Genomic DNA, 56,485 nt, shown 5'->3' on the forward strand with positions numbered 1-56,485 from the left:
ACAGTATTGCATAGGACAAGCGTTCTGTCAAGGGTTTGTACTGTGAACACCTAGAGGAGGGAGCCTAGCTAATCAAATAACGTTTGCATGAAAATGGGTCTTTGGTCATACTCTGGATAGAAATAAACGTTGACCAGACCTCTGTTTCGATGCCACGAGGGCGTAAAACTGCCGCAAGGCGGTTACCACGACAGGCGATCCATTCTGGGTCGCCTGATTTTTTGCAAAAAAATCCCCGCTACAATTTGCAGCGGGGTAGATTTTACGTTTTCTACGTTGACGGAGCGTCACTTGCACGCTCTTTTTGTTGAGAGTTTTGGTTGTCCTCAAATAATTCTTCGATCATTGGGAACCGATCCCGTTGGTCGTAGTAGTCCTTGAGATTGTACATGACCTTTTGATCGATCGCACTGAGCGGCAGGCTGTGGGGGCAGTCTTTGCTTAAAAAAGTGATTCCAATCCGAGTGGTCAATGACATAGCAAAGTTTTCAGGTGCAACGATGTGCAGAGGCACATTCGCCTGATGGCACCAGGCACATTTGGAAATAATAAATGGATGGTGCCGCTGTATGCGCAAAGTCATACTTTCATGTAGAACGTTGCCATACCCCAGCCGTACGAGGCAATCATGAATTGCCACCCAAGTTTTTTCGAAAGCGTCTTGCAACGCGTGGAAGTGCTTACGCACAGCATCGTCTGAGAGCTTACCTTCCTCATAAAAAGCTGCTACTCGAACCGTGTCCTTCTGCGCCAGTGCTTGCGGATTGTCAAGCACCGACAGAATTTCCTCGAGTTCAATACTCTGCACATCTTCCATGTATTTCCTTTCGTTTGTAATGTTCTGTTTATTCAAGGCACAGTACCATACATCGCGGCTTTGTCAAGCTTCTGGCAGGTGTATACTAATGCATATGGATCCGCTTACCGAGAAAACGCAGAATACTGGCTTCAATCGGTCGGACTACCTCCTTGCCGCGCTGGGCTACGTCTGGTTCGTCTGCGTACTCATCTGGCTCTGGAAAAAGGACGATGCATTTATCAGCCAGCACGCGAAAAATGGTACGGCGCTTTTCGTGCTTTCCATTCTCTGGTTCATTCCCGGAGTTGGGTTCATTGTTTTGCTCTTTGAGCTGTACGGATTCTTTGTGGCCTTTGTGGGGAAGCCGTGGAAAATGCCGCTCATTGGCGATTGGTTGGAGAAGTTCAAGCTGTAATTTCCATAGATTCATTCGTTCGTACGAAACTTGACACTATGCCGTTCATTGTCTAAGCTGTTTTGTCATGCGTTCTATTGTATGACGTAGTGCATGATCATTGAAATTTAAATAATTTAAGAGCCGAACATAGTTTAACAACCGAAGGAGGACAAACATGTCATTACGGCAACCGAGTGTTGGTACCTATCCAAAGGCATTAAGTTTTTGGAACGAAGGCACTGACCAAGTGACCATCATTAACCCTGAAGACTTCCCACGGGAAGCAATTTTGAAGGGGTTAGACCTGAGGAACCATCCCTTAGCCAAGGGCTTTGGAAACTGCGATGAGACCGAAGCCTATGAACGTATTGAGGTAATGCGTTTCTTAGGTGAGCACCCTGGGGTGCGCAAAGCAATCATTCAGCTCGCCAACACGTACAGCGTGCCGACGAGCCAAGAAAGATTCCAGACGTACTACGATCCCGCTCAGCCGGCAACCCCATTCTGGGCAGCCGTGCATACCCTGTGTGATGAGCTTGGTCCTACGGCTGCGCTACCCAAGCGCTTGCGGATTTTTGCCGGGACAATCCAGAGTTTTTTGGGTCTGGAAGCGGATGAACGTTTGATGGCCACCGCCGTCGCGGAAATTCTTGATTCTACGGCGGTTCTTGAAGGACTATTGGAGTTCGAAGTTTCGATTGACTCTGAGGAACGCTTCAGATCCTTTATGAAAGTGGGAAAGCCAAATTCCTTTGATGCTGTGGCAGCCGCATCGACCATCAGCTGCAAGCACTACGCAACGAAAGTGTTCCATGGTCATCGGACATTCAGCTTTGCGCTTTCGGAAGCCCGCATGAAGAAGTATCCGAAGTGGTTTGAGCAAAAGTGGAATCCCTGGCGATGGATTGCGCGGGGCATTCGGCAAGCCTGGATTGACTGGTCGAACAAACGCCAGGAAGTCAAGGCGAGTCGCCCCATGGTGATTACGCAGAGCAAAGAGGTTCTGGAAGATCTGGTGGAGGCTCTGCCCCGTATTCTCGCGAATAATGAGAAGCTTTATCGTAGTCTGCATTCGGGCACCATTCTCACGGTGTACTTTACCTACGGAAAGTACCAGGATGATTCCGATGGTCTGCAAATCCGTATTACAGACGCGCGAATGAAGAAGGAGCAAACAAACCCGAAAGAGTTTTTTTTCGAATTTGTAACCTTTGCTGGCTATTCTCGTGAGCGACTGAAGCTCATCGACCAAGCACGTCGGGAAACTAGGGAAGCGATTCAACGCGTGCAAACGTCAGCCGCGGATGCATCACTGCGGAGTGAGCTTATTCAAGCAGATCCAATCTTCTTCACGACCAGCCTGCGTGTTCCATCGCCGAAAACCGATCTGGAGCATAGATGGAAGTCGGTGGGGAATTTGTACCAAACCAGAGATTTAGCCCCGACGTACAACGCGATGGTTGAGCTGCAGGTTTTCTGCCATTCCCACGCAAACATTCTCGGTCACATGTGCGACATTCTTTCCCGGTACACCAAACGAGCGAAAGAATTACATGCCACGGTCTCGTTCCCCGAGATCGTTATCAATGGCCATGAGAATGTTGTGGAGTTTGAGGAACTCTATCCGTTGCACCTTGGTGGCGCCCTCAAAGGCAACGTGGTACCAATTAACGGCTTACCACCGGTAAATGGCACAATGATTGGTCTTACGGGCACGCATGGTGGTGGTAAGACCGTCACCGAGCATACCCTGGTGGCGAATATCTACCTGGCCATGAGTGGCTTACCCATCCTGGGTCAGCGATTCCGATTGAATTGTAAGACTCACCTGGGGATGGTTTTCATTGAAGGAGTTAGTGGTCAGTCGGTCTGTCAGCTGCTCATCGATAAAACTGCCAGCGTGTTTAAAGCCATCGACAAGATCCCGGGTCGCAACGTGATCCTGGTCCTCGACGAACTTGGCTCGGCGACTCAGGAAAAAGATGGATCCCGGGTGGCCCTCCTCGTCCTGAAGGCGTTGTACGAACGCCAGGTTAGCCTCCTCTTTAGTACACAGATTATGGATGTGGCAGTTGCCGCCGAGAAAGAATTTGGCGCCAAGTGCTTCAAGGTGGATCGCAACCACCGTCTTGTTCCCGGTATTGGGAGTGGTGAGATTGACCAGTTGGTTCGTGACTCTGGCTTGGCCAAGTATCTGGTAAATAATTAGTTGCACTTTTCAGCACCGCTTCTCCATAGAGGCGGTGTTTTTTTCATTAGGCAGATGGTAATTTTTTTGCTACACTACGATTACTATTTCGCTCTCGTTTCCGTAAAAATACACCTTTTATGCCCAGCCGACGCCTGCCTACCCTCGCCCAGAAACGGAAGAGTTTTGTTTTGTGGTTTGATGAGATTACCATTGCCGACGTCCCGTTCGTTGGCGGCAAGAACGCCTCCTTGGGCGAAATGTACCGGGATCTGACGGCTAAGGGTGTGAAAATTCCTAATGGCTTTGCCATCACCGCGTATGCGTACCAGTACCTGTTGGAAAAGGCGGGGATTAAGGATGACATTCGGCGCATTCTGAAAGATTTAAATGTGAATGATCTGAAGAACTTGTACGAGCGTGGGCGCAAAGTGCGGGAAACCATTTTGAAAGCTGAGCTGCCACCAGAATTGGCGAAGGAAATTGTGGCTGCCTACAAGAAGTTGTCCCTGCAGTACAAAGTGAAGGCGGTTGATACCGCGGTGCGTTCCAGCGCCACGGCGGAAGATCTGGCCGATGCGTCCTTTGCGGGTCAGCAAGAAACCTACCTGAATGTGCACGGTGACCATGCAATTTTGGAAGCGTGCAAGTCATGCTTTGCCTCGCTGTTCACCAACCGAGCCATAAGCTACCGCACGGAAAAGAAGTTTGACCACTTTAAAGTTTCTCTGTCCATTGGCGTGCAGAAAATGGTGCGGTCAGATTTGGCCGCCAGCGGCGTTATGTTCTCCATTGATACCGAGTCTGGTTTCCGCGATGCCGTGATGATCAATGCCAGCTACGGCTTGGGTGAGAACATTGTGCAGGGCGCCGTGACCCCGGATGAGTTCTACGTGCACAAACCCACCTTGATGCAAGGCTACAAGCCAATTGTGGGCAAGCACGTGGGGAGCAAGGAAATTAAAATGATTTACGCCAGCGGTGGCACCAAGCCAGTGAAGAACGTCCCCGTGTCATTACCCGATCGGCAGCGCTTTGCGATTACTGAACCAGAGATTCTTAAACTCGCACGTTGGGCCGTGATTATTGAGCAACACTACTCCAAGAAGGCCGGGCACTTTAAACCCATGGACATGGAGTGGGCCAAAGACGGGGAGACGGGCCAACTCTTCATTGTCCAAGCGCGTCCAGAGACGGTGACCAGCCAACGCAATCCAAACGTATTAGAAACCTACGTGCTGAACAAACGTGGGAAGGTGCTGACCGAAGGGGGCAGCATTGGCGCGAAGATTGCCAGTGGGTTGGTGCACGTTATTGAGAATGTAAAAGACATTAGCCAGTTCAAAGCTGGGGAAGTGCTGGTGACGGAAATGACTGACCCTGACTGGGAGCCCATCATGAAAAAGGCGGCAGCAATTGTGACCAACTCCGGCGGCCGCACGTGCCACGCAGCCATCATTTCTCGCGAGTTGGGTGTGCCCTGTGTCGTTGGTACGGGTACTGGCACGTCCGACTTAGCCAAGGCCAAAGATGTTACAGTGTCCTGCGCAGAAGGGGAGAAAGGGTTTGTCTACGCTGGTAAACTTCCCTTCACCATCAAGCGGACAGATTTGAAGTCTCTGAAGCGGCCACGGACCAAGGTGATGATGAACGTGGGTAACCCCGAGTCTGCCTTCGCCGACAGTTTCATTCCAAATGATGGCGTGGGTCTTGCCCGTGAAGAGTTTGTGATTAATGACTACATCAAAGTGCACCCCATGGCTCTGCTGAACTTCAGCAAGGTGAAGGACGCGCACGTGCGCCAGCAGATTGAAACCATCACGGCCGGGTACAGCAGCAAACCCCAGTTCTTCATTGATAAGCTGGCTGAGGGTGTGGCGCGGATTGCCGCCGCCTTCTACCCCAAGGACGTGATTGTCCGCTTGTCCGACTTCAAAACCAACGAGTACGCTAACCTCATTGGCGGCAAGCCTTTTGAGCCAATTGAAGATAACCCCATGATTGGCTGGCGCGGCGCGTCACGCTACTACGACCCCAAGTACGAACCCGCGTTCAAGTTGGAGTGTTTGGCCTTGCGAAAGGTGCGCGACGTGATGGGTTTGAAAAACCTGAAAGTCATGGTGCCGTTCTGCCGCACCGTGGAAGAAGGAAAGAAAGTGATTGCCACCATGAAGAAGTACGGCTTGGTGCAGCACAAGGGTGGCTTGGAAGTGTACGTCATGTGCGAAATTCCTTCCAACGTCATTCTCGCGGACGATTTCTCGAAAATCTTCGATGGCTTCTCCATTGGTTCAAACGATCTTACACAGTTAACGCTTGGCGTAGATCGCGATTCCGCTTTGGTCGCGCATGACTACGATGAGCGGAGTATGGCGGTAAAAACTCTCGTCTCTCAGGTGATTCGATCTGCCAAGAAGAATAAGCGGAAGATGGGCTTCTGCGGACAGGCACCATCAGACTTTCCAGATTTCGCCCAATTTCTGGCGAAGGAGGGGATTGATAGCATTTCCCTCAATCCAGATACTGTGGTGAAGACAACCATCGCCATTGGCCAGGCAGAAAAGAAGGCGCGGAGGAAGTAGGATTCTATATTAAATAAGCAAAGCGTGGCTCTCCGTGGCCACGCTTTTCTGTTTGACATCATCAAGGTAGCCCTGTACTCTTGGTCAAAATAGCCAAATTGAAAACCGTTTTGAAAGGAGCAATAATGGGTATGTTTTCCAGTGTTCAAGTTATGATACTCGAAAGGCAGTTTCAGGTGCAGCGAGCACTGGCTGAGCAGGCAATCAAGCAGGTATCGGAAGAGCAGGTCATTGCATTGCTCAATCCAACACAGTTGGAGTCTAACTCCATCCGCATTCTCCAGAAGCACATTGCCTGGACGCTGTACTTCCGTGCCGCGACAATTTCTGGCAAGGAAATTCAGCCATTTTGCACCCGGGATGAAAGCCTTGTGCTGCTCCCACACGATGATGCCGCCCGTATTTGGCAAGAGTGGGGCGATGCCTGGTCGCTCATCAACAGGACGTTGCAGGGCTTGAGCATTTCCCGGCTTGCGGAAGAGGTTGATGTGCGTGGTAAAAATGTTGGCGTGCACGAGGTTGCGCTCATGCTCCTTACGCACGTTTCCCAGCATGTTGGTCAAATCATTATGCTGGCCAAGCACTGGGCGGGAGAAAGTTGGGTACCGTTGACGGTTGCAAAAACCAAAACTGCATGAGCGTGGAAGTTCTCATGTTTAAAACCGCAGGAAACAATCCCTGCGGTTTTTTCTATCCGTCGAGTATGTCTCAGTGTGATTTAACTCTACATGGAGTTCACAATAATAATTGTAGTAATGAAAAACGCCTCTCAGGGAGAGGCGTTTTTACAAAGTACTTAAACTGGCTCACCAGCAACAATCCATTCCGGATCTTTCAGTCGTCCGAATTTGATCTCCAACTTTGGTGGCAATTTCCACTCATTGCAAAGTTTTTCTATGACGTGATCCCAAATGGCCGGCACCTTCATTTCCGGGTTGAGCGCTTGCCACTCTCCAAAACGGCAGGCGAAGAGGCCATCCGAACGCGTTTCGACTCGGAACGCGTGGTACCTTGGCGTCTTATGTAGTTGACTATCAGTCGTGCCAACCCACCCATGACGGTCAAGGGCTTTCTGGTAGCAGGAGGGACACGTTTGGTGAAGTTCGGAGTAGGTGTCGAATCTGTAGCATGAATTTTCGTACCCGCAGCTTTCCTCTCGCACACCTTCCAGGAGGATCAGCTGACCTTCTCCTTTAAAAATTTCGTGGCATTCTGTGCACCAGAAGAGCTGTTTACGTTTGAACTCTTTGTCAAAGTGGGATCGCCGTGCCTGGTTGTACTCGTTGATGGTCTGCGTCAGAGCATCTTCTGCTTGTTCAAGAAGCTGGGATTGCGTTCTGGCTTGTTCCCGCAAAACCTGTAGATTCTCAAGGTTTTCCATGATTTTTTCCTTTCTCCAATGTTTCCTTTTTCGCGACTAATCTAACACAGCCCTGCGTGCCTTGCAAGCAAAAAGAAAACGCCTCTCCGGTAGGGGAGGCGTCATTAGGAAGAGCTTGTGTGATTTTTTACTGCTGCGGTTCTTTCGGTTTGCCGAATATGGCCACATCTTTCAGTCTCCAAAGGAGGGGGCTGGTCCTTGAGCAGTAGCTTGTACCAAGAATCTTGTCGTCAGGGTTCAGGCGCCCATCATCGGGTAGTGATAATTGCGCCCCATCCTTTGTGCCCCACCCAGCTGCAGTTTCTTCATACGCGTAGACAAGGTACGTTTCACCTTCTATGAAATCATAACCGTCGCATGAGCATCGGTTTTCAACCGTATGCAACGTCATGCTGACACGCGCATTGCCCTTCCAGTAGGCACCTACTTGGAAGTGTACAATGGTGCGTGGTTCATCACAGCCAATCCCAGTTGAGTCATCGACGTAGATAACCTTCGTGACTTTGCCGGCAAAGATTACGTCAGCGTCCTTGTACGATTCCTGAGCAGACGGAGGTATGCATGAGCACGCCTGCGCAGTGAGCGGGAAGGCAAGAAGCACCAGCATCAAACCTATAAGTACCTTTTTCATCTTCACTCCTCTTGTTTTTGGTGGTTCACCTTTTTTGGATTTGCATAGCTTAACAAGATGCCCGAGTATACGTCAAGCATAGGTTTTGAGAAAAGCGCCTTTCCGGTTGGAAAGGCGCTTTTGAAAAGTACGCTGGGTTAACATGCCGGACGTCCGGAGCAGCTTTCAGTGAAAGAACTGCTACTCGTTTACGTCTGGATGGTAGTCGGGATCGGGTTTTGCTCGTTTGCGTCCGAACTCCTTTTTCAGTGCCGTCTGCTTCTCCGCTAAGTAGTGTTCCCAGTTGAAGCTATTGGGAATTTTTTTCACGGAGACGTAGTGGACTTTTTTGCCTCCGCTAATGCCTGGCTCTACCTTCGTCACCGTTGCGCGACCCCCTTGGATATCATCACGTCCATGCGAGAGGTAGAGTTGCGTTGGTACGTAAATGGTGTCACCAGGCTTTGGAACTGGCAGGGTGGCAACTGCGGCCTTTCTCTCATTGACACGACGCGGTTTCCTCACACTTTGAAGTTTCTGCTGACTCGTATGCATTGGTATTTCTCCTTATCCTGTTTTTCGTCTAGTTCGTTTTGGTTACCCGCGTTCAATGGTCCGTGGAGGTTTGTCTGAAGTGTTGAAGCAGACTGCACCAATTTCCCGAATTTCGTTCGTCATGCGGCGGGAGATGGTTTTCATTACCTCCCAGGGAATTTCTGCGGCCTGGGCAGTGAACCCATTCACGCTCCAGAATGCCCAGCACTCCGCGACAAGTCCGAAATCTGCGCCGTCACCTTTCGTGCACTTGGTGACTGAGTGGGTAAGAAAAACACCGGCCTGCCAGATGCTTTCATACAGCCCAGCTTTTCGGATTTCTTCCATGAAGATATCATCAAGGACTCGGGCGATACCCAGTTTGTCTTTTGTGATATCACCTTCTATGCGAAGAATGAGGCCAGGACCCGGGAATGGATGCCGGAGCAGGAGTGCTTCAGGCACGCCCACTGCACGGCCGATGTTCCGGCCCGTGTCCTTCACCTGGTCAGCGAGTGGGGTGACTTCGGGTACGGAGAATTGCAAGCCCACATTGTGGTGCTGCTTGATACGCGCCTTGGTGGCGCCGCTGTCGTAGCCTTCACCGCTCTCGGAAATGTCGGTGTAGAGCGTGCCCTGCGCAATAACGTTGGCACGCCAGCGCTCTGCCTCTGCTTCGAGCACTGCTTTGTACACATTCCGCATCGCCTCCCGCTTCTTTTCCATTGTGGTGACACCTTTGAGTGCCTCCAGAAATTGCTCGGTTGCATCTACAACCGTCAGTTGGAGCCAAGGTTGCTGGCCGAAAAACTCGCGGACGTGGGCTTCGTCATCTGGACGGTCGATACCCTTGATGTAGACACCAACAATCTGGATTGGGAGGGTCGCTCGTATCCGGGCAGCTTTCAGCAAGTATGCCACTGTGGAAGAGTCGGTTCCACCCGAGAGTGCAAGGAGAATTATTTTCCCAGCCAGCGTTTGGGCGAGGTGTGCAATTTTTTCCTGACTGACATCGCCGGCCGGGAACGTGTCCTTCGCCCCACAGATGGTGAAGCAGAAGTTTTCAAAAAGTTCCAGCCCATGTTCCGTGTCGCTGACCTCCGGGTGAAACTGGACGCCCCAGAGGTGCTGGTGGTGGCCGGCGGCCACGGGTGCGTGCTCGGTGGATCCCAGAATTTCCAAGTCCGGGTGAGGGAGAATTCGATCGCCGTGGCTCTCCAGCACCTGGAAACCAGTGCTGTACGTTATGCCCCCAATGAGTGGCGAGCTATGGTCGGCAATGGTCAGTAGGTGGACGCCGAATTCCCGTTTGTCTGCTGGTTGTACTTGCACGCCGAGGTGCTGCGCCCAGAGTTGGAAGCCCAAGCAAATACCGAAGACCGGAATCCCGAGGTCGAAGATTGCCGCATCGAACGGCGGGGGATCGGTGTGCACTGAAGCAGGGCCGCCGGAGAGAATGATGCCGATAGGCTTGAGTAAGCGGACGTCATTGGCCGTGACGCGGGCTGGATCAGCCACGAGGCAGAAAACGCCAAGCTCATCGAGTTTTTGCTTGATGAGGTGGTCGAACTGACTGCCGAGTGCAAAAAGGAGGAAGACTTCCTGAGTGCGCCGAATGCCCATTTCTTTGGCAATTTCCCCTAAGGTTTCCGGAGTGACCTGGGTGAGTGTGCTAATCATTGTGTACCTTTCTGTATCTATAGTTCATTCATTTCGTTGTCAAAGGTCGATACCTCACTGTACGAAGTGAGCTACGGGATGTCAACTTCGTTGGGTGGGAGGTCGGGGTATGGATGCTAGTTTGGTGAAGATGTTGAAGGGTAGGGTTTTGTGTAATAGCCATTTTTCCATACCCTTTTCCCTAACTAGCTTCTCCTCCCAAGTACCTTCACCCCCCGCTTCCTTGACGAATTCCCTCCACGGGCGTAGGTTGGGATATCCGCACGTGTGTTTCTTTTTGCCAAGGAAGGAGGGAAGCCGACATAAAGATGACACGTTGTGGCGATGGGAGTAACTGATAAAAAACAAACATCCAGGAGGGAATGCTTTGCAAAAAAAAGTAGGCGACCAGAGTAGTTACGATCGCATTGCCGGGTTACGGAAGATTGACCGCGGCTTCTCATTTCAACCAAATGGCAAGCCAGATGAGCACAGGCTTGTTGCTCAAGCAGACACTTTTGTGTCCGATCCCAAAAAGCTCCAGGAAGCGGCGGAAAAATTTTCCGTCAAATGCGCTGTGAAACCCAGAGGGTTTGTAGTGCTGCATGGCAAAGACAATGCGATCATCGCTGCTGTGGAGTTTGCACAGCAAGTTTGAAACTAAAAAAGTACCTTTCCCCCACCAAGCAATTGGTGGGGTGATTTTTTTACTACCGTTAATGAAAAACGCCACCTCATAAACGTGAAGTGGCGCGTGAGCTGGGATTATCGGAAGATGTACTTTTGAAAGAAATCACCAATCCAGTGTTGGTTTGATGCAAAGTAGTAGGTGACCCACATACTCGCATTGCCGATAACGAGGACGAAGACAAATGCTACTGTAAAGATCTGTCCTATCTCTTGCTGGCTCCAGTCTCGGAATCTGAGGAGTGCCAGGATAAGGCACAATACACTGATTCCAATGAGCACTGGCAATGCCAGGAAGTACCCTAGGACAAAGCCAACCAGAATTGGGCCACCCCAAAAGAGTAAAGTCATTCCACTTCCCTTCTATTGAAGAACGTTTTTTTGAGATGCTTTTAATGCGATACCATAGCACGCTCCCTCTGTGTGTCAAGTATCATTCTGGAATCACGTGATTTGATCATTCCATTACAAGCAGAAACAGGCATGGCATATTTTTTTCGACCTTGGAAAAGTCGCCCCGTCATCCGACGGGGCAAGCATATCCCGCGAAGCGCGACCTCATCAAGCGGGGATAGCTTTACTGTCCCGCTTCCAACTGGATAAAGAGTCTGGCCAGGCGGAGCTCTTCGTAGGTAAAATGTTCGCCCAAGATTTCCCGAACCGGGGAGAGTAACCAGCTCTTGGATTTTTTGAATGCTTGGGCAATTTCCTGGAGATCATTGGCATGTGGCCGGAGGTACTCCACGTCGATATTTTTTCGAGTTTGAAGTAACTTCTCAATATGACCCACAATCGTGGTCGGGGACATACCCCGTCGACGAGCGATTTCCGTAAGCGGTAATTTTTGGCGAAGCAATTCTTGCGTCGCGGTATAGGTTGTACCAAGCAGCGCAACCTTTGGTGTTCGAGCCAGAGCTGGTTCACTCCTGGCTTTTTCCGTTATATGCTTTTGCTTGGCGTATGCCTGAATGGCACGCACGAACGTCTCACCCAATTCTTGTAGCTTCCGCTGACCCACGCCGTACACGCGGGCAAAGCTCCCTAGACTTTGGGGGAAGTACGTCGCCATATCTTGGAGACTCTTGTCCCCAAAAATCACAAATGGTGGAACGCCATGTACATCGGCTAAACGTTTGCGCAGCGCCCGCAGTTCCTCGAAGAGTTCAGCATCATAGGCAGCTGGCGCATCAGCAACACCCTGGGTTTGTAGCGCAGGGACACATAGGTCGCAAGCGCCACAATTTTTGGTTGGCCAGCTTTCCCCAAAGTACTCCAGCAGGTATTTTCGGCGGCAGGTGTGCCCGTCGCAGTAGGCAACAACTTGTTGCAGTTTGTGCTCCACTTGTTGGCGTTCGGCAGGATCCGCAATTTGCTGGCTGAAGAAGCGGTGCTTCCGTGTGTCCCCGTAGGAGTAGTAGAGAATGCACTGGCTGGGTAAACCGTCCCGCCCGGCGCGGCCAGTTTCCTGGTAGTACCCTTCAATGGACTTCGGCAGGTCGTAGTGGACAATCAACCGGACATCCGGTTTATCAATACCCATGCCAAAGGCAATGGTGGCAACGATGATCCGGACTTCATCGCGGATAAATTGTTCTTGGGTAGCCTGGCGAAGTGTCGGCTCTAACCCAGCGTGGTAGGGCAAAGCCGAAAAACCCTGCTCGCGCAGATTCGCCGCCAGATTTTCGGTGTCCTTGCGGGAGAAGCAGTAAATAATCGCGCTGCCTGTGCTGTGGTGCAGCACGTCCACCAGTGCAGCAAAGGTTTGGTGCTTGGGGCGCACTAGGTAGGTGAGGTTGGGTCGGTTGAAGCTGGAGACAAAAAATTTTGGCGACCGCAGCGCCAGCTGTTTGATAATATCCTCGCGCACTCGTTCCGTGGCAGTAGCGGTTAAGGCAATGACGGGAACGTCTGGAAAATCTTGGCGCAGTTGGACTAAGTTTCGATAGTCAGGCCGGAAGTCATGCCCCCATTCAGAAATGCAGTGTGCTTCGTCCACAGCTATGTACGAAACAGCAACATCCTGTAACCATTCCCGGAAGTAGGGGAGCGCCAGACGTTCGGGTGCCAGGTACAGAATTTTTAACCCCCCGGTCTCCACCTGGGTTTGCACCTGCCGAATCGTTTCAGCATCCAAAGTACTGTTAATAAACGCGGCGGCAATCCCATTCGCGCGCAGGGCGTCCACCTGGTCTTTCATCAACGAGATGAGCGGGGAAATAACCACAGTTACCCCATCCACCATGAGCGCGGGTAGCTGAAAACACAGCGACTTACCGCCACCAGTGGGCATGAGTACCAACGTATCCTGCTTTTGCAAAACCTGGGTGATGATTTCCTCCTGCAAGGGTCGGAACGCCTGGAACCCAAAATGTTTTTTCAATAATGCGTGCATAGTACAGACTTATGAATGAATCGCGAAATGAGTGTCTACTCGGTACAGAGAAGGGTAACGGATGGGTGGAAAGTTGGCAAGGCAGACGATTTTTCTTCGGGGCCCCCACAGATGTGGCGCGCAGTCCCGCTGCGGGACGAGCACGCGTCTGTGGGGTCAAGCGAGGCTTCGTGGGAACGGTGGAGCGGGATGCGCAAAAAGCGCGTCACGCGGAACTGTGACCACGAAACGAGCTGCCCTGAACCACTCCTCGCCCGACTCATCGGTTGCAGGGCATGAACCAGGACTGGCTTGCCAGCCGTAGCTCTTCCAACATACTCTATGTCCTCCTTCGCTAGGAGCTTCGGAGGACAGCCTTCGTCCTCAACAAAGCTTGAGAGCGAAGGCTGGCGGAAGGGGCGAGATTCGAACTCGCGATACCTTTCGGTATACTCGCTTTCCAAGCGAGCGCACTCGGCCACTATGCGACCCTTCCACGAAATGCGAATGTAGCATACCTGGCGATTTGAGCAAGGGCAACTGCTATACTTTGGGCATGCCACAATGCACCTGGCTAGGCGAAGATTCGCCTTAACTCATGGTTAAAGGAGGTTTTGACGCCTGGGCATTCATATGATAAGGTGTCGAGCATTAATAAGAAACCCGAATAGTAGGAGAAAATATGAAACCAACAATCGATGAAGTAAAAAAATTTTTCTTTGAAGCAAAGCTCCACGGTTGGGCAGCGGATGTTCCGTCGAGTTCTGTTCCGGGAAAGCCTGGGTACAAGCGAATAACATTCAAACGGGGCAGGTTCCTGTTGGTGGACGAGTGGTGTACGACTGGCCACAGCAGGATGAGCGCAGGAACGTCAACAATTTTCTGCGATAAGGAACCTGTATGGTTCATGTCGTATACCGGCTTCTACGAAAAAGTCGCCATACCCTTCCTCAAGCTCGCCCTCCTGCGGTCGTATCAGGCCAGAGAATTCAACGGAGGTCGTGGACCCAACGACTTCGAACAAAAGGGCATGGTCTATAGCAACGAGGTAGATCTGGATGATTTCGAAAACTTCCAAGGTTGCGAGTCAGTCACCCGAAAAGGCCGCGGCCAAAAATTGCTAGGAGAGCATCATTACTACGGGGTAAGTTTACTCCGTGAATCTGATTAAGAGTTTCCTATAGCTGCCGGATAACCTGGCAGCTATTTTTTCGCTATACTTGATGTATGACCAACTGCACCTGGCCAGGCGAAGATTCACTGATGATTGCGTACCACAACAAAGAGTGGGGTGTGCCGTTGTGGAATGAGCGGAAGCTGTTTGAGTTCATGGTATTGGATGCCTTCCAGGCTGGTTTGAGTTGGCGGACCGTGCTGCACAAACGGAAGAACTTTGCACGGGCTTTTGATAACTTTGATCCAAAGAAAATCGCGAAGTACGCCCCGGCGAAAATCAACAAGCTCTTGAAAGACGTGGGGATTATCCGGAATCGTGCAAAGGTCAACGGTACAGTAAAAAACGCAAAGGCATTTCTGGCACTGGAAAGAGCGCAGGGGAGTGTGGCGGAGTATTTATGGCAATTTACCGGCGGAAAACCGAAAGTGAATCATTGGAAAACCACCAAACAAATTCCAGCTCGGAGTAAAGAGTCTGATGCAATGAGCGAAGCTTTGAAGAAGGCGGGTTTCACTTTTGTTGGTTCAACTATTTGCTACGCGTTCATGCAGGCTGCCGGGATGGTGAATGATCACCTGGTGGAGTGTCCACGGTGGAGGGAAGTAAAAAAATTGTGATCTTCGCATCTGTCTTGTGCCAATAAGATTGGCCTGCTAAGGTGGTGAAAACGTAGGAGAAAAAATGTATGTCTGAAAAAATATTATTGAAAGCCACGCTGGTGTTCCCTGTTCGAGACGACCAAGTTTTACTGGCGAAAAAGGTACGGAAAATTGGTGCCGGCTGCTTGAACGGTTATGGTGGCGGGGTGGAACCGGGTGACGCAACGCTCATTGATGCGGCTTTGCGGGAATTTACTCAAGAAACAGGCGGGCTTATGGCCAAGGCTGCGGATCTAGTCAAAGTAGCTGTGGTCGATTTTCACAATCGAACCGTTGAGGGAATTCGTTTCACGTGTCGTGTTCACGTCTATCTCCTCTACGGCTTGCAAGGTCAGGCAAAGACTACTGAGGAAATGGCTGACCCAGCCTGGTTTTCTAAAAATGCCTTGCCGTTAGGTAAGCTTATGCCCGCCGATCCTTACTGGTTGCCCCGAATACTAGCCGGGGAATTCCTCTACGTAAAGGCTTGGTATGGGCCGGCGCAAAAGACTTTGGAAAAAGCAGTACAAGTCACTCCCGTGACGCCCAACGAACTTGACCGTCTGTAGGCTTCCAAGCTTGCCGACGGTTTTTATCAACCCGACTTTTTACAAACCACGGGCAGGGAGAGTAATCTGCCGTAGAATGTTTAGGTGAGGGAAAGTACAGAAAAAAACGACCCGTGGGGGTCGTTATCATCTTCAGTCAAGTACAAGTTGCTGACTCCCATCGATGGCTCCTTCTGTCTCCGAGAGTTTTTTGATCTTCACCTGAGCGCGCATGCGAGCTTCGGCTTCGCTCACCGCATTCTCTATGGTGAAGGTAAAGAGTGGCCCCATGACCTGCTTGCGGTAGGAGAATGTGTAATCTCCAATCCGTGTGGTATGTACGTTGGGGCGGGGCGTCATTGCTGCGAAAAGAATTTTCAAAATGTTCATCTTGTCTCCTCTATTTTTTTCTATTTTGATTCAACACTATAGCGTACGGTAGTCCATTTGTCAATAGTTGGTAAGGTGGATACTTGATCATGGTACACTCTACGCATGCAGCGTGTATGGTTCAAAGCGAAGGAGTACGGCTACGGTTGGTACCCGGCGACCTGGCAAGGGTGGCTCATTTTACTCAGCTACCTGGCTGTCGTTCTTGGTGTGACCTTCCTCATTTTCGATTTTCGGTCAGACCAAGCAACCCTTGGTCAGATTCTGTGGTTCGTTGGCATTACTTTTGTGGCGACAATTTTGCTGATTGTGATTTGTTGGAAGACGGGGGAGAAGGCCGGGTGGAGATGGGGGAAGAAGAGATAGAAGTTTTCGTTGTTGGTAAAGGTATGGGTTGAGGGAATAGATAAAAGACTCTTTCTGTCCTCTACCTCTAACTGCTCACCATACCTCCATCAAAACCCAAACCTTCTATCGCAGTTTTGCATCTTCCCCTAGAACAGTAGTAGAATAGAAACATCTTTCCCTTAACCCCGTGCGCCTATGCCAGACGTCACTATCAACTACGTCGCCGTGCTCGTGTCCGGTCTCATTGCCATGGTTTTGGGCGGTTTGTGGTACTCACCTGTGCTGTTTGGAAAAGTCTGGGCGCGCATTGCAAATATTGATGAAGCCGCGGCCAAGAAAGAGGCGCCCCTGGCCTACGTGAAAATGTTCATCTTGGCACTCATTTCCGCTTGGGTGCTGGCGCACTTCGTGGACTACACGCAGTCTACCACCTTCATGAATGGTGCCCTCACGGGTTTCTGGGTGTGGTTGGGCTTTGTGGCTACCGTCACCATGTCCGGGGTTATTTTTGAAAAGCGACCCTCCAAACTGTGGTTTTTGAACAACGGTTACCAGCTCATCCTCCTGGTCATTACAGGCGGGGTGTTGGCCATTTGGTCCTAAGTTTTCATAGGTAAGGAAAAAGCGGCGTCTTCGGACGTCGTTTTTTTGCTCTTCCCCGGGGTCCCCATGAATGTGGCGCGGACCCTGAGTGAGCCCCGCAATCCTGCGGGATAAACTCCACGAATCGAAGGGGAGCACGCGTTCATGGGGTCAAGCGAGCCTGCCCCGTACCGGACCCCGAGCGGAGTCGAGGGGGACTGGTGCGGGGGCTTCGAACGGCCTCCGGCCCGGAGGGAACCCGTAGTGGAGCCGCGAATGCGGGTACACGGAGGGTGGAGTTCGAAATGAGCGTCTGCTACACTAACCAAGCTATGGGAATCACCGATGCTATTGTCCATCTTGCGACCGACATTATCCAGCGCGCAGGCTATGCCGGTATTGGTTTTCTGATGGCCTTGGAGAGCATGATTTTTCCCGTGCCCAGCGAGGCGGTTATGCCCTTTGCGGGTTTTGCCTGGGCAGATGGTACCTTGCGCTGGTTTGGGATTTTTCTGGCCAGTACTATTGGTAGCTTGGTTGGTTCCTGGATTTCCTACGCCATTGGTCGGTACGGTGGCCGGCCGTTCATTCGGAAGTTCGGGAAGTACTTTTTGCTCAACGAGCAACACCTGGACCAGACCGAAGCTTTTTTCCAACGCTGGGGCGAAAAGGCAATTTTCGTTTGCCGGTTCATTCCAGTGGTGCGGCACTTCATTTCCATCCCGGCGGGTGCGGGCAAAATGCACTTGGGGAAGTTTACCCTGTACACGCTCTTTGGCGCAGCAATCTGGAACATGTTCCTCACCTACCTGGGCTTCCGGTTGGGGAGTGACTGGGAGAAGATTCAGAAGTACAGCCACGTCCTTGATATTGTGGTGATCGCGGTGATCATTTTGGGGATTGTGTACTTGGTGTACCGGAAAATGCGGAAAGGACGGAATGTCACTTCTCTCACGAAGAGCGATGGCTAAAGCACGGCACAACTTGGTAAGATTTTTTACAGGGTGTTTGTGCCTATGTAGCTGCTTTGGTTTGAACGGCGCTGTGGATGCATTGGCAGCTGCCGAAGATATTTTGGGAGTGAATGTGCATGCGGTCCAGCGGTACGCCCCAGGTGAATATTCCACCTTGGGTGATCATTTACAAGCTGATGCAATGCATTGGGCACGAGAAGAATTCTACTGGGATCGGATTGAACCCGCTGCCGGGAATTTCCAATGGGCTGGGTATGATGAGGTGGTTGCACTGTACCAGGCCAAAGGAGTCTCAGTTTTGGGATTACTGGCGTACAGCAGTCAATGGGCATCCAGTTGGGCCGGCGCGCAAACCGCAGATGATCATGTTTTTAGTTCGCCAGACCTCACCGCCTGGGCGACGTACGTTCGTACTGTCGTGAGCAGGTATAAAGGAACGGTGCATGCCTGGGAAATTTGGAACGAACCAGATGCCGCACATTTTCTCCGACCTTCACCTGGGGCAGCGGCCTACTTGCCAGTGCTCAAAGCCGCGTATGCTGCGATTAAAGAAGTTGACCCCACGGCAACCGTTGTGACTGGGGGTACTGCTGGAGTCAATTACAGCTTTGCCAAAATGCTCTACACCCAGGGCGGGAAAGGATACTTTGACGCGATTGGTGTGCATGCCTACAGAACTTTAGGGAGTGACTTCCGAAGCGCGCCAGAAGTGAGCCAGTTTGGATTGCACTGTCTTGACGTGGATTTGGCCGCGCTAAACGCAGTGCTTGCGAAGTACGATGCAGGTCGCCCGGTGTGGATTACCGAATTTGGGTGGCCAACGCATGCGGCTGGGGTAACGCCAGCTCAGCAAGCTGCCTACCTCCAACGCGCTGTACTCATTGCGCGGAGCCAGGGTGTCGCCAAGTTTTTCTGGTATGACTATCGGGATGATGCGTCGGGGAGCGAGCAGGAGAAAAGCTTTGGTTTGTACCAGCGGGATTGGACACCAAAGCCAGCTCTGACGGCGTACCAAGAAATCCAACGACTCCTTGGCAACGCGACGTTTTCGTACTGGGAGCCAGTGCTGAGTGAGCGCGTGGAAGATTTTCGTAACGCCAAAGGATGGTACGTTGATGCTTGGCTGCAGGGTACGCTCCGTTCACATGTGCCGGCGCGGGTTATTAAAAATCCTGCATACCCGGGCGGGTCGCGAACAGTCCTGCGTTACGATTTCCGCAACGCCAAGGGTTCAACTTTTGCAAACCTGGTTGGCTCCTTCCCAAAAACGTACACCGATATGTTTGAATTGTGGTACCTGGGGGATGGGAGTATGCATGACCTGCGGTTCCGGGTGATTGATGCCCAGGGCGAAACTTTTCAGTTTACCGTGGGTCCGGTGGGCAGTGGCTGGCAGCGAGTGCTGGTAGACATTCGAACTGGCGTGCAGCGCGCTACCTCCTGGGGGAGCAAGAAGGATGGAAAAATTCAACAGCCCGTTAGCATTGGAAGCATCCTGTTGGAAAATCGTTCGGGAGCAGTTTCTCAGTACGGTAGTATTGGCATTGGCCCTATTCGTCGTGTGACGCAACCCCTTGGCGTTTTTGCACGTTGGCGGGGACCAAGTGGAAATGTTTGGACGGTTTGGTCTGATAGCCGAGGCCGGTTAGCAAATGTACGGTCGCCCATTGCCCGGGCAATGACGTTCACGCAATCAGCAATTGTGCAGTCTTTAGCGCCAACAGCAGGAAAGCTCCAGCTTCCCTTTGGAGATCGGCCGCAATTCCTTCAGTAATCTAACCAGTTGACCGCTGCCCAAGTTTCCGTCAAGCTAGGAGCATTCCTGTACACCACACAGAAGACCCTATTCAACCCATGATATCCGTGTCCCCAATTGAAGAAATCAAAGCCCGCCTGGATATTGCCGAGGTTGTGGGTGAGTACGTCCCCCTGAAGCAAGCTGGGCCGGAGCGTTTGCGCGCGCGGTGCCCGTTCCACAGTGAACGGACGCCGAGTTTTATGGTCTCCCGGGACCGGCAGATTTACCACTGCTTTGGTTGCGGCGAAGGCGGGGACGTCATTAGCTTTGTGCAGAAAATGGAAGGTCTGGAATTTCCGGACGCACTCCGGCTCCTGGCGAAGAAGGCGAATGTGGAACTCCCCAGTTACGATCCAAAACTACAGAGCGAACGCGCTTCGATTCTTGAAGCCCTGCGTCTGGCTGGCTCCTTCTTCCACGAGTACTTGCTACACGCCAAGGCGGCAGAGCCTGCACGAACGTACCTGGTGGAAACCCGTGCGCTGACCGCAGATACCCTGGAGCAGTTTCAACTTGGGTACGCGCCAGATGCGTGGGATGGGTTGCTCAACGCGCTTCGGAAACGGAAGATCAGCGACGCGCATTTGGTGGCGGCTGGCTTGGCCGTGCGCCGGGAAAAGGGGAGTGGGATGTACGACCGGTTCCGCAACCGGATTATGTTTCCTATTCGTGATGCGCATGGCACGATTATTGGTTTTGGTGGGCGGGCAATGGATGCGAACGAACCAGCGAAGTACATCAACACGCCGCAGACCATGGTGTACAACAAGAGTGCCGTACTCTACGGTTTGGACCAAGCCAAAGCTGCCATTCGGCAGGAAAAAGTTGCGGTCGTTGTGGAAGGGTACATGGACTGCATTGCCTCGCACCAAGCTGGGGTGAAGCACGTCGTGGCTTCTTCTGGTACGGCGCTCACGGACGGGCAGGTGCACTTGCTCAAGCGTTTTGCTCCGGCAGTCGCGCTGAGCTTTGACATGGACCCGGCTGGCGAGACGGCGGCCAAGCGCGGGGTGGCGGTAGCCTGGCGGGAAGGTTTGGATGTCCAAGTGGTGTCTCTGCCCTTTGGGAAAGACCCGGATGAGTGCATTCGCAAAGACCCCAAAGCTTGGGCTGAAGCCATTGCCCAACGGCAGCCGATTCTGGATTTCTACTTCAGCCGAACCCTGAACCAGCGTGATCCAGAGAAGGTGGAGGACAAGAAAGCCGCGGCAAAAATTCTCCTTCCCGTGCTCACCATGGTTGCCGATCCAATTGAGCAAACCCACTACCTGCAGAAGTTGGGTCAGTGGCTCCAAGTTGATGAGCAGATTCTCCGACGCAAACTTGCGTCCAGCACACCGGGTCAGCATTCGGCACCTGCCACTGCCACGCCAGCCCCAGTGATGGACCGAACCGAGCGCATTTGTCAGCAAATTCTTGGCCTACTACAGCTGGAACCAGATGCGATTCCCAGCATTGCCAAAGACCTCCCAGCTGAAGCCTTCCCACCTGGGGTTTGGCGAGACCTTTACAAATTTTTCCTGAATCAGTATAGTTCAGAGCACAATCCGTCGCCTGCAACCTGGGCTCAGGCTGCGGGTGAGCGTGATGCGAGTCTGGCTGACGCCCTGGCCGTGGCAAACCTTGCGGTCACGTCCTTTACCCGTGCCTCGTCCGTGGAACGGCACCGGGAAATTGAGGCCGCCGTGCGTGCGTTGCTCCGCGTCTGGGTGGATCAGGAAATGGCAAAAATCACCCCTGCGCTCCACGCCGCTGAAGCCCGGCATGATACCGCGGTCATGCAAGAGCTCACCACCCAGTTTACCGCCCTCACCCAGCAACTTCGTCGTCTCTAGCCACGCCAAGTCTCTTGGTGTGTAGATCTCCTCTTTATGCCCAAAAAGCATCCAGTGAAAAAACGCCAGGCGGTCGCCAAGCACAAGCGGGTGGTGAAGCATGCAGGAAAGAAGAAGCCAGTGCGGAAGGTTGCTCCCAAAACCCACGTCCGTGCGGTTGCTGTGCCTAAGCGTCTTTTCCCTGCTGACCAAGCCGACGGTCTTTTGAAGAGGGCAAAGCAGCGCGGTTTCCTTACCGAAGGGGAAATTCTCTACACGTTCCCCGACATTGAAGAGTACCTGCCAGACGTCGAAGAGTTCATTGCTACGCTGGAGAGCCTGGGGCTGCGCACGGTGGAGAATACGAACATTCTGGGAGATCTGGATTTGCAAGCCCCGCCGCCAACCAAGGGGAAGAAGGTGAAAGCTGCGCCCACGGCCGCGGAGAGTCGGTTAGATTTGTCAGACATTTCTGGCGACTCCATTCAGATGTACCTCCGAGAAATCGGGAAGGTGCCGCTGCTCCGGCCGGGTGAAGAAATAACCCTGGCCAAGCGGAAGGAAGCCGGGGAAGTGGAAGCCGAGAAGAAGCTAGTGGAAGCCAACCTCCGCCTCGTGGTTTCCATTGCCAAGAAGTTCACCGGTCGCTCCCTGTCCCTTCTCGACCTCATCCAGGAAGGGAACATTGGTTTGTTCCGCGCCGTGGAAAAGTTTGACTACCGGAAGGGTTACAAGTTTTCCACGTACGCCACCTGGTGGATTCGTCAGGCCATCACCCGCGCTTTGGCTGATCAATCCCGCACCATCCGCATCCCCGTGCACATGGTGGAGACTATCAACAAGTTCCAGCAGATCGAGCGTCAGCTCATCCAAGACTTGGGCCGCGAGCCCCTGCCTGAAGAAATTGCCGCGGAAATGGGCGAGCCCATTGAGAAGATTCATCACATCATTAAAATCTCCCAGGAGACGGTGTCCTTGGAAACGTCCGTGGGCGAAGATGATGAAGACTCTACCTTGGGTGACTTCATTGAAGACCAGAAGACCATTAGCCCCGACCGCGCCGCGGCCATGCAGATCCTGCGGGATCATGTCAGGGATATTCTGGACACCCTCAGCCCCCGCGAGCAGAAGATTTTGGAAATGCGCTTTGGTCTCAATGACGGCGTGGCGCACACCCTGGAAGAAGTCGGTCAGGAATTCGGCGTGACGCGTGAGCGTATTCGGCAAATTGAAGCCAAAGCCCTGGAGCGCATCAAAGACCACGAGGTGATGAAGAAGCTGAAGGATTACTAAAGTTACGAATAGGGTTACGAATTACGAAAAGATACTACGAAAATACGAATGTACGAATGGGTAGGGGAAGGAAAATACGGTAGGCAAGATAGTACAACTTCTCCCTCGCCCTCTGAGGGAGAGGGATCAAGGGAGAGGGTCGAGGGTTGATGATTCCCAGGTAGCTCAGTGGTAGAGCGATCGGCTGTTAACCGATTGGTCGTCGGTTCGAATCCGACCCTGGGAGCCACCAGCCCTTTTGTTCGATTATTTTCCATTACTTTCTGTTATGGATACAAGCCCTGAAGAGACATTCATGAATCTAGCCATTCAGGAAGCACAGATTGCCAAAGCTGGTGGTGATTTTCCTTTTGGTGCAGTGATTACACACCATGGGAAAGTTATAGCAAGTGGTCATGCAGAAAATAATGCAAAAGGTGACGCGACTGCGCATGCGGAAATGCAGGCACTTCGAAAAGCTTGCACATTGTTGGGAACACATAATTTACGTGATTGTACTATCTATTCAACTCATGAGCCTTGTATCATGTGTGCTGCGGCAATTTTTCAAGCAAAAATCCCGAAAGTTTTTTTCGGTGCTACAAGAGAGGATTTACCTTGGCTCATGCGAGCCCGCAAGGTTCGAATCGACGATCTAGCGAAGGATTCAAATTTTTCAATCCAAATTGTTCAAGGAATCCTTAAAGATAAAGTTTTAGAATTATTTGTAGATTTAGAAGCAAAGTTCAGTTCGAATCAAGAGCGACTTCAGAAATTGAAGTAGATACTGATCGTCCCGCCACGGCGGGACCCTGGGAGCTATCAGTCCTTTTTCCATAGTCTGCGTTTGCAGGGTTGTAACCGGATTGGAACGTCGTTGGTTGCTTTTTTGGATGTTGCAACGAGAATATTATTGGAGTAAGCTAATGAATGCTCGATCTAGAAACAATTTTTTATGGAAGCAAATAATTTTGAGAAACGAGAGTCACCTGTTTCTTCAATGAAAGCAAAAGAGTACTACCTCGCAGACGCAGAGCATGTAGATCGGAGTAAATTTAGAATGGACATTCTACGGTGCGCCCGTGAGCAGGGAGTTCCTGTTTCAACAGTTCTCGCAAGTTTTTTTGAAAATGGGCAGTTTACCAAAAAGGAAATGGGTACGTTTGCTTTAAATACTTCCTCTAGCGGGAATCTTGTGGAAGGGGCTGTGGCGCTGATGCACGCGCTTGGTGTCACGGAGGAAACCGCAGAAACGATGCGTATTTTGGAGGACTACATTGGGGTTAGCGAAACTGACCCACAAACCTGGGGCGCGTCGTGGGTAATTGATAGTGCAATGAATTGGCCACCAGGGACAAGTCTTGCTAGTTCACGAGCTCAGCTGGCAAAGCTGTAAGCGAACGTCAATATTTTTGAATTTTAGCGTATACCCTTATCTGAAAAGGAGGGTTATCGGTTTGCCCGAGCCAGCATCTGTGCTCAAATGGAGAATCTCGAAGCGAAGCGAGATTCTGCTGAATGGCGGGACGGGCTTCTTCCAGGCCAGAGGTCGGAGCTAAAATGTGAAACGTCATCGGTTGCTTTCTGCATCCCAAAAAAAATGGTGGTATCGACCAGTGTCGTTTTTTCTGCTACAGTGAATGACTCATTTCCCTTTCGATAACGTAAAGTATGCGTACCAAAATTATTGCCACCCTGGGTCCAAAATCGGAGAGTCCGGAAGTCATTGCGCAGCTGGTGAAAGCTGGCATGGACATTGCCCGGATGAACTTTAGCCACTGCACGTACGATGAGTACCTGGCGCGGACCAAGCACTTACGTGCTATCCAAAAGGAAGTTGGCCGACCCATCAAGATTATGCAAGACCTCCGCGGTCCCCGGTTACGCGTGAGCAATGTACCCAAAGATGGTTTGGAGTTGACCCACGGCATGATGGTGACGTTTTCTACCAGCACCAAAGATACCAAGGCATTGCATGTCAGTGATCCACATTTGCACAAGGACATTTCGGTTGATGATCCACTTTTCCTGGTCAATGGCGCGGTTGAACTCACTGTACGGAAGGTGACCGGTACTACTATCCAGGCTGAGGTGATCCACGGGGGCCGGATTTTTGAGAACACTGCAGTCAACGTGCCCAACACTCGTCTCACCACAGCTGGGTTAACGGCGAAGGATAAAGAGGATGTCCGTTTTGCCTTGGAGCACGGTGTGGATTACATTGCACTTTCCTTTGTCCAATCCGCAAAGGATGTTGAGGATTTGCGGAAGTTGGTGGGCACAAAAGCCAAGATTATTGCCAAGATCGAACGCCGAGTTGCCTTGGCGGACATTGATAGCATTATTCAAGCCGCAGACGGCATTATGGTGGCGCGAGGAGATTTGGGTACAGAAATGCCGGTGGAAGAAGTTCCGTTCATCCAGAAGAATCTCATTCGCCATGCTGCCTGGCACCGGAAGCCCTGCATTGTCGCCACGCAAATGCTGTTCAGCATGGTGGACACGCCGCATCCCACGCGCGCCGAAGTGTCCGACATTGCCAATGCCGTGTGGGAAGCAGCCGATGCGGTCATGCTTTCTGACGAAACTGCTTCCGGTCTGTACCCAGTGCAGGCGCTGCAGACCATGGCCAAAGTGGTGAAGCGTGCAGAGCACTTCCGCTACCAGACCGAGAATTTGCTGTAAGATCGGCTTTGAGGAAGCTCATTGGAGCACTTCGGTGTTTCTTTTTGTAAACCTCAATATTTGCTACCATTATCTCAACATAGAGAATCAGTAAAATTGGAGGAAACATGGTTTTGTACATTGCCTGTGGTCTGTGCCTCATTGGCCTGGGTATTCTCGCCTGGGGATATGCTAGTCTCCAGAAGAGTACATCTTTCAGAGAGTTCTTTCAGTCTCGGGCTGACAAGAAAATGATCTTTGGTGTCTGCATCGCGGTGGCTGGTTTACTTATCATGCCCCACTAGGAGGCGTAATCAGGAGCACTTCGGTGCTCCTTTTCTTATCCTTGACATTTGCCAAGCGTATGGTAGGGTATTTTGAAAGAATAAATATACAAAGGAGTTTGACATGCCACAGCATTGGACGACGGATATTAGCAAGCGCGCATTTTCCATCGCCTTCCAAGCCGCGGAAAAAGTTTGGAAGCAGACAGGAGATTTTGAGGCATACAATGAAAGCTTCGAACGCGAGTACCAAGAAGCTCTTTCCATGCTCGCCGGAGGTGGGCGGTAGCAGAGTGATCGTATTGCTTAGTAGATTTTTACCCTCGTGAGGATGAGGCGGTCCATTTCAAGGAGGAGTTTCATGCATTTCTGGAAGGCATATACTCCTAAGCGCTTTGGTTTGTAAACGTTCATTGGAGCACTTCGGTGCTCCTTTTTCTATTCTTGACATTTGTTCCAAGAGGTGGTAGGTTCTGACCAACATGTCCCTCGATTGGGAAATGCAACACAAACAATCAAGCCAGGAGGAAAAATTGGCAAAACAGGCAAAACCGATCTTCGAATTTACCGGCGAGCAGCTGTGCAATGTCATCGACAAGGGGCTCGGAGAACTTGGTGACAAAATTGTCGAACTGGTCAAAAAAGGCAGCGCGATTCGCGTTCGTCTCATCGCACCAGACGGTGATCAGAAATTTGAAACCACGCTGACCCTCGGGCTGGTATGGATTCTTCCAGGATTGCTTTTCGCCTCAATTTTTACGGCAATCGCGCTCATTGTCGCCTCAACAGCCATTGCCTTGAGCGAATACCGACTCGTCTTTGAGGAAATGGTGGATGTCCCAGACGAGAAACCTGCTGAACCGGCAAAAGAGCAGCCGACGGCGTAACGCCCAAACGCACATTTTTTTCAGGAGGTCAGTACTGACCTCCTTTTGTATTTGACAAAAGTTTGTTTCACCGTGAAGATACAAGACAAAGAAAACGCTTTTTGAAAAAGGAGAGTTTGTGAGTATCACGATGAAAGACCATTTGCAGGGAAGCTTGCTGGGGGTTCGCATTGGCGACGCACTGGGTATGCCGGTGGAAACCATGTCACCGGCAGAAATTTTAGCGGCTACGGATGGTAAAGGTGTAACGGGATTTTTAGATGCCATTCAGACAAAGTATCCCGATCAAGCTATGCTCAAAAAGGGTGATCCAACCGATGACTGGCAGTTTAATCGGATTGTCGCTAAGTCGCTGATTGCTTGTAGGGGTTACAACCAAGCAGATATGGCGCGTCGGCACGTGGCTGAAAAAGACGTGAATATGATCGGCTGGGGGAAAACCACACGGTCGGCCACCATGGAATTGGCAACCTATTTTGCCAGCGGAGGCCAGTATGGTCGAGATCCGAACAATTTGCCCGAAGCTAAACCCGATTTTGGTGGCGGGAACGGCGTGGGTATGAAAGTATTTTCACTTCCCTCGGCAATCCTCGCCGCGGAATATGGTGCCCAGTACCGTTACCCAGAGTACACGTTGTTCCGTTGGGTCGAGCAGCTGACCATGTTAACGCATAGTCATAGTGACGCATTTTTTACCGCGTACGCATTGGCGGTTGCGTTTGATGCTTGTGTTCGTGATGCAGTTTATACGTCATCGGATGCGCAACGGCTGCTCCAAAAAATCGATTTCGAACTTGCTAAAGTTGAAAATGCATCGCGCTATCGAGACGTAAGTGCAACACGCAAACAGATTGGCCGTCTGATGTATTGCATTGGTAACCCCGGTAAAGTCACTGAAAATTTCCCTCCATATGGGTTAGCGATTCAGTCTGTACCCTTTGCTTTAGGCATTTTTCTCACCTATCCTGGGGATGCGCGGAAAGCATTGTTGACCTGTGTAAATGCTGGGTACGATTGCGACACCACGGCAGCCATGTGCGGCAGCCTCCTTGGCGCGAATGGGGGAGTGGAGGCATTCCCGGCAGAGTGGCGGAACTTCCGACCCGACTTCCAGGAACCGCTGGAGTTGGGCGAAAGATTGTACCAAGCTTTTGCTCGGACGTCCCAACAAACCTCGTAATTTGAAACTCTTGCACTTTGCATTCCACCCCTTGGGAAACTGAGGGGTGGTTTTTTGTTTGGGCTTGACATTTCCTCCATTATTCGCTAGTGTATTCCTTCGTGTTTCTGTACACTGTTTGGAGGTAGCTGAAGGCTCTTTTCCAATTTGCAGCGTTGAACCCAGAGTTGTGGTGGCTGGTGCCAGCATGGCTCTGGGTTCAAGTAGGTCAGCCGTAGGAAGGAGGCTTGAGACATCGGCCATCGACTTTTTGCCGCCCAGAAACAAGAAGTTTCTATTTGGTTGAAGTCCTGCGTTGCGCAGGCAGAAATCCAAAACCGTTAGGAGTTTACAATGCAGCAATCAGTACTTGGGGGCTCAGTCTCTTTATCCGTGGTCGTCCATGGGAAAGAAGTTCGGGAGATTTTCCATGAGGAGAAAATGTTCATCGAGGCCCACCTCGGATCACGTTTTTCGCTTCGGATTAGCAATAATTCCCCGAAGCGCGTGCTCGCCGTTATCACAGTCGATGGCCTGTCCGTCATGGATGGGAAAGTCGGCAAATTTGACTCAAGCGGTTATGTGTTGAGTCCGTGGAGTAGTCACGACATCCCAGGTTGGCGTCTGAGTGATGCTGCCGTCGCGAAGTTCTTCTTCGGCACACTCGACCAGGCGTATGCCACCCAGATGGATGCACCCACGAACATCGGCGTTATCGGATGTGCAGTCTTCAACGAACCCGATAGAACGGCTTTCCGCCCACATGTCTTGTATAGCAAGGGACGGGATAGTGCACCTCAAACTTTCGGTGCCTTCAATTCTTCCCTTGAAGGTCAGGGTACGGGCGTTGGTTTTGGTGAAGAAGCCACACACCATGTCGGCCGGACAACGTTCAATAAACTTCTGGAGCCGTCAGCCATTTTCGCGATTTACTATGATACGCGGGAAAAACTGATTCAGAAGGGTGTGCCGGTGGACAAGCCGACTGTCGCCGTCGCTAACCCATTTCCGGGACAACCTGGATACTGTACTCCGCCGAAGAATTGGCCTCGCAGCTAGACTGAACTTCCACGCTGCAAATTATGTACTTTCAAGGAGTCGCTTCGGCGACTCCTTTTTTGTATGGCATCAAATTCAAAATCCCTGATCTTGACATTTTCCGCAACGTTTGCTATTGTTATTCGTCAAATATAAAAATCAATACTTACAGGAGGTCTATTGTGGCCGTACATTCATTAACAACAACCATACAGTTTGTCCAATGTGACTTTTGTGGAAGTGTGTACCACGACCACGAGAGCGCAAGAATCCATCATTGCATGGCAGGTGACCCACCGCTCCCAGAAAATTTTCATGAAGGGGATACGGTTGTGGCCAGGCTGAAGCTTGGTTCCGGCTTGGAACATGTAGGGTTTGAAAGAGGAGAATGTAAGATTCTGCGCTTTCAAAAGCCCAATGCGGCCTATCCGTGGCAGCCGAAGTTCAATTTCGGTGGACTTGAAAGTCCGCCTACGGTACCTCATGAATGGCTCGTGGTTGTCCAACCAATTGGGAAACCAAAAAAAGAAGGGGCACACTTCCTGAGCCAAGAAGTCATTCGGGTGAGCTGCTTAGAGTTGAAGCCCGACGATAAAAGTCACAAGTGAGTTTTGAACCTATCAAGGAGTCGTTTCGGCGACTCCTTTTTCTTACCGAAGAATTCGGTGCGTTACTAGTACCGCTCCTCAAACCCACACCCTCCATCCATACTCGCTTCCAGCCCTGAGTTTATCGAAGGGCCGCCACGCCCAAACCTTTACCTCTCCAACCCTGTGGATAACTTTGGGCTTGACGGCTTTTGTGAGCGGGTTTACTATGTGTATATCTTACACTAAGTATATGGCCAAGGTTGCTCGGAAGTACAAATTTGCAGTCATTGCCTCGGATGTCGTCATGCTGACCGTCCGCGATGGAAAGCTGGAAGTGCTTTGCATTCAGATGCAGAAAGCGCCGTTTATTGGGAAATGGGCCGTGCCGGGCGGGTTAGTGCAGCCAACGGAATCTGTGGACGAAGCCGCACACCGGATTTTGGCGGAAAAAGCCGGAATCCATGGGGTATACCTGGAGCAGCTGTACACCTTTGGCAAAGTGCGCCGGGATCCTTTTGGCCGCGTGGTTTCTGTGGCGTACTTCGCGCTGGTGCCCAGTGACGCACTCCGTCTGAAGACCACCAAGGAGTACAAGGATGTGCAGTGGTTTCCCGTGAAGAAACTGCCTGGCCTGGCTTACGATCACGCAGACATTGTAGCCACGGCTGTGCAGCGCCTGCAGGCCAAGCTGGGATACACCAACATTGTGTACAGTCTGCTGCCAAAAACCTTTACCCTTTCGGAACTGCAGGGTATGTACGAAACGATTTTGGGAAAAACACTGGACAAGCGAAATTTTCGGAAAAAAGTCATTGGTTTAAAGCTGGTGAAGCCGGCAGGGGAGCAGCGGAAAGGCCAGGCTAGCCGGCCAGCGGAGCTGTACCGTTTTGCCGCCACTGAACTGAAGAAAGTGGAGATTCTCTAGCAAAATTTTTTACCTTCATATAAGTGTAAATAATACACTAACTATATGAGCCTTCTCACCCAATTCTTTGATGTCAACGTTATTTTACAGACTTCGGGTCAATCATGAGGAGATCTTCCCTGAAGGTGCTTTCTTCGTAGGCCGCACTAAGGAGCGGAGGAAGCAGTTTGAAGGAAGTTCTGCTCAAAACCAGCAGATTAGCTTCCAAAATTGTAAAGCACTTTGACAATTCGAAACCACCATAGAGTATCAAGAATATGTTTTTTGTGGGCTTGACAAATTGTTGAAAGCCTGGTAGAGTGCTTTTTCTTAGAACTGAAGTACTGGAAGAGCTGGGGGCACTTTGAAAACCTAGAAATGAAACAATTATTAATGAGATGAATGTTTTTTTGGGAAAGGAGAGAATGATGATTGTGGAAGGCTTGTCAGGTCGCTACACACTAGGCACGCAAGTAGCAGAAACTGAGAAGTACCGGCTCTACCTTTGTAGAGAAGAAAGCACAGGCCAAGAGTGCTTGCTGCAGATAGCCACAGACAATCAGCATGATGGCACACTATGCCGTTCTGCTGTTCGGCTAGAAGTACTCAAACGTGCAGCCGATGCACTTGAAGCCGAGTATGAAAAGGTTCGTGAGAACCCTGAGATGCGGCTGAATTACGCCATTGGTTTCCCTGAGTTGATTGACAGTTTTCCTTGCATTCCGCAAGGTTCACGTCAGATCAATATCCTTGCATTTAGAAATGTTGAGGATGTGAGACACATGGTGCCGCTGTGTAATATTACTGTTCGGGATCACCTCCGGGTTGATTTTCGAACCAGTGCATGGATCATGGGGAAATTATTAAAGCTCCTGGTCTTTGCGCACAGTCAGGGCATTGCGGTTGGACGGCTGGATAGCGCGAACATTTTGATTGAGCCAAAGCAGCACTACGTGTTGTTCTTTGACTGGTCAGAAGCATTTGTCTATCCCGAAACTGTTCCGACGGAAATTGCCCGCCAGGAAATTGCCCAGGCCGCCAACGCGGTGATTACTGTTGTTGGAGGAAATCTGGAAACAAGAACTTTCCCGGACGACGGCGATACTGCGCAAGATCGCTACACGGATTTTTTGCTGCAGCTGGCTGACGGACGTCAGCGGGATGCACAGCAGGCGCACACGGAATTCTACAAGCTCGTTGATGAGCTCTGGAAACGTGAGTATTACGAATTCACCACGCTACCCGTACACACGTAAACACAGGAAGGAGTTTGATTCATGGGAAAAGAAACTTTCTCACGAACCACGTACAGCAAATCGTACGCGAAATTCGCGTCAAAAGATGGTCCGGCAACGTCAAAGGCTGAGCAAACAGCCCACAAAACTGGTAAGCTGAATCCGCTTGTTGATCCGCAGGGATTTGGCGTGATTCGGCGTTCACTGCTTCGTCTGGAGCAGCTCCCAAATAAACTTTGGGAAGTGACCGTCGGAAGTCCACTCCCTATCGAAACCCGAGTCGACACGACCGGCAGCATGGGGCATAACGTTGATATTGCTTTACGGGTTCTTCCGAATGCATTTGAGCAGATCAGCGAGGTAACCCCGGGCTACGATCAGCAGGTTGCCACCGGTATTTTTGGTGACGTGCAGGACCGGTTTGTCCTGTGCCGTCCGCAGTTTGAAATGGTTGCGGAGAAAATCGTTGAGCAGCTAACCTTAATGGTTCCTGAGCGAGCCGGTGGTGATGCTGACGAAGATCCGCACTACGGCCTATTTGGAGCCGCTTACCTGGTTGCCGCGTACATTAATCGGATCGGTCTGAAAAGGTACGATTTCACTGCTTCTGATGCGTCAGCGCGTGATCGACTTGATGAAAGTCAACTTATCCGAATATTCGGACCCGACGTTTTCGCCAAGGTCGCCGAAAATGGGCATCAAATGCGCGCCGATGATCTCCCCACAACAGCTGATGTTGTGCAAGATCTCCTCAAACGCGCACATGCCTTTTTCCTGCAGGTTGGCGACAATTCGGAGACCACCAGATTCTGGACAAGAATCTACGGTCGCGAACGCGTGGTCATTCTGCCAAGCACCGAGCTAATGCCTCAGGTGCAGGCAACGATCATTGGACTGACCGAAGGAACACTCGATCTGAAAGATGTGCCGGCATTCCTGAAGAAGCACAATGTGCAATTGGGGGATGCTGAGAAAATCGCCCGTTCGGTTGCCAATATTCCAATTGGCGCACAAGCCGCGTTGCCGAATTTTTCCAAGCGTCCCAAGAAGGGTGACCTCTTCCGTGAGAAGACCGACCTTTGGCCGGTTGATCCACAGGAGCTTGGAAAAGCTAAGCCCCATAAGGCAAAGCCAGGCGACAAAAAGACTGAATGGCTGTAAACCCCCTCTCACGACAAACCGAATGAGGTGATGATGACGAACAAAGTCTACGTTGTCACCGATCTCGGTCCAGGAGACGGTGGCAAAGGTGGTGTGGTGCACAAAATCTCCACGATGCAGTGCGCGCATACCATTATTAAAGTCGGCGGTGCGCAGGGAAGCCACGGTGTCTGCACCTCGCAGGGTGAAAGCTTTGCTTTCAGCCAGTGGGGTTGCGGGACGCTGGAAGGGGTGAAAACACACATCTCCTCAGAGATGGTTGTCATGCCCGAAGGTTTACTGAATGAAGCTGATACCCTGCGCTACAACTGTGGAGTGCACAATGCCTTTGATCTCCTCACGGTTGATGAAAGTGCGCTGTGCGCCACACCCTACCATGGTATTGCCTCACGCCTGAAAGAGATGGCGTTGGGCGACCACCCGCGTGGAACCATTGGTACCGGCGTTGGCGAAGCGTTCCGCATAGCGGAACGCATGCCAGAGCTCGCACTATACGTTCGTGATCTTTCACGAGCGCATTTGCGACAAAAATTAGCTGACTGCAGAGAGCAAATCCGTTCCGATCTTGCAGGAGTGATGCGCGGGGAATTTTCCGGTGCTGACCAGGAAGCTGCGCAGCAGGAAATGCATCTTCTGTATGATGATGATTTCCTGACGTATGTCTTCCAACGCTTCCAAACAGTTGGGAAACGGGCAACAATTGTTGATCCTGGCTATCTTGGGAGGGAGATTCTCTCGCAAGACGGAGTAGCAATCGTGGAGAAATCCCACGGGGTGCTCACTGATCGCTATCATGGTTTTCATCCCCATACCAGCGCTATTCGGACATTGCCATGCTTTGCCGAAGCAATGTTGAGGCGCGCTGGCTATGGCGGAAGTATTATCCACCTTGGTGTTACTCGGGCATACCAGATTCGCCATGGAGCCGGACCCATGCCAACTGCTGATCCAGCAATGGCAGAACACTTGCTTCCGGGTAGTCACAAGGAGGAGAATCGTTACCAAGGCAAGATTCGCGTTGGTCCGCTGGATCTTGTCCTGCTTCGCTACGCCCTAGCAGCCTGTGGAGGTCCAACCGCTTTCGATGGCCTTGCCGTCACGTGGTTTGATCAAATACAGGCAAATGGTGCTTGGCACCTGTGCGATGGGTACGAGGGCAGTATTGGGCAAGACTTTTTCACACCCCTGGGTGATATAAAAGTCCGGCACGGCAATGATGCGAACCAGCTTGCGTACCAAGAAGCTTTGGGGCAGCACCTCTTGTGCTGCACGCCCAAGCTGCAAACTGTCCACTTTTCACCAACCGAAACGCGAGACAATTTGTTCGCGCTTTGTGCTGGTGTGTTACAAGAAAAATTAGGCATTACAACCAGAATGATCTCGTTTGGGCCAACTGAACGAGACAAAACGTGCAAGTGAAACTTGCAGGAGGACAAACAATGTCAGGAGAAACCCTTGATCCGGTAACTGCTAAACTTCGCGAACTTGGCGTTGACGATGCAACGATCGGAAAAATTAAAGATGATCTCGGCGCGACGAGTGTTGAAGATCTTGCCGGTCTGACCGAAGCCGATCTCATCGGTACGGGCATGAAGGTTTTGCAGGCAAGAAAATTACTTGCCGCGCTTGCCCCTACCGCCTCGCCTACTGCTGATCCTACCGCTGAATTAGCCGAAGGTGAGCAGCCTTCCAAAGCGCAGGTGAGTGGCTTTGCTGGCATGCTTGGCGCTGATCCTACCGCTCTGCTCCTGCTCATGAGCGGTAAGGGTGGTGATATGGATCTTACATCCATGATATCTATTGCTAGCCTGGTCAACGGGTATAATCCCAAACGCCGAGACTTGTACTTGACGGTTATGGGTCAGGTTGAAGGTCGGCTTGGATTACCCATTGTTGTTATCGACGGCGATGGCAGCATCAACCGCGAACTTACCATCGAGTACATTGAAGGACTCGAGGAAGGACGTGATTCTGCCGAAAACAACATCTATTTCGATTCAACCGGCTCGCCGCATGAAGTCATTCGCGTTGGTGTTGATGCACAGAGCATCTACGACGCTGATCCGTTGAATCCAAGTCGGGCACTGCAGAAGAGTGGTATGGGTATTGGTCGCGTGAATTGGACCAACGTACCGCTGGAAGTTCGTCAGGTCGCATACTATGCGGTCACCAAAACGGGTGAAATCGACCCGAATAATGATGCGCATCAGTCGTGGCTCCGTGACAAAATGAAACCAGGCTCAACTCGTCTGGTCTTTCATGGGCAGGCTCCACGTGCAATCAGCGAATTCAACGAAGCGGCTCGTACTGGTTCGTTACCAACACTTCGGGTCATGCTTTCGCGTGGTCCGCGCCGTCCGGAGTTTATGCCGCGTCGCCGTCGATCATCGCCAGCCGACCTTACCGGCATTGGCGGACGTCGAGACGATGACATCTAGTCGTTAATCGTTCCTTTTTCCACTTTGGTGGGGTGGCCAGAAAGCATTACGCTTTCTGGCCATTTATTTTACTTGATTTTTGGCAAGAATACCCGGTTCGCGTAGAGTTGGGTTGCTAGCTGGCGGTAGCCCGAATCCCAGAAGGTGCTCTGCCCGTCAATGCGATCAGCGTGTGGTGTTTGGATGCCGCCGTGTGCAGGAAAGAATCGTTCATAGCCCTTGTGCATCAAGCGGTACTGGAGGGTGTCGCGTTCCAGTTCTTCAATGTACAGTCCCCGCGCTTCTCGCCCATGCAGAGTTTTCTGCGTGTCATACATATACGGTGTTAGCAGTTTTTCGCGCAGTTCGCGAATCTCGCTGGCGTTTCCTTCCCAGGCCGCGCCAAAGAGAATATGTGTCCAAGAGCTTTCGCCCAGGGATACTTCAGGACTGTTAAAGTCCTGTACACCTAGACCCCCTTTCGTTTCCTCAAGCCAGAATGCAACAACATCACCCTGCAGGTGATTTTGGGTAAAAGTTTCTTTCAGCTGCTTCTGCAGTTTTTCGTGCTCACTTGGGGCTACCCCTGGCCGCACGAAGACGCCGGTATCCACATCCGCACCGTTAGCGCCGTAACCCTTCAGCCGTGAACCGAAAAGCAATACCACCGGGTAGAGTTTTTGCGACAGTTCTGGGTTTGCTTCAATGGCCGCCACAATGTTCTGGGTGTCCTGCACCTCTGCTTTCAGCTCTGAGAGGTTCTTAGAAAACGGTCCGGCGAGCGCAGGGACGGAAATATCCAGCGCTTCAAGCTCCGACGTTGTAATAAGTTGTAGGCCATGGAGACGGAAGAAAGTTTTTTCTAGCTCCTCATGTACTGCTGGCGCAGCTGTGTGCCAGAGAGCGGTGAGCGTATCCTGGTAGCGCTCAAAGAGCACCTGCGCTGCTTGGGGGTTGGTTCGTGTGATTGCTTCAATAGCCTTGCGGATGCCGTTGATGGCTGCTTGCTGGCTTTCTACGCTGGCCTTCGGGTCAAAATACTCCTCAAGGGTGTGCTGATTGAGTGCTCCATTGGCGATTGCAGTTTGTAGGGCATCCCCAAGCGTTTCCAGAATTTTGCGTTTTTTTTCGCGTGTTAGCCACGCTTCCCGTTTCTTGGTCATACCCGTGTACGTCTCAGCGTCAATTTGCTTAAATGCATTTTGGATTGTTTCTTGCAATGCGGAAGGGGATAGGGTTGATGCTGTTGTAGTTTCTTGCTTCTCTGAATGTTCAGAGGGTATAGAAATTTCTAGCGTCACGTTTCTGACAAAAGCATTGGAAGATGCATGCATTGCTTTCAGCTCTGCCTCATGAAGAAGGCCCAGATCTGCCAAAACCGGTAGCGTGTCTGCAATGCTCTGTTGCAGCGTTTCATCGTCACTAGATTCCAGAAGCTCCACCACCTCCTGGGTTGTCATGAGATTCCGCTCAACGAGTTTGGGAATCAGGTGTGCAGCTTTCACAACCCGTGGTAGATCTCCCGCTCGTGATTCCACATCCAGTACGTCGCCGTCAACAAAGTTTGCCCGGACATCGTGCACCGACAAAAGTTTCTCCCACGCCCTACTGTACGCCTGGCGGAATTCCTCCGTAGCCTGTTGCAGCGCTGGAGAGTCTGGTTCCCAGGTCTTTGGCGGTAAAAATTCAAAGGGGAGGTAGAGTGCTATCCGTTGGTAATCCTCATCTTCAAGCAGGTATTGCAGTGAAGTGTAGAGTTCCGCCACTTCTGCCTCAGGAATGTTGCCGTTGGCCACTGCTTCTTCCAATGGAAGATCTGGCCGAGGCAGACGAGAGATGACTTCTTGCAACCTTTGATTCAGTTGCCGGCGCGATTCAACCTGATTCTGGAATGCCTCATTTTTGGTGACATGGTCAGGCCAGACCTCTGCCGCATGAGCAAGATCCAGGAAGGATTCCACTGCCGGAGGGGCAATAGGGTATCCTTCAGCTCGTTCATGTTCTCGTTTGTAGCCTTCATGGTTCATGTACGTAGCATAAAGTGAATACTCAAAACACACAACATATTTTATTAGCCTAGCACTTGCCTACGTAACACCCGTCTTCATCCCTTGAAAAAATGTTTATTTCACCTCTTGACAAGAGTAACAAAAAATGAGAAGGTTGCGGGTCTAAAAACCAGAGATTTGGGAGTGCAAAAGTGCATTTTCACTCCCAAATCTTTCCCCTCAATTTCTATTGGATTGAAGGGCAAAAAATGAATAAAAATAACCGAAATTGTTCACCATTTACAAGAAGGAGGTAGCATGGGAAACCGTGCGCACATCACCATCGATGTGCAGAATGACTTTTGCCCTGAGGGAAGACTTGCGGTTACTGCGGGTGATGAAGTTGTACCCGTCATTAACCAGCGGGTGAAGAATCCTGCTTATAAACGCAAGTACAATTCCCGTGATTGGCATCCGCCCGGTTCGGAGCATTTTAAGAAATGGCCGACGCACTGTGTGGAAAAAACTTTGGGTGCAGCCTTTCATCCGGATTTGGATCTCACAGACGCAGTGATTATTACCAAAGGTCAAGACCCGGCGCTCGATGGTTACAGCGCCTTTGAGGGTACGACGTCCTGGGGAGCAATGCTGGAAGATGATCTTCGCGCACATGGAATCACCGACATTGACATCGAAGGTTTGGCTACTGAATATTGCGTGAAGAAATCTGCTATTGATGGAGCCAAACGTGGTTTCAACGTTACGGTGTACCTCGATGGCTGCCGGGCAGTGAATATCAAGCCGGGCGACGAAGAAGCAGCGATTGTCGAAATGCGTGCCGCCGGCGTCAACGTTGTGGCCGCCTAAGCATAAACCGCTCATTCGCACTTGGAGGTACGCGTTCAACTCGCGTACCTCCACCCAAAAAATTTCTTTTAGAGCTTTGTGACAGTCACCTGACTGTCCCATTCCTCTGGTCATAACATAAGGTTGTGGCCTTGCACTTTCAGAAATACACATTCAATCAGAACGAGGTGAAACATGGTAAACGTACAAGCCTTTGAGTTGCGGAAGTTGATTCCCGAACTTGAGGCACAACTCAAGCAAGCGAGACAAGCGCTTGAAGCGATTGAAGCACGGTGCTCGCATAGCTGGGGCCCAGTACAGTACGACCCCATCGAGCATGCTGCATATCACATTCCCGGCGACCCGCCGGAGTTTAGCGGCGCAGATCATCGATTTCCAATGGACGTGCCCGCCCGAACCGAGAAACGTTGGCGACGGGATTGCATCCATTGCGGAAAACCAGAATACACAAACCATACAAAACCTGCTGGGGAAGAGCCAGTGTTCTAATGGATGTTGTGGGTGAAGTATGTGCTTGTTTGTGCATACTTCACCCCTTTCTCATGAAGAGACGAGAGATGATTATGTGATCATCTTCTATCTCTGGTCATAACATTAGGTTGTGGCCTTGCACCTTAAGAAAATGAATTTCATCCGAAAGTGAGGATACAGTGAAAGTCATCATGTATGGCTTAAGCGCTAATCCGCCTGGGATACACCATCGTTTATTGGTGCAGGAAATGGCGAAGTATGCAGACCTGGTCATTGTGGTGCCGTGCGGTTTACGGCCGGACAAGTTGACCACGAATGATATCCCGCCGTTGTACCGTGCAGCAATGACCGACATGACCTTTCAGGACATTCCAAATGTATGCGTGGATCTGTCTGACTTAGAACGATCAGTATTCACGCGAAGTTGGGAGTTGTTGCAAAGGTATGAGCGAGAATATCCTGGAGCGGAACTTTGCTTGGCAGTTGGTGGCGATCTTATTGCCAACGGTCGCTATGGTGAGTCAGCCATTCACCGCAAGTGGGAGCAGGGGAAAACACTGTGGGAAAATGCAAACTTCATTGTTTGCAATCGCCTGCACACTCCCTTTGATCCTGTGGATCTACCCCCACACTGCCAGTTTGTGCATGTAGACCTTGTCGGTTCCAGCACAGACATTCGGGATCGCGTGTTCGGACACAAACCAATTACCGGTTTGGTGATGCCGAGCGTGGAGACCTACATTCATCGGTACAATCTGTACCGGGGCATGATGGCGGCCACAACCGCGAAGCATGCCAGCTTAGATAATCCTCGCCTGCTCATACTGGCAGATGCTGAGACGCCACGAGCAATGGCAATCGCTTCGCAGTTCGCGCGGTTTGAGGATGCTGAAAATCCAAACGGCATTTTGGTCTGTGGCGGTGATGGCATGATGCTGCAAGCAATTCGGCAGGAGTGGCGCCGACGTTTGCCCTTCATCGGCATGAATGCTGGCCATTGGGGGTTCCTCATGAATAGCTTCGAAGAAATCACCGCAATGGATCACGCCTTTGATGACCTCTCTTTTGTCCAGTCGCCCATGCTGTACGTGGAGTCAGTGCGGCCAGATGGAACCACGGCAAATGCCTTGGCGTTCAACGACTGCTGGACGCATTCGCAGAACAATGGGCAAGCAGCGAAATCTGAGGTTCGCGTGAACGGCAGAGTCTGCCTCAAGTCCGTGGTGTCAGATGGCATGCTGGTGAGTACGGCCGCGGGATCAACCTCGTATGCGCGGGCAATGGGCGCTATGCCACTTCCGGTGGGCTCGAGTCAGCTTATCCTCGTGGGCAGCAATGTGTTTTCCCCCTTTGGGTGGCGGCCAGCGTACCTGCCAATTACCGATCGGATTTGCATCCGAACTTTGGAACCGGAGAAGCGTCCGGTAGATGCATTTGTTGATGGTATTTCCTTTGGGCAAACCATGCAGCTCGATGCCCGAACCAGCAATATTGCTTCCGTGGAAATTGGATTCTTCGGCGCACACGATTTGCAGGAGAAGATCCGCGCAATTCAGTTCGTTGAGCAGTATCTTCAATAGTCGCACTTTCCATTGTGCGGGGGCATGGTTCTACTCCATGCCCCCCGCATATTCCTTCAAAGCTTTGCAACGAACTTGGTTGGTTGCAGCGCTTTCATCCAGAAATAGTTCTGGGTGATGCACCTTGAAAACATGCAAGCAAATGAACATATATTTGAGAAAGGAACATTATGGTACAGCCAAAAGTGCGACCGCAAGGCAGTTTCGCCTTGGAGACTGTTGATATCAATGGTCGAAATTGGTCGGTGCTACACGCTTCAGACTCAGCCGGTTTATTGGTCTTTCTGAAAGATCGTAATGCCATTGTGCTGGTCCGGCAGCAGCGTGCGCCCATGGTTTCTGCACACAATCCGGAAGGTTCGATTACGGAACTTCTCGCTGGTCGGTTCGACAAAGACGAGACGCCAATCCAGTTGCTGGTTCGCGAGGCTTCAGAGGAAGCTGGAATCGCCATTGATGCCAGTCAGATCAAAGTACTCAACTTTGGTCACCCGCTTGCCCTCTCAGCCGGCATTATTGATGAACTATGCTGGATTGGTTACGTGGAAATTTCCGATGACCAAATTGACCCCAGCGGTAAGCTTTACGGACTGCACGAGGAAGGAGAGTTCATTGACCGGATCATGATTCCGGTTGAGCAACTTGAATCCCTGGTTTGTGAAGATGCTCGTGTCTTCGGCATGATCCAGTGGTTCCTGCGTTGGCAAATGGAACACCGTCTGCAAGCATTAACAGACCAGCTGGAGAAATTCGAACGCGAGATGAACGAAACGAAAACGATTTGAAGGGAGTGATTGAAGGTGCTTACAACACGCTTTATTCGAAAAGATGAGGCGATCATCCAGTCGTTGCTTGACGTGGACTTCTATAAGTTCACGATGAGCCACTTCATTTGGAAGTACTACCGGGACGTCGAGGTAACCTTCGGGATGAAGAACCGTACGAGTCACGTTCGCCTCGCGGAAATTATTCCAGAAGGAGCTTTACGTGAGCAGCTGAACTACGTCCGGGATTACCTCAGATTCAACTTGAGTGAAATTTTTTACATGCGAGGTATGGATATCTACGGGAAGAACATGTTTTCGGAGGATTACCTGGATTTCCTGAAGGCACTCGCCATGAGTGATTATCAGTTACGCGTGGTTGATGGTCAGTTTGATCTACGCTTCACTTGTCTTTGGCCGGCCGTTACTTTCTGGGAGACAATTTCGCTGGCGATTGCCAACGAGTTGTACTACCTAGAAATCCTGAAGGAAGAAACTCGGTTCGATCGACAGGCAATCTATGCCGAAGGTATCAAGCGACTCCACGAGAAAATAAAAAAACTCAAGGAGCACCCTGACCTAACATTCATCGAGTTTGGTACACGCCGGAGATTTGGCCGAGTTTGGCAGCGCGATGTCGTCTGTGCGTTAGCCGAAGAATTACCACCGACGCAATTCCGTGGTACGTCAAACACAAAGTTGGCGTTTGACCTTGGCTTAGTTCCCATGGGTACCAACGCGCATGAACTGCAAATGGTAGTTGGCGCCCTCGCTAAGGACGATGCTGCACTTCTGGCTTCCACTGACAAAGTGCTTGATCAGTGGTGGGAGTTGTACGGTTACGGTCTCTCTATCGCGCTACCGGACACTTTTGGCTCCGATTTCTTCTTTCAAACATTTGGTGAAGAGCGAGCAAAGAAGTGGAAAGGTGTGCGGGAGGACTCCCGTGATCCGTTTGTGGGCGGCGAGCAAGTTATTCAGTACTACCAGAGTCTAGGTATTGACCCCAAGACGAAGCTCTGGTTGCCGAGTGATGGTTTAGACATTCAGAAGATCATCGCGCTTCACAATCAATTTTGTAACCGCATCGGCCTGTCATTTGGCTGGGGCACAACCCTCACGAATGATCTCGGTTTACCCACGCTCTCTCTTGTCGCCAAGACAATTGAAGCGAATGGCCGACCGTGTGTGAAGCTTTCGGACAATTTGGCCAAGGCCATGGGTCCGAAAGATGAAGTCGAACGGTATAAACGCGTATTCGGCTATACGAATACGCATACCGAAGAGTGCAAAGTCTGATTTGCTTGCATGGTATGTACATTCCGGTGGGAGATTTCAACTATCTCCCACCCCTCATTCTAGTTATGCAAGAGTTTGGATAATTGAAGTGAGGAAAACTGATCATTATAAACATATTGCACAGGAGGAAAAATGCGCGTCGTATACTGGCTTGAAACCTTTCCACCACCGAGTGACAAATCAATTTTTTTAGCCGGACCTACGCCACGGCATGAAGGAGTGCAAACCTGGCGTCCAAAGGCGCTGGAAACGTTGGAGCGGCTTGGGTATGACGGCGTGGTCTTTGTACCTGAGTATCGTAACGGCCAGTTGCCAAAGGTGGATATGGCAGCGTATACGGATCGGATTGACTGGGAAACCAGTGCCCTTGCGCGGGCTCAAGTTATTGCCTTCTGGGTACCACGTGTACTGGAGACCATGCCAGCCTTCACGACCAATATCGAATTTGGTGAATGGTTCAAGTCCGGCAAAATTGTTCTGGGTACGCCGCCAGAAGCGCGGAAGGTAAGTTACATGCGTTACCGCGCTGGTCAACATCTGGTGCCGCTGGCAGAAACGTTGGAAGACACGCTGAAACTGGCTTTGCGGAAGCTGGGCGATCTTGCAAAGTAAAAAGGTTCTTTCGGTGGAGAAGCATTTCTCCACCGTTCCCTCCAGCATCCCACAAGTAGTGGGGGATTGGAGGGAAAGAAAAAAGTTAATTAAAAACTCAATAGAGAAAGGACATAGTTGTGAAAATCGCTTTGCTCCAACTGAATTTTACCGTGGGTGATTTAGAAGGAAACACCACGAAGATTATTGCTGGCTATCAGCAGGCGAAAGCGCAAGGTGCGCGGTATGCAGTGAGTTCGGAGTTGGCTATCTTTGGCTACCCGCCTCAGGATTTGTTGGAATTTCCAGAATACTTGGAACGTCAAGATGCGCAAATTGAACGCCTCCGTCAGGAAGTGAAGGGCGAAACGAGCCTCATTGTTGGCATTGCGGAGCGGAATACCACCGGGACAGGGAAACCCCTGTTTAACAGTGTGATACACATCTACGATCAACAGGTGCTGGTTATTGGTCGGAAGTGTTTACTGCCGACGTACGATGTATTTGATGAGCAGCGGTATTTCACGCCTGCCGAACTCCCGCGTCCGATCAGGCGGGATAGGACATCCATCGCCACATTAGTATGCGAAGACATTTGGTACGGTTCTGAATTTGTCAGCGGTCATCATCTGTACAAAGATGATCCAGTCGGTCACCTTGAGGGTCTGGGTGTGGACTTCCTTTTCGTTCTCAACGGTTCGCCGTACACCTGGCACAAAGGTCGGGAGCGGTTTACCCTAGTGCAGAATATCGCACAGCGTTGCAAGTGTAACGTAGTGTACGTCAATCAAGTTGGCGGCAATGACGACATTCTTTTTGACGGCCGGAGTTTCGTTGTCAATCCCCAAGGGGAATGCATTGGCGCTGCGGAGCCGTTCAAGGAGCAGGTTGTTATAGTCGATATGGACAACCCTACTCCGGTTGCGTATCCGTTCGATGATAACCTGCGTGATCTCTACGATGCTTTGGTTATGGCCACCCGTGATTACATTGCGAAAGTTGGTTGTCAGCAAGGTGTGGTCATTGGCCTTTCTGGCGGTATTGACTCTGCGTTAACCGCGGCAATCGCAGTTGATGCGCTGGGCCCCGACAAGGTTGTAGGCATAACCATGCCCTCAGTGCTCTCTTCGAGCGGGAGCGTCAGTGACTCTCTGGCTCTCGCCAAGAATTTGGGAATACAGTGTTTCACCGTTCCCATTGGTTGTACGGTTGATAGCTACGGGAAAGCGCTGGAGCCGATCATTGGTTGGTACCCAGCAACTGCACGACCGGGTGATGTGACCGAGGAGAACATCCAGGCCAGGACGCGGGGGAATATACTCATGGCGCTTTCAAACCGGGTGGGAAAAATCGTTTTGACCACCGGCAACAAATCGGAAGTGGCTGTGGGCTACTGCACGTTGTACGGCGATATGGCAGGTGGGTATGCGGTCATTTCCGACATTCCCAAGACTTTGGTGTATGCACTCTCAAGGTACGTCAATCGGTTTGGAGAAATCATTCCCGAAAGTACCCTCACCAAGCCGCCATCGGCCGAACTTCGACCGGATCAGAAAGACACTGATTCATTGCCGGCGTATGAGGTGCTGGATCCGATTCTGAAAGCCTACAATGAAGATCGGATGACGGTAGGGCAGATTATCGAGCTTGGTTTGGCGGATGCAGCCACAGTGCATCGGGTCATTCGCATGGTCAACACGAATGAGTTCAAACGGCGGCAACTTGCACCGGGTCCGAAGGTAACCTCCAAAGCCTTTGGGTCTGGTCGGCGCATGCCCATTGCTGCCAAAATGATTAGCTAGTTCTGAGTTTTGTACATTCTTTCAAACGCCCCTGGCTTTCCTGGGGGCGTTTTTTTATTGACAATTTTTTTGAAAAGCGTAGCCTTGGAAGTGGCCGGTTAAACTACAAAAGTCAGGCGGACACCGAGGTATGTGTAGGTACTATACCGGTTGGAAACAAAAAGTCGTGAACTCTTGTCCTGTGAATGGAGGGATCTCCACCCCGTGCCGAGGCCTGGAACGTCTCACGGTCATCACCGCCTGGAAGATGGCGGGTCACTGTTTTGCGGGGGAAATTCGTTTTTGCACTCATTTTGCTGTTTGGGCATCCCTCGGGGTGCCCTCTTTTTTCAAAGTACATTCACAAGTTATGTTAGAATATGAATATGAAGGTAGAAAATTTTTTTGGCATAACCAGTATCATTGCCATTTTGGTGCTAGTTTCTGCATTTACCGCTTCGTACCGTGAGCAGAAGCAGCAATTGCAGCTACTGAACCATAACCCTAGCGTGCAAGTCCTGACGTCGAACGCGAACATTACCGGGACGAGTATTCTAGATACGGCAACCATAGGCCAGCACAGCACGGCAGGGGATTGCTGGTTGCTGATTCAGGGAAGTGTTTACGACGCCACTCAATACCTGCAATTACACCCGGGTGGCCAATCTATTGTTCTACCTTTTTGTGGTGCAGATGCAACCTCGGCGTTTCTGACAAAAGGTGGCCAAGGCTCACACTCGCGCACCGCTTTTACCCAGTTGGGTGCGCTATACCTGGGTCAGCTGAACGAGGTCATTGGAAACAGCAATACCAACAGCACCAACACGAACACCGTGAGTGCGGTGAACACCAACACCGTGACGGTGAATGCGAATACTTCGGCCAGTGTGCCACAACCAAGCAGCACGGTGGTTCTGAATACGGCGACAGTAGCGAAACATAATACTGCTACCGATTGCTGGCTCATCATTTCTGGGAAAGTCTACGCCGTCAGTGGCTACCTCAGTGCGCACCCGGGTGGTCGTTCCACCATTATTCCCTACTGTGGTCGGGATGCAACCCAGGCCTTTGCCACGCAAGGTGGGCAGGGTTCGCACTCCAACTTTGCCAGCCAGCAGCTCAGTGGTTTGGTCATTGGCACTGTGGGCAGCACGACCACAACCACAAAAGTGCAGCAAATTGTAACACCATCACCAACTTCGCCCACCACGAATGGGCAGGAAGAAGAAAACGATGATGACTAATACTTTTGTTTTCATGAAAAAGGTGCACCGGTACTTGGTGCTTGGCATCCTTGTGCTGGGTTTGGCAATGGCAATTACCGGACTGCTCCTGAAATTTCCAGTGATTGCTGCAGACTATCTAACGTTCGTTGACCAGGAGTACATCCGTTTCTTGCACAATAATCTCAGCACGTACTTTTCCGTCGTGTTTGTGCTCATGATATTCACTGGCATCTGGATGTACTTCTACCCAGATTGGGTAGCCAGGCGGCAACGACGGCAAAACGAGCACAATCATTTTCCGCAACCGGATTTGCGTAGACCCTAGCGGTGGTTATTGCTTTTTTGCATCTCACTCTGGCATCGCAGAGGGTTTTTTGACATTTAGGTTGTAGCTTGGTAGGGTCTGGTTATAACAAAGGAGAACAAAATGTTGAAAAAAGTATTCTTACTACTCGGACTCGTTGTCCTGACCAGTACCACAGCGCTTGCTCTTTTGCCAGGTGATAAACTTGTGGAACCCTATGTCTTTGATTGGCAAACCTTTACGCTGATTGTGGCTCTGGTAGGGCTCTGCATTTTTCTTTTCGTTATGAAGAGAAAGATAGGGAAGCGAAATACTGAAATTAAAAAGGAGTAGACCTTGAAAAAAGCATTCGTCTTTGTAGCAGGATTGTTGATGCTGAGTTTCACAACCGCGTTTACCCTGGTGGCGGGTGATTCACCCGCTTCACCGCCAGCCCAGTCTTCAGGATCGAGCTGGGGCGAAGCCATTGTTCTCGTTCCAGTCATTGGGCTCCTTCTTTTTTTCATCTTTACCAGACAAAAATCTGGAAAGCAGAAACAACCATGATCATTCACAAAAGCGCCCCTGAGTAATCAGCGGCGTTTTTTTGACACCCCAGGCCGAACTCGATAGGATGGATGTAACACAAAGGAGATCAAAATGTTAAAAACAGCACTTATTCTATTTGGGGTTCTTGGAGTGCCCATCCTTTTTGCTTTTTATATCTTGGACAATCCTGCGAGTCCGCTAGCACATTTTCTTGATTCCCTGCCATCTGATTGGGGAAGATCGCTGTTCCTTATAGCTATCGTGGGCCTCGGTATTTACTTCATCATAACTCATAGAAACGCCAGGAAGAAACAACCGTGATCATTCACAAAAGCGCCCCCTCGACACAGTCGGGGCGCTTTTTTCGTCGAATAAATTCGTGCTTACTTTGCCGCTGCAAATTTTTCTGCCACTGCAGTCCAGTTCACCACGTTCCACCAGGCTTTGATGTAGTCTGGCCGAACATTGCGGTACTTGAGGTAGTAGGCGTGTTCCCACACGTCCAGTGCCAGAATAGGTGTGTGACCCTGGGACAGGGGTGAATCTTGGTTGGCAGTTTTCTCCACCATGAGTTTGCCGTCAGCGACGCTCAGCCATGCCCAACCCGAGCCAAATTGCAGAGTCGCGGCTTCTTCAAAGGTCGCTACAAATGCGTCCCACCCGTCCAAATCTTTTTCAATAGCGGCCAGCAAATCGCCCGTGGGTTTGCCGCCGGCGTTAGGCCCCATGATTTCCCAGAAGAGGGCGTGGTTCACGTGGCCACCGCCGTGGTTCCGCACCGCAGGCCGGATGCTCTCAGGCACGGCGTCCAAGTTTTTCAGCATGTCTTCCACGCGTTTCTCAAACCATTCCGGAAACTTTTCCAAAGCGGCATTCAGCTTGGTGGTGTAGGTGACGTGATGCTTGTCATGGTGCAGGTGCATGGTTTCGGCATCGATGAACGGCTCCAACGCTTCGTAGGCGTAGGGGAGGGCTGGAGTTTGGAAGGGCGTGGGCATATGGTAATGGTTAGCGGAGAGTGTCTGTAGTAAAGGCGTGTTGGGCTGGATTGTCAACTCGTGCTTTTTTGGGCGGAGTTTTCGGGAGCGGGGAGTCATGGTACACTCGGGGTATGAAAAAAGCTTTACGCGTGGTCACGATGCTCGTCTGGCTGGCTATCGCCATTGCCCCAGCCTACGTTTTTTTCCAGGAACGGGACGGTTTGGTTTTTCTGGAAGGCCTAACCTTCACAGATGCCTGCCGAGAACTTTTCCCCTTAGTGGGTTTGTATGCCTTCACCCTGGTGTGGACCCAGGTGCTGTTGGGTTCGATGATGTCCAAGTGGACCAAGTGGGTGGGCTTGGGTTTTGCGCAGCACCGCGTGGTGGGGCCCACGGTCTTACTCTTCGCGCTTATCCATCCTGTCCTCCTGTTGGTGGGCGTGGGTTGGACTGACTACCTGAACCGTTCATACGTGGAGCCCACGCAGCAGGTCTTCATCTACTTTGGTTTGACGGCGCTCCTGCTGGTGCTGCTTACTGCCTTATCCGCCCTGCTTCGGACGCGCCCCTGGGTGCAGCGCTGGTGGCGGAAAGTGCACGTCTTCAACTACATCGTGTTTGCCAGCGCCTGGATTCACTCGTGGAATTTAGGCACCGATATTCAAAGTACCGGCTTACGTTTTCTGTGGATTGGCTTTGGGATCACCGGCGCCATTGCCATGACTGTCCGCGTGGTGCACCTCTGGCGCCGTCACCTGGCCGCGGCAGTTGACGTCCACCCCACGCAGCCGTAAGGTAGGAGGAACAATGTCCATTTGAAGAAAGGAGTAGGGATGATCACCGTCATCAATGCTTTTGCGGTTAGCAAAGGGAAGGTCTTGCTGGTTCAGAAAGGCGAGTTTTGGATTTTACCCGGTGGAAAATTGGAACCCGATGAAACCGACGGGGAAGGTTTGCACCGGGAATTCCATGAAGAGCTGCCGCTGGCAACGTTGCACATACAAGTTGCACTCGGTAAGGTTATAGGCCTCACTCCGGGAAGCGGCCAACGGGCTTGTGTCTACATCTACGGTTGCAGTGTTGAAGGTGACATTACTCCTGCGGCAGAGATTGCTACAGCTGGATGGTTTACCTTGCTGGAAGCACGACTGTTGCCACTTTCACCAATCACGCAGGCCATCCTTACTCAGCACGAATCGTTCCTTCTGGCTTCCAAACCCCTTACGAAATCGTGAGGGGTTTTTCTTCAACGCGCAGTGCGACAAAGCAGCCATTGACAAAAACTATGGCCAGCAGTAGGCTTTTTTGATGTTTGGCACCTTGAAAAAAGAACGTGGTCATAGCCATTAGATCCTCATCGGTGAGTAGCTAGTGGCTATGACCACTACAGTGGTGGTTTTTGGCAAACAACAACGGCACATGTGCCAAAACAAGGAGGAAGACATGTCTTCTTACTTAGAAGGTCAAACCCATCAGTTGATGGACAGACTTGAAGCAGAAGGCTTCAAACCTCATGACATCACGCTTCTTGGGCAGTCAACGCAACTGCCCGACATTCTCAAGGTACTTCACGGCCGCGCAAAGATCGTCCCGATTGCACCTAAGGAAGAAATTCCATTGGACACCATCGTCCACATTGTTCGTTCCATCAAGCCGGTCTACCCCGACTTTGTTAAAAAAGTCATGCATTCAGAGCTTGAGAAAACCGGTCCGCTTATATACGACATTGCCAGTGCAGTTTCGCTGTGGCTGCACGACAAGCAGAAGAACAGCGGTGTCGTCGACGGCAAAGTCATCTACGACTACCTCAAGCAGAACAACATGCTTGCGTCGTGCGGCAATCTGCAAGACGCTCTCGCAATCCAAAAGCTGGGCGTTGCTGCCTTTCAGAAAGCCTTCGGCAATAATGTCGTGTACTTCTGGAAGTCAGTCGTGCAGTACCGCGATGGCCGCCTGCTCGTCCCGTCCCTTTGTGTGGAGGGTGGCCAGGTCGCGTTGGGTTGGCGCTGGCTCCGCGATGACTGGCATGACGGCCGGCCCGCGGTTCGCTTCGCAAGTAGCAAATAGTCCTTAGGTTTTGGAACCTTTGGTCCTTGGTTTTAGCCCTTTGGACTAACATATAAAAACCCTGCATCTTCATTTCGTTACAAACGAATGATGAATGTGGGGTTTCTTTTTTTGTATAAAAAAGCCCCAACCGAAGTTGGGGCGGAATCCTACTGATTCAGGATTGTACTGGCGATAATGCGTGCGGCAACTGCTTTCGCTTGCAGTGCTTCAGGGCTAGGGGCGACCAGAATGACAAAGTCAAGTTGGGTGGACTGGCCAGGCGGAAGTTGCGGAACCATGGCGTACTGGTAGTACACGCAGTCGTAGTTTTGTTTGGTGAGTGGGAGGTTTTCCATATCACCATTGAAGATATCACGGGAGCTCCAGTGTCCAAAATTTCCAAATTCACCAATGCGACTTTGACTTTCGGTAAATGGGTTGGCAATGAACGATCCAATGACTCCAGGCGTAACCGTGCTGCCCCATGCTTGATCATACCCATCAACATCGTAGGTGTAGAGCAGCCCAGGAAATGCTCCAACCGCATCATCAAGCCGACCGGCGTCGGTGAAGCCATGTGATTCTCCAATATCAGCATCCAGGTACAGGCCAAGCGAGAGCGGGGAGAAGTTTTCCGTTCCGCAGTTCACCACGGTGAGCCGAAGGAAGAGGCAGCCGGTAAATAACGGCGCATCCGTGGTGCTGGTCCGCAGGGTGCAGAGAAACGTAGACCCATGCGACTGATCGTTGAGGATGGTTTCCGTTTGCTCCAACATGAACGACGTGAGTGTGTCATTCAGGATGAGCGGGGCACGGCGGAGGGAAACCGGTTTTTGCGTACCATCAGGTTGCACCACACCCATCAACTCATTTGTCGTTGAGGCGATGTACTCGTGATTTTTCGTCGCGCCGTTCAGGAGGAACCCGCACTCACCCAGGTAATTCCGGCCAGAACCCGCGGGCCATTCAAATGATGGGAGATCAAGGCCGGGGTAGCCACCAATGGCGCCCCAGGCGGCAACCGTTGTTCGGAAACCAGCGTGGTCGAGGATCGTTGGCGTTGGCGGCGTGGTATACCAGGCCAGTGCGGTTTGAAACAGGAGTGTGCTGAGAGCCAGCAAACGAAGGCAGAAATGGAATGAGCGTTTCATGCGATTTTCCTTTCTTGAGGGTTTTTGGTGTTCTCCACACTGTAGATGCAGGAAACCTCCGCGTCAAGCCATAAGGCACTGCAGGGCAGATTGAAAACTATCAGTGGAGGGTGTGGGACATTTGCACAAAAAAACGGCACACCAGAATAGGTGTGCCGAAAGTGACGCAGGCGGTGTTTGTTAGAGTGCCTGACTCGTTCGTAGGTGTAGGTACTTCACCATTTGCCGCAGGGCTACGGGGGTCAGCGCAGTTTCTTCAATAACAATTGCAGTGCCACACGGGAAGTTGATATGGTATTGCCCCCGGTGCGGGACAAAGCCAATGCCTGGGTGTGCCTGCATGATTTGCTTCCAGAAGTCGCTGCGCTCCAGGAGCAGGACAATGAGTTGCCGCCGGAGCTGGGTTTCCGGGTGAGACCAGGAGTACACTTTGGTTTGCCGGCGCGCCTGGAGAAAGGCAAAAATTGCCACACAGTCTGCTGTGGTCAGCCGACCTCTCATTTCCCCAAATGTCTCCAAGACAATTTTAATGGAACCCCTAGCAATATCTTCCATAATAAGGGCTGAGAGCGGGGTTGCCAAAAGTTGCTTTCGCTGTTTATTCTTGTTCACGTCCTCCCTCCAAAGAAAATTTCCGGTGTGGTAAAAGAGCTATCCTTTGCAATGCGATTCTGGCATGTGGCAGCCCTGGCGTCAACTGAGGGCTGGCCGCAGAGCGCTGATCTTTTGTGCTAAAGTATGGATATGCAGGACAGACCAGCCATTCCAACTCCCCATCCCCGCCCGCTCCGGCTGTTCTTTTTCTGGTCGGGTGTCATTGCCACAATTTGCTACCGGGCGATTATCTTTTTCAGTGACGCCAATCCCGCACTTTTGAAAGGCTCCTGGTACATTGGTACCGTCGGTTTTATTATTTACTTTGCCCACCGGTTCCAAATTGCCCAGCGGCGAAGTATGGTGCTCCAAAAATACAATCTCGCACAGAAAGTCCCTCAGCTTGCTGAGTTGTCAGCTGAAGAGCGGCAAGCCATGACCTACGTTTTTCAAACCCTGGGTTCCAGCCGAGAGAAGTGGAACTACATTCTCATCTTCGTTTCCTCGGGTGTCGCCTTGCTCGCTGGGGTGTACCTGGACTTCTTGCGGTAAAGGACTTGACCGGAATATATTAGCTGCTAAACTATGTAGCAGCGACCTTTTGTATGACCAATCTCCAATCACGCCAGCAACTCATTGAGCAATTCCAGGAAGGCATTCGGGCCATTGGCCGGAAACTCTGGAGTGGGGTTGGCCACACCTTGGCAAAATGCACGCTTCATCCGGGGCAGGCGCGTTTGCTCTACCTCATGCACCAGCAGGGCACAACAACCACCAAAGTGCTGGCTACCGTTCTGGGCACCACGCCCAGTGCGGCAACGCAGCTGGTGGAAAGCCTGGTACAGCTTGGCTTGGTTGCGCGGAAGGCTGATACACGGGACCGGCGGGTTGCTTGGCTCACCCTATCACCGAAAGGGAGGAAGACCTTTGCGACTTTCCACCGTGCGCACCTCCGCCGTCTCGCCAAGCTTTTGCAGCCGCTCACCAATGCAGAACTAGCGCAGTTCACTTCTCTCCAACGTAAACTCCTCTAACCTTTATGCACATGGCCGAGCATATTATCCAAGTACAGAATCTCAAGAAGCAGTATGGTGATTTTACTGCCGTTGACGGCATTTCCTTTACCGTTGAAAAAGGTGAGACGTTTGGGATTTTAGGTCCGAACGGGGCTGGGAAAACCACGACGCTGGAAATGATGGAAGGTTTGAAAGGCATCACGGGTGGTACGGTTCTCCTTGATGGGAAAGATGTGAGTAAGCTGACTCGGGAGGTTAAAGCGGTGATTGGTGTGCAACTCCAGTCCTCAGCTTTCTTTGACGGGCTAAACTTGAAAGAGTTGGTGGAAACTTTTGGCGCGTTGTACGGCAAAGAAGTTGATGCCATGAAATTACTTCGTGAGGTCCAGCTTGAGGAGAAATGGAAAAGTAAAGTAAAGGAGTTGTCTGGCGGGCAGAAGCAGCGGCTGTCCATTGCCGTGGCTTTGGTCAACCAACCCAAGGTGCTGTTCCTGGACGAACCAACCACGGGGTTGGATCCGCAAGCTCGGCGGAATTTGTGGGATTTGATTAACCAGATAAAAGGCCGCGGTGTCACCATTATCCTCACCACGCACTACATGGAAGAAGCCGAAGTGCTCTGCGACCGGATTGCAATTATGGATCATGCCAAGATCATGACGCTGGATACGCCGCACAACCTTCTGAAGCTCGCGGATGTTGGGACCACGGTGCAATGCAATGTGGATCGTGCGATTTCCGTGGAAACATTGGGGCAACTTCCGGAGATCTCCGGTGTGGAGGTGATGGACCATATGTTCACCTTTAAAACCAAGCAGCCAGAGAAAGCGTTGCCCGCGCTCTTTACCCTGGCGCAGCAGCAGGGGGTTGCTTTGCACGATGTGCAGGTGCACCAGGCGACGTTGGAAGATGTCTTCCTGAAGCTCACCGGACGGAAACTCCGCGAGTAAATCCCGCGACACTCACTCTACACCTATGACCATTCGCAAACTCACCATCGCTTCTCTAAAGATGTTCGTGCGGAATAAGCAGGCGCTGTTCTTCACCATTTTCATGCCCTTCATTTTCATTGGCATCTTTGGTCTCATTGGCTTTGACAAGCCACAGACCATTGATTTGGGCATTGTCACGGAGAACCCATCTCCAGCCACGCAGACGTTCGTAGATTCTTTAAACGACATTTCGGTTTTTAAAGTTCATAGCGGGACTGAGACGGGTGAACGTGCTGAACTGCAGAACGGGAAACGAGCGGTTGTGGTGCTGATCCCAGACAATCTTTTCCCAGACCCAAAGAGCAAAACAGTCCCAGCACCAAAGCAGGTCGTCATCTTGAAGAATGTAGCGTACGAGCAGCAGGGACAGACCGCCATTAGCATTCTGAACCAGCTCTTTGACAAGACCACGCTGCAGGTGACCAAGGCACCCACGCTCTTCAACCTCGATGTGCAATCCATCAACGCCAAGAAAGTGCGGTACATTGATTTCCTGCTCCCGGGCATTGTAGCTATGTCCATTATGCAAATGGCCGTCTTCTCCGTCGCCTTTGTGTTCACGGATTATAAAGAGAAGGGGATTCTGAAGCGCTTGCTGGCCACGCCCATGAAACCGCAGGATTTTGTAGCGTCCCAAGTTATCACTCGGTTGATTGTGGCCGTTGCTCAGTCTGCCATACTGCTGGCTGTGGGCGCGCTCATCTTCAAGTCGCATATTTACGGTAATCCACTGCTCATTTTGCTGACGGTACTCCTGGGGAGCATTATGTTCCTCGGTCTTGGTTTCACCATCTCCGGTCTGTCCAAAACCGTGGAGGCTGTGCCGGCAATCGCAAACATCATTATCTTCCCCATGCTTTTCCTCTCTGGGATTTTCTTTCCCACCACCAGCATGCCGGGCTGGTTGCAGCATGTGGTGGAGTACCTACCATTGCAACCTTTTGCCAATGCGTTGCGATCTATTGTGGGGGAAGGCGCGAGTTTCAACGCTATCAAAGGTGACCTGGCGTGGGTCTTTGGCTGGGCCGTGGTTCTGGTCGTGCTCGCTGTGGTCACCTTCCGCTTTGAGGAAAAACGAGTGTAGGGGAGAAGCCATAAAGCCATAGAGCCGTAAGCCATAGGCCGTAAACTAGGGAGTCAGCTATAATACCGCTCCGAAGATTCGACGGGGTCGAATGTCGGAGCTCCAAGTGCGTTAGACGAATCGAGGGGTAGAGACTATGTGGTTGTTGTTCCAGAGCGGCTTTTCCTCATGCTATACTCTTTTGCATATGAAACAACGAATGCTTGGTTTTATTGTGTTAGGATTTTTGCTTGGTATTGTGAGCATGCCGCAGCTGAGTTTTGCAGCGTCCGATCGCATCGTGCATTCCAATTCTTCTTGGCGAAAGTATACTGACCTCGTTACCTCCCGTGGCAAGTTTACGGTCCAGGTGGTTGCCGTCAATTTGCAGAACCCAAAACTTCGGATCGCCACCCTGACGAATACGAAAGGGGACTGCAAAGACAACTGTCCGGTAGCCCCGCTCATCAAGTACGTCCAACGGCTCCAAGGTTTTGCAGGTATTAACGGCACGTACTTCTGTCCAGCAGACTACGCCGCTTGCCGGAATCAAGACGGTTCCTACTTTTGGATGGTCTACAATTCCATTCACGGGACCTTTGTGAACCAAACCCAGAATAAATTTAACCATGGTCCGTTACTCGCTTTTGATACCGAGAACCACTGGCACTTCTGGCGGGAAGCGAAAGACTGGCCCGGGCTAGCCGGGTTTGAAGCGCAGTACGATACCAGGTTGACGGCGCTCATCTCCAATGGCCCTGCATTGGTCATCAATAAGCAGGTAGTAGTGACTGCAAGTGAATTAGATAGTAAGCAGCGCACAGTGAAGAGCGCACGAAGTGCTATCGCTTTGAAAGGTCGCAACATTTACTTCTTGGTTGGCAGCAGCGCGACAGTCCTGGACATGGGTGCCATTGCTGCTGCGTTCAATATGGAGTACGCCATAAACCTGGACGGCGGCGGTTCATCCGCCTTGGTCTTTGATAACCAGTACCGCGTGGGACCGGGGCGAAATATCCCGAATGCCATTGTGCTGACGGAAAATCCTGTCCGCTAAGCACATTGCTCCAGGTGGGATGAAAGTGGTATAGTATGCCCATGAAGAAAGCCTTCCTCCTTGCCGTCTGTGCCCTTGCGTTGAGCGTGGGCGTTGCAGCATGTGGGAAGCAGCCGGTGGCAAACACCAATGCAAATCAAAACGCAAACGGGAATGAGAACGTGAATGCCGAATTGCCAAATGTGAATGGCGATGCAAATGCGAACGCGAATATCGACCTGAACACGAATGCGAACACCAATGTCAATACAGATACGGATTTTGACGATGACGGGCTTACCAACGACCAAGAGCGGGAGTACAAGACCGACCCGTTGAACCCCGACTCTGATGGCGATGGGTATACGGATGGCGATGAAGTGCGTACTGGATACGATCCAACCAAAATCCCCTCTGAAGATCCAAAGGTCATTAGCCAGCTCCGGCCGGTGAATACCCCCGGGGTACCCGCGCCCATTGTGCGGAATGTGCCGTTGAAGGCGGTGCAGAGTTTTCCCTTCCGGGTCCGGCGGGATGAAGGCGGGGTGACGTTACGATTAGAGTCGCGGACTGCACTTCCGAATGCCAATTTCGTGATGGATTTTGCGGGAGGTGAAGACAACCATGGACCGAGTTACGCTTTAGATGGACGCTACAATATCCTCCGCGGAGGTTATGATAAAGGGAAAGTGTGGGGCGTCTTGAAGGACTTCACGAAAGGCGCACACTTTGCAGCCACGGCAAACATTTCTGGAACCATGACGGTCTACCCAGCGCCAACGCCGCCATTTTCCATTAGCGGAACTGGTGAAGGTGGCGTGGAGGATGCTGCGCTGACCTACGATAATCAACTCATTGCGGATTTTCCAAAGAGCGGCTCCTACATTTTTGAACTTGGGATAACCAAAGGGAAGATGAAGATATCAATGGAGAATACCAACCTGACGGTTGGGGACAAAGTGTACCAGGCGTATGAGGCAATTAGTAGTACGAGAATAAAAGCTGACGTAACCGAAGGTCTGCATATTATCAACCTCCAGGCAATTGGATTGACTAGCTGGTCGTTGCGCGTGTCGAAAGGATAGTGAGGGGAGAGCCGTAAGCTATAGAGCTATAA

At 51.3% G+C, this 56,485-nt stretch carries 60 protein-coding genes and 2 tRNA genes; 49 read left to right on the plus strand and 13 right to left on the minus strand.

Features of this window, described 5'->3' with window-relative positions:
* Positions 1-271: 271 nt before the first annotated feature.
* Complete coding sequence (locus tag WCV85_00565; GenBank protein ID MFA6473348.1) at positions 272-817, minus strand: hypothetical protein; 546 nt, start codon at positions 815-817, stop codon at positions 272-274.
* Between the two features lie 94 nt (positions 818-911).
* Here WCV85_00565 and WCV85_00570 point away from each other — a divergent pair, with 94 nt between their 5' ends.
* From WCV85_00570 to WCV85_00585, 4 genes are all read left to right on the plus strand, one after another.
* The gene (locus WCV85_00570; protein MFA6473349.1) at positions 912-1,214 is read left to right on the plus strand and encodes a hypothetical protein; all 303 of its coding nucleotides are present in this window, start codon (positions 912-914) and stop codon (positions 1,212-1,214) included.
* Between the two features lie 157 nt (positions 1,215-1,371).
* Positions 1,372-3,405, plus strand: coding sequence for a hypothetical protein (locus WCV85_00575; protein ID MFA6473350.1), 2,034 nt, complete (start codon positions 1,372-1,374; stop codon positions 3,403-3,405).
* Between the two features lie 119 nt (positions 3,406-3,524).
* Complete coding sequence (gene ppsA, locus WCV85_00580) at positions 3,525-5,966, plus strand: phosphoenolpyruvate synthase (GenBank protein MFA6473351.1); 2,442 nt, start codon at positions 3,525-3,527, stop codon at positions 5,964-5,966.
* A gap of 131 nt (positions 5,967-6,097) precedes the next feature.
* Entirely contained in the window at positions 6,098-6,604 is a 507-nt protein-coding gene (locus tag WCV85_00585; protein MFA6473352.1) for a DUF1572 family protein, read from the plus strand.
* A gap of 158 nt (positions 6,605-6,762) precedes the next feature.
* On the opposite strand, the gene WCV85_00590 is transcribed toward WCV85_00585, so the two are convergent.
* From WCV85_00590 to WCV85_00605, 4 genes are all read right to left on the minus strand, one after another.
* Positions 6,763-7,347: a hypothetical protein gene (locus WCV85_00590; protein MFA6473353.1), complete on the minus strand. Its 585-nt coding sequence runs from the start codon at positions 7,345-7,347 to the stop codon at positions 6,763-6,765.
* Positions 7,348-7,474: 127 nt separating this feature from the next.
* Positions 7,475-7,978 carry a hypothetical protein gene (locus WCV85_00595; protein ID MFA6473354.1) on the minus strand — a complete coding sequence of 168 codons (504 nt, stop codon included), beginning with the start codon at positions 7,976-7,978 and terminating at the stop codon, positions 7,475-7,477.
* 180 nt (positions 7,979-8,158) lie between these two features.
* Positions 8,159-8,482, minus strand: coding sequence for a hypothetical protein (locus WCV85_00600; protein ID MFA6473355.1), 324 nt, complete (start codon positions 8,480-8,482; stop codon positions 8,159-8,161).
* Between the two features lie 72 nt (positions 8,483-8,554).
* Positions 8,555-10,171 (minus strand): GMP synthase (glutamine-hydrolyzing), encoded by a 1,617-nt coding sequence (locus WCV85_00605; GenBank protein ID MFA6473356.1) that lies wholly within the window; start codon positions 10,169-10,171, stop codon positions 8,555-8,557.
* A 367-nt stretch (positions 10,172-10,538) separates the two neighbouring features.
* Here WCV85_00605 and WCV85_00610 point away from each other — a divergent pair, with 367 nt between their 5' ends.
* A complete protein-coding gene (locus WCV85_00610) occupies positions 10,539-10,808 on the plus strand; it encodes a hypothetical protein (protein MFA6473357.1) in 270 nt (89 codons plus the stop codon).
* A gap of 107 nt (positions 10,809-10,915) precedes the next feature.
* Here WCV85_00610 and WCV85_00615 read toward each other — a convergent pair whose 3' ends face one another.
* From WCV85_00615 to WCV85_00625, 3 genes are all read right to left on the minus strand, one after another.
* The gene (locus WCV85_00615; GenBank protein ID MFA6473358.1) at positions 10,916-11,188 is read right to left on the minus strand and encodes a hypothetical protein; all 273 of its coding nucleotides are present in this window, start codon (positions 11,186-11,188) and stop codon (positions 10,916-10,918) included.
* Positions 11,189-11,414: 226 nt separating this feature from the next.
* Positions 11,415-13,229, minus strand: coding sequence for a RecQ family ATP-dependent DNA helicase (locus WCV85_00620; protein ID MFA6473359.1), 1,815 nt, complete (start codon positions 13,227-13,229; stop codon positions 11,415-11,417).
* 387 nt (positions 13,230-13,616) lie between these two features.
* Positions 13,617-13,704, minus strand: a tRNA-Ser gene (locus WCV85_00625).
* Positions 13,705-13,890: 186 nt separating this feature from the next.
* On the opposite strand from WCV85_00625, the gene WCV85_00630 reads away from it, so the two are divergent.
* The 3 genes from WCV85_00630 (at position 13,891) to WCV85_00640 (ending at position 15,592) form a co-directional block, all read left to right on the plus strand.
* The gene (locus WCV85_00630; protein MFA6473360.1) at positions 13,891-14,379 is read left to right on the plus strand and encodes a DUF5680 domain-containing protein; all 489 of its coding nucleotides are present in this window, start codon (positions 13,891-13,893) and stop codon (positions 14,377-14,379) included.
* Between the two features lie 56 nt (positions 14,380-14,435).
* Positions 14,436-15,002, plus strand: coding sequence for a DNA-3-methyladenine glycosylase I (locus tag WCV85_00635; GenBank protein MFA6473361.1), 567 nt, complete (start codon positions 14,436-14,438; stop codon positions 15,000-15,002).
* Positions 15,003-15,070: 68 nt separating this feature from the next.
* Complete coding sequence (locus WCV85_00640; protein ID MFA6473362.1) at positions 15,071-15,592, plus strand: NUDIX domain-containing protein; 522 nt, start codon at positions 15,071-15,073, stop codon at positions 15,590-15,592.
* A 132-nt stretch (positions 15,593-15,724) separates the two neighbouring features.
* Here the strand turns inward: WCV85_00640 and WCV85_00645 are convergent, their stop codons facing one another.
* Complete coding sequence (locus tag WCV85_00645) at positions 15,725-15,961, minus strand: hypothetical protein (protein ID MFA6473363.1); 237 nt, start codon at positions 15,959-15,961, stop codon at positions 15,725-15,727.
* A 105-nt stretch (positions 15,962-16,066) separates the two neighbouring features.
* Here WCV85_00645 and WCV85_00650 point away from each other — a divergent pair, with 105 nt between their 5' ends.
* The 21 genes from WCV85_00650 to WCV85_00750 all read left to right on the plus strand — a co-directional run bounded on the left by WCV85_00650 (position 16,067) and on the right by WCV85_00750 (position 35,109).
* Complete coding sequence (locus WCV85_00650) at positions 16,067-16,327, plus strand: hypothetical protein (protein ID MFA6473364.1); 261 nt, start codon at positions 16,067-16,069, stop codon at positions 16,325-16,327.
* Positions 16,328-16,504: 177 nt separating this feature from the next.
* Positions 16,505-16,912, plus strand: a complete 408-nt coding sequence (locus WCV85_00655) for a DUF1761 domain-containing protein (GenBank protein MFA6473365.1) — start codon at positions 16,505-16,507, stop codon at positions 16,910-16,912.
* A gap of 311 nt (positions 16,913-17,223) precedes the next feature.
* On the plus strand, positions 17,224-17,862 hold the full coding sequence (locus WCV85_00660; GenBank protein ID MFA6473366.1) for a DedA family protein: 639 nt from the start codon (positions 17,224-17,226) through the stop codon (positions 17,860-17,862).
* A gap of 61 nt (positions 17,863-17,923) precedes the next feature.
* Positions 17,924-19,639 (plus strand): endo-1,4-beta-xylanase, encoded by a 1,716-nt coding sequence (locus WCV85_00665; GenBank protein ID MFA6473367.1) that lies wholly within the window; start codon positions 17,924-17,926, stop codon positions 19,637-19,639.
* Positions 19,640-19,719: 80 nt separating this feature from the next.
* Positions 19,720-21,498 (plus strand): DNA primase, encoded by a 1,779-nt coding sequence (gene dnaG, locus WCV85_00670; GenBank protein ID MFA6473368.1) that lies wholly within the window; start codon positions 19,720-19,722, stop codon positions 21,496-21,498.
* 36 nt (positions 21,499-21,534) lie between these two features.
* Positions 21,535-22,770: an RNA polymerase sigma factor RpoD gene (rpoD, locus tag WCV85_00675; GenBank protein ID MFA6473369.1), complete on the plus strand. Its 1,236-nt coding sequence runs from the start codon at positions 21,535-21,537 to the stop codon at positions 22,768-22,770.
* A 154-nt stretch (positions 22,771-22,924) separates the two neighbouring features.
* Positions 22,925-22,999, plus strand: a tRNA-Asn gene (locus WCV85_00680).
* A 39-nt stretch (positions 23,000-23,038) separates the two neighbouring features.
* Complete coding sequence (locus WCV85_00685) at positions 23,039-23,533, plus strand: nucleoside deaminase (GenBank protein MFA6473370.1); 495 nt, start codon at positions 23,039-23,041, stop codon at positions 23,531-23,533.
* A 171-nt stretch (positions 23,534-23,704) separates the two neighbouring features.
* On the plus strand, positions 23,705-24,145 hold the full coding sequence (locus tag WCV85_00690; protein MFA6473371.1) for a hypothetical protein: 441 nt from the start codon (positions 23,705-23,707) through the stop codon (positions 24,143-24,145).
* Positions 24,146-24,420: 275 nt separating this feature from the next.
* Positions 24,421-25,434, plus strand: a complete 1,014-nt coding sequence (gene pyk / locus WCV85_00695) for a pyruvate kinase (GenBank protein MFA6473372.1) — start codon at positions 24,421-24,423, stop codon at positions 25,432-25,434.
* Between the two features lie 107 nt (positions 25,435-25,541).
* Complete coding sequence (locus WCV85_00700; protein ID MFA6473373.1) at positions 25,542-25,718, plus strand: hypothetical protein; 177 nt, start codon at positions 25,542-25,544, stop codon at positions 25,716-25,718.
* 103 nt (positions 25,719-25,821) lie between these two features.
* Complete coding sequence (locus WCV85_00705) at positions 25,822-25,986, plus strand: hypothetical protein (protein ID MFA6473374.1); 165 nt, start codon at positions 25,822-25,824, stop codon at positions 25,984-25,986.
* 193 nt (positions 25,987-26,179) lie between these two features.
* Positions 26,180-26,584, plus strand: coding sequence for a DUF4342 domain-containing protein (locus tag WCV85_00710; GenBank protein ID MFA6473375.1), 405 nt, complete (start codon positions 26,180-26,182; stop codon positions 26,582-26,584).
* A gap of 118 nt (positions 26,585-26,702) precedes the next feature.
* Positions 26,703-27,764, plus strand: a complete 1,062-nt coding sequence (locus WCV85_00715) for an ADP-ribosylglycohydrolase family protein (protein MFA6473376.1) — start codon at positions 26,703-26,705, stop codon at positions 27,762-27,764.
* Positions 27,765-28,097: 333 nt separating this feature from the next.
* Positions 28,098-28,802: a hypothetical protein gene (locus WCV85_00720; protein ID MFA6473377.1), complete on the plus strand. Its 705-nt coding sequence runs from the start codon at positions 28,098-28,100 to the stop codon at positions 28,800-28,802.
* Between the two features lie 260 nt (positions 28,803-29,062).
* Positions 29,063-29,389, plus strand: coding sequence for a hypothetical protein (locus WCV85_00725; GenBank protein ID MFA6473378.1), 327 nt, complete (start codon positions 29,063-29,065; stop codon positions 29,387-29,389).
* 232 nt (positions 29,390-29,621) lie between these two features.
* Positions 29,622-30,296 carry an NUDIX domain-containing protein gene (locus WCV85_00730; GenBank protein MFA6473379.1) on the plus strand — a complete coding sequence of 225 codons (675 nt, stop codon included), beginning with the start codon at positions 29,622-29,624 and terminating at the stop codon, positions 30,294-30,296.
* 377 nt (positions 30,297-30,673) lie between these two features.
* The gene (locus tag WCV85_00735) at positions 30,674-31,531 is read left to right on the plus strand and encodes a hypothetical protein (GenBank protein MFA6473380.1); all 858 of its coding nucleotides are present in this window, start codon (positions 30,674-30,676) and stop codon (positions 31,529-31,531) included.
* A gap of 21 nt (positions 31,532-31,552) precedes the next feature.
* Positions 31,553-32,671, plus strand: coding sequence for a hypothetical protein (locus WCV85_00740; protein MFA6473381.1), 1,119 nt, complete (start codon positions 31,553-31,555; stop codon positions 32,669-32,671).
* 33 nt (positions 32,672-32,704) lie between these two features.
* Positions 32,705-34,090, plus strand: a complete 1,386-nt coding sequence (locus tag WCV85_00745) for an adenylosuccinate synthetase (protein ID MFA6473382.1) — start codon at positions 32,705-32,707, stop codon at positions 34,088-34,090.
* Positions 34,091-34,110: 20 nt separating this feature from the next.
* Positions 34,111-35,109, plus strand: a complete 999-nt coding sequence (locus tag WCV85_00750) for a hypothetical protein (GenBank protein MFA6473383.1) — start codon at positions 34,111-34,113, stop codon at positions 35,107-35,109.
* 68 nt (positions 35,110-35,177) lie between these two features.
* Here WCV85_00750 and WCV85_00755 read toward each other — a convergent pair whose 3' ends face one another.
* On the minus strand, positions 35,178-37,115 hold the full coding sequence (locus WCV85_00755) for a hypothetical protein (protein MFA6473384.1): 1,938 nt from the start codon (positions 37,113-37,115) through the stop codon (positions 35,178-35,180).
* A gap of 279 nt (positions 37,116-37,394) precedes the next feature.
* On the opposite strand from WCV85_00755, the gene WCV85_00760 reads away from it, so the two are divergent.
* From WCV85_00760 to WCV85_00810, 11 genes are all read left to right on the plus strand, one after another.
* On the plus strand, positions 37,395-37,943 hold the full coding sequence (locus tag WCV85_00760) for an isochorismatase family protein (protein MFA6473385.1): 549 nt from the start codon (positions 37,395-37,397) through the stop codon (positions 37,941-37,943).
* 174 nt (positions 37,944-38,117) lie between these two features.
* Positions 38,118-38,432 (plus strand): hypothetical protein, encoded by a 315-nt coding sequence (locus WCV85_00765; GenBank protein MFA6473386.1) that lies wholly within the window; start codon positions 38,118-38,120, stop codon positions 38,430-38,432.
* A gap of 161 nt (positions 38,433-38,593) precedes the next feature.
* Complete coding sequence (locus tag WCV85_00770; GenBank protein MFA6473387.1) at positions 38,594-39,994, plus strand: hypothetical protein; 1,401 nt, start codon at positions 38,594-38,596, stop codon at positions 39,992-39,994.
* 170 nt (positions 39,995-40,164) lie between these two features.
* A complete protein-coding gene (locus tag WCV85_00775) occupies positions 40,165-40,779 on the plus strand; it encodes an NUDIX hydrolase (protein ID MFA6473388.1) in 615 nt (204 codons plus the stop codon).
* Between the two features lie 15 nt (positions 40,780-40,794).
* Complete coding sequence (pncB, locus tag WCV85_00780; GenBank protein ID MFA6473389.1) at positions 40,795-42,057, plus strand: nicotinate phosphoribosyltransferase; 1,263 nt, start codon at positions 40,795-40,797, stop codon at positions 42,055-42,057.
* Positions 42,058-42,189: 132 nt separating this feature from the next.
* Positions 42,190-42,669 (plus strand): nucleoside 2-deoxyribosyltransferase domain-containing protein, encoded by a 480-nt coding sequence (locus tag WCV85_00785; protein ID MFA6473390.1) that lies wholly within the window; start codon positions 42,190-42,192, stop codon positions 42,667-42,669.
* A gap of 119 nt (positions 42,670-42,788) precedes the next feature.
* On the plus strand, positions 42,789-44,450 hold the full coding sequence (locus WCV85_00790) for an NAD+ synthase (protein MFA6473391.1): 1,662 nt from the start codon (positions 42,789-42,791) through the stop codon (positions 44,448-44,450).
* Positions 44,451-44,815: 365 nt separating this feature from the next.
* A complete protein-coding gene (locus tag WCV85_00795; protein MFA6473392.1) occupies positions 44,816-45,673 on the plus strand; it encodes a cytochrome b5-like heme/steroid binding domain-containing protein in 858 nt (285 codons plus the stop codon).
* A gap of 13 nt (positions 45,674-45,686) precedes the next feature.
* Positions 45,687-45,980 (plus strand): hypothetical protein, encoded by a 294-nt coding sequence (locus tag WCV85_00800; GenBank protein MFA6473393.1) that lies wholly within the window; start codon positions 45,687-45,689, stop codon positions 45,978-45,980.
* A gap of 102 nt (positions 45,981-46,082) precedes the next feature.
* A complete protein-coding gene (locus WCV85_00805; GenBank protein ID MFA6473394.1) occupies positions 46,083-46,292 on the plus strand; it encodes a hypothetical protein in 210 nt (69 codons plus the stop codon).
* Positions 46,293-46,295: 3 nt separating this feature from the next.
* Positions 46,296-46,505: a hypothetical protein gene (locus tag WCV85_00810; protein ID MFA6473395.1), complete on the plus strand. Its 210-nt coding sequence runs from the start codon at positions 46,296-46,298 to the stop codon at positions 46,503-46,505.
* Positions 46,506-46,870: 365 nt separating this feature from the next.
* Here the strand turns inward: WCV85_00810 and WCV85_00815 are convergent, their stop codons facing one another.
* Entirely contained in the window at positions 46,871-47,485 is a 615-nt protein-coding gene (locus WCV85_00815) for a superoxide dismutase (protein MFA6473396.1), read from the minus strand.
* Between the two features lie 113 nt (positions 47,486-47,598).
* Between WCV85_00815 and WCV85_00820 the strand changes: the two genes are divergently transcribed.
* The 3 genes from WCV85_00820 (at position 47,599) to WCV85_00830 (ending at position 49,534) form a co-directional block, all read left to right on the plus strand.
* Positions 47,599-48,261 carry a ferric reductase-like transmembrane domain-containing protein gene (locus tag WCV85_00820; protein ID MFA6473397.1) on the plus strand — a complete coding sequence of 221 codons (663 nt, stop codon included), beginning with the start codon at positions 47,599-47,601 and terminating at the stop codon, positions 48,259-48,261.
* Positions 48,262-48,282: 21 nt separating this feature from the next.
* Positions 48,283-48,702, plus strand: a complete 420-nt coding sequence (locus WCV85_00825; GenBank protein ID MFA6473398.1) for an NUDIX hydrolase — start codon at positions 48,283-48,285, stop codon at positions 48,700-48,702.
* A 208-nt stretch (positions 48,703-48,910) separates the two neighbouring features.
* A complete protein-coding gene (locus tag WCV85_00830) occupies positions 48,911-49,534 on the plus strand; it encodes a hypothetical protein (GenBank protein ID MFA6473399.1) in 624 nt (207 codons plus the stop codon).
* A 149-nt stretch (positions 49,535-49,683) separates the two neighbouring features.
* Here WCV85_00830 and WCV85_00835 read toward each other — a convergent pair whose 3' ends face one another.
* Together WCV85_00835 and WCV85_00840 are read right to left on the minus strand one after the other, a co-directional pair.
* Positions 49,684-50,667 (minus strand): hypothetical protein, encoded by a 984-nt coding sequence (locus WCV85_00835; protein MFA6473400.1) that lies wholly within the window; start codon positions 50,665-50,667, stop codon positions 49,684-49,686.
* Between the two features lie 180 nt (positions 50,668-50,847).
* A complete protein-coding gene (locus WCV85_00840; GenBank protein MFA6473401.1) occupies positions 50,848-51,279 on the minus strand; it encodes a hypothetical protein in 432 nt (143 codons plus the stop codon).
* A gap of 132 nt (positions 51,280-51,411) precedes the next feature.
* Between WCV85_00840 and WCV85_00845 the strand changes: the two genes are divergently transcribed.
* The 6 genes from WCV85_00845 to WCV85_00870 all read left to right on the plus strand — a co-directional run bounded on the left by WCV85_00845 (position 51,412) and on the right by WCV85_00870 (position 56,453).
* Positions 51,412-51,813: a hypothetical protein gene (locus WCV85_00845; protein MFA6473402.1), complete on the plus strand. Its 402-nt coding sequence runs from the start codon at positions 51,412-51,414 to the stop codon at positions 51,811-51,813.
* A gap of 53 nt (positions 51,814-51,866) precedes the next feature.
* Positions 51,867-52,295 carry a MarR family transcriptional regulator gene (locus tag WCV85_00850; protein ID MFA6473403.1) on the plus strand — a complete coding sequence of 143 codons (429 nt, stop codon included), beginning with the start codon at positions 51,867-51,869 and terminating at the stop codon, positions 52,293-52,295.
* An 11-nt stretch (positions 52,296-52,306) separates the two neighbouring features.
* A complete protein-coding gene (locus tag WCV85_00855) occupies positions 52,307-53,227 on the plus strand; it encodes an ABC transporter ATP-binding protein (GenBank protein MFA6473404.1) in 921 nt (306 codons plus the stop codon).
* Positions 53,228-53,252: 25 nt separating this feature from the next.
* A complete protein-coding gene (locus WCV85_00860; GenBank protein ID MFA6473405.1) occupies positions 53,253-54,353 on the plus strand; it encodes an ABC transporter permease in 1,101 nt (366 codons plus the stop codon).
* Between the two features lie 187 nt (positions 54,354-54,540).
* Positions 54,541-55,389, plus strand: a complete 849-nt coding sequence (locus tag WCV85_00865) for a phosphodiester glycosidase family protein (GenBank protein MFA6473406.1) — start codon at positions 54,541-54,543, stop codon at positions 55,387-55,389.
* A gap of 41 nt (positions 55,390-55,430) precedes the next feature.
* Positions 55,431-56,453, plus strand: a complete 1,023-nt coding sequence (locus WCV85_00870) for a hypothetical protein (GenBank protein MFA6473407.1) — start codon at positions 55,431-55,433, stop codon at positions 56,451-56,453.
* Positions 56,454-56,485: the final 32 nt, after the last annotated feature.

The organism is Patescibacteria group bacterium (genome assembly GCA_041665345.1).
Classification (GTDB): domain Bacteria; phylum Patescibacteriota; class Patescibacteriia; order PEXW01; family PEXW01; genus JBAYJA01.

What these genes read in the sequence shown, in the direction of transcription:
- WCV85_00565 (MFA6473348.1), bottom strand. Translation starts at nt 817, where the DNA reads ATGGAAGATGTGCAGAGTATTGAACTCGAGGAAATTCTGTCGGTGCTT.
- WCV85_00570 (MFA6473349.1), top strand. Translation starts at nt 912, where the DNA reads ATGGATCCGCTTACCGAGAAAACGCAGAATACTGGCTTCAATCGGTCG.
- WCV85_00575 (MFA6473350.1), top strand. Translation starts at nt 1,372, where the DNA reads ATGTCATTACGGCAACCGAGTGTTGGTACCTATCCAAAGGCATTAAGT.
- ppsA (MFA6473351.1), top strand. Translation starts at nt 3,525, where the DNA reads ATGCCCAGCCGACGCCTGCCTACCCTCGCCCAGAAACGGAAGAGTTTT.
- WCV85_00585 (MFA6473352.1), top strand. Translation starts at nt 6,098, where the DNA reads ATGTTTTCCAGTGTTCAAGTTATGATACTCGAAAGGCAGTTTCAGGTG.
- WCV85_00590 (MFA6473353.1), bottom strand. Translation starts at nt 7,347, where the DNA reads ATGGAAAACCTTGAGAATCTACAGGTTTTGCGGGAACAAGCCAGAACG.
- WCV85_00595 (MFA6473354.1), bottom strand. Translation starts at nt 7,978, where the DNA reads ATGAAAAAGGTACTTATAGGTTTGATGCTGGTGCTTCTTGCCTTCCCG.
- WCV85_00605 (MFA6473356.1), bottom strand. Translation starts at nt 10,171, where the DNA reads ATGATTAGCACACTCACCCAGGTCACTCCGGAAACCTTAGGGGAAATT.
- WCV85_00615 (MFA6473358.1), bottom strand. Translation starts at nt 11,188, where the DNA reads ATGACTTTACTCTTTTGGGGTGGCCCAATTCTGGTTGGCTTTGTCCTA.
- WCV85_00620 (MFA6473359.1), bottom strand. Translation starts at nt 13,229, where the DNA reads ATGCACGCATTATTGAAAAAACATTTTGGGTTCCAGGCGTTCCGACCC.
- WCV85_00630 (MFA6473360.1), top strand. Translation starts at nt 13,891, where the DNA reads ATGAAACCAACAATCGATGAAGTAAAAAAATTTTTCTTTGAAGCAAAG.
- WCV85_00635 (MFA6473361.1), top strand. Translation starts at nt 14,436, where the DNA reads ATGACCAACTGCACCTGGCCAGGCGAAGATTCACTGATGATTGCGTAC.
- WCV85_00640 (MFA6473362.1), top strand. Translation starts at nt 15,071, where the DNA reads ATGTCTGAAAAAATATTATTGAAAGCCACGCTGGTGTTCCCTGTTCGA.
- WCV85_00645 (MFA6473363.1), bottom strand. Translation starts at nt 15,961, where the DNA reads ATGAACATTTTGAAAATTCTTTTCGCAGCAATGACGCCCCGCCCCAAC.
- WCV85_00650 (MFA6473364.1), top strand. Translation starts at nt 16,067, where the DNA reads ATGCAGCGTGTATGGTTCAAAGCGAAGGAGTACGGCTACGGTTGGTAC.
- WCV85_00655 (MFA6473365.1), top strand. Translation starts at nt 16,505, where the DNA reads ATGCCAGACGTCACTATCAACTACGTCGCCGTGCTCGTGTCCGGTCTC.
- WCV85_00660 (MFA6473366.1), top strand. Translation starts at nt 17,224, where the DNA reads ATGGGAATCACCGATGCTATTGTCCATCTTGCGACCGACATTATCCAG.
- dnaG (MFA6473368.1), top strand. Translation starts at nt 19,720, where the DNA reads ATGATATCCGTGTCCCCAATTGAAGAAATCAAAGCCCGCCTGGATATT.
- rpoD (MFA6473369.1), top strand. Translation starts at nt 21,535, where the DNA reads ATGCCCAAAAAGCATCCAGTGAAAAAACGCCAGGCGGTCGCCAAGCAC.
- WCV85_00685 (MFA6473370.1), top strand. Translation starts at nt 23,039, where the DNA reads ATGGATACAAGCCCTGAAGAGACATTCATGAATCTAGCCATTCAGGAA.
- WCV85_00690 (MFA6473371.1), top strand. Translation starts at nt 23,705, where the DNA reads ATGGAAGCAAATAATTTTGAGAAACGAGAGTCACCTGTTTCTTCAATG.
- pyk (MFA6473372.1), top strand. Translation starts at nt 24,421, where the DNA reads ATGCGTACCAAAATTATTGCCACCCTGGGTCCAAAATCGGAGAGTCCG.
- WCV85_00700 (MFA6473373.1), top strand. Translation starts at nt 25,542, where the DNA reads ATGGTTTTGTACATTGCCTGTGGTCTGTGCCTCATTGGCCTGGGTATT.
- WCV85_00705 (MFA6473374.1), top strand. Translation starts at nt 25,822, where the DNA reads ATGCCACAGCATTGGACGACGGATATTAGCAAGCGCGCATTTTCCATC.
- WCV85_00710 (MFA6473375.1), top strand. Translation starts at nt 26,180, where the DNA reads ATGTCCCTCGATTGGGAAATGCAACACAAACAATCAAGCCAGGAGGAA.
- WCV85_00720 (MFA6473377.1), top strand. Translation starts at nt 28,098, where the DNA reads ATGCAGCAATCAGTACTTGGGGGCTCAGTCTCTTTATCCGTGGTCGTC.
- WCV85_00725 (MFA6473378.1), top strand. Translation starts at nt 29,063, where the DNA reads ATGGCAGGTGACCCACCGCTCCCAGAAAATTTTCATGAAGGGGATACG.
- WCV85_00730 (MFA6473379.1), top strand. Translation starts at nt 29,622, where the DNA reads ATGGCCAAGGTTGCTCGGAAGTACAAATTTGCAGTCATTGCCTCGGAT.
- WCV85_00735 (MFA6473380.1), top strand. Translation starts at nt 30,674, where the DNA reads ATGAATGTTTTTTTGGGAAAGGAGAGAATGATGATTGTGGAAGGCTTG.
- WCV85_00740 (MFA6473381.1), top strand. Translation starts at nt 31,553, where the DNA reads ATGGGAAAAGAAACTTTCTCACGAACCACGTACAGCAAATCGTACGCG.
- WCV85_00745 (MFA6473382.1), top strand. Translation starts at nt 32,705, where the DNA reads ATGACGAACAAAGTCTACGTTGTCACCGATCTCGGTCCAGGAGACGGT.
- WCV85_00750 (MFA6473383.1), top strand. Translation starts at nt 34,111, where the DNA reads ATGTCAGGAGAAACCCTTGATCCGGTAACTGCTAAACTTCGCGAACTT.
- WCV85_00755 (MFA6473384.1), bottom strand. Translation starts at nt 37,115, where the DNA reads ATGAACCATGAAGGCTACAAACGAGAACATGAACGAGCTGAAGGATAC.
- WCV85_00760 (MFA6473385.1), top strand. Translation starts at nt 37,395, where the DNA reads ATGGGAAACCGTGCGCACATCACCATCGATGTGCAGAATGACTTTTGC.
- WCV85_00765 (MFA6473386.1), top strand. Translation starts at nt 38,118, where the DNA reads ATGGTAAACGTACAAGCCTTTGAGTTGCGGAAGTTGATTCCCGAACTT.
- WCV85_00775 (MFA6473388.1), top strand. Translation starts at nt 40,165, where the DNA reads ATGGTACAGCCAAAAGTGCGACCGCAAGGCAGTTTCGCCTTGGAGACT.
- WCV85_00785 (MFA6473390.1), top strand. Translation starts at nt 42,190, where the DNA reads ATGCGCGTCGTATACTGGCTTGAAACCTTTCCACCACCGAGTGACAAA.
- WCV85_00795 (MFA6473392.1), top strand. Translation starts at nt 44,816, where the DNA reads ATGAAGGTAGAAAATTTTTTTGGCATAACCAGTATCATTGCCATTTTG.
- WCV85_00800 (MFA6473393.1), top strand. Translation starts at nt 45,687, where the DNA reads ATGAAAAAGGTGCACCGGTACTTGGTGCTTGGCATCCTTGTGCTGGGT.
- WCV85_00805 (MFA6473394.1), top strand. Translation starts at nt 46,083, where the DNA reads ATGTTGAAAAAAGTATTCTTACTACTCGGACTCGTTGTCCTGACCAGT.
- WCV85_00815 (MFA6473396.1), bottom strand. Translation starts at nt 47,485, where the DNA reads ATGCCCACGCCCTTCCAAACTCCAGCCCTCCCCTACGCCTACGAAGCG.
- WCV85_00820 (MFA6473397.1), top strand. Translation starts at nt 47,599, where the DNA reads ATGAAAAAAGCTTTACGCGTGGTCACGATGCTCGTCTGGCTGGCTATC.
- WCV85_00830 (MFA6473399.1), top strand. Translation starts at nt 48,911, where the DNA reads ATGTCTTCTTACTTAGAAGGTCAAACCCATCAGTTGATGGACAGACTT.
- WCV85_00835 (MFA6473400.1), bottom strand. Translation starts at nt 50,667, where the DNA reads ATGAAACGCTCATTCCATTTCTGCCTTCGTTTGCTGGCTCTCAGCACA.
- WCV85_00845 (MFA6473402.1), top strand. Translation starts at nt 51,412, where the DNA reads ATGCAGGACAGACCAGCCATTCCAACTCCCCATCCCCGCCCGCTCCGG.
- WCV85_00850 (MFA6473403.1), top strand. Translation starts at nt 51,867, where the DNA reads ATGACCAATCTCCAATCACGCCAGCAACTCATTGAGCAATTCCAGGAA.
- WCV85_00855 (MFA6473404.1), top strand. Translation starts at nt 52,307, where the DNA reads ATGGCCGAGCATATTATCCAAGTACAGAATCTCAAGAAGCAGTATGGT.
- WCV85_00860 (MFA6473405.1), top strand. Translation starts at nt 53,253, where the DNA reads ATGACCATTCGCAAACTCACCATCGCTTCTCTAAAGATGTTCGTGCGG.
- WCV85_00865 (MFA6473406.1), top strand. Translation starts at nt 54,541, where the DNA reads ATGAAACAACGAATGCTTGGTTTTATTGTGTTAGGATTTTTGCTTGGT.
- WCV85_00870 (MFA6473407.1), top strand. Translation starts at nt 55,431, where the DNA reads ATGAAGAAAGCCTTCCTCCTTGCCGTCTGTGCCCTTGCGTTGAGCGTG.